This is a genomic window from Pseudoalteromonas sp. Ps84H-4 (assembly GCF_024124645.1).
GTDB lineage: Bacteria > Pseudomonadota > Gammaproteobacteria > Enterobacterales > Alteromonadaceae > Pseudoalteromonas > Pseudoalteromonas lipolytica_C.
The window spans coordinates 57,672-115,342 of the sequence record NZ_JAMXSK010000009.1; the positions used below are offsets into that span (position 1 = coordinate 57,672).

Annotated in this window: 52 protein-coding genes (2 of these 52 cut by a window edge); 30 read left to right on the forward strand and 22 right to left on the reverse strand. The window is 38.9% G+C overall.

Features of this window, described 5'->3' with window-relative positions; translation table 11 throughout:
- Positions 1 to 478, forward strand: partial view of a class II 3-deoxy-7-phosphoheptulonate synthase gene (locus tag NH454_RS09935; protein ID WP_135926629.1) — the end only. It extends 872 nt beyond the left edge of the window; the window shows 478 of its 1,350 coding nt (coding positions 873–1,350); the start codon falls outside the window, past its left edge; it ends in the stop codon at positions 476 to 478.
- Positions 479 to 542: 64 nt separating this feature from the next.
- Here the strand turns inward: NH454_RS09935 and NH454_RS09940 are convergent, their stop codons facing one another.
- Complete coding sequence (locus NH454_RS09940) at positions 543 to 1,352, reverse strand: pyruvate, water dikinase regulatory protein (RefSeq protein ID WP_135926628.1); 810 nt, start codon at positions 1,350 to 1,352, stop codon at positions 543 to 545.
- Positions 1,353 to 1,504: 152 nt separating this feature from the next.
- Here NH454_RS09940 and ppsA point away from each other — a divergent pair, with 152 nt between their 5' ends.
- Entirely contained in the window at positions 1,505 to 3,880 is a 2,376-nt protein-coding gene (gene ppsA / locus NH454_RS09945; RefSeq protein WP_253038928.1) for a phosphoenolpyruvate synthase, read from the forward strand.
- A 94-nt stretch (positions 3,881 to 3,974) separates the two neighbouring features.
- On the opposite strand, the gene NH454_RS09950 is transcribed toward ppsA, so the two are convergent.
- Entirely contained in the window at positions 3,975 to 4,184 is a 210-nt protein-coding gene (locus NH454_RS09950; RefSeq protein WP_135926626.1) for a PGPGW domain-containing protein, read from the reverse strand.
- A gap of 146 nt (positions 4,185 to 4,330) precedes the next feature.
- Here NH454_RS09950 and NH454_RS09955 point away from each other — a divergent pair, with 146 nt between their 5' ends.
- Positions 4,331 to 7,375, forward strand: coding sequence for an FAD-binding and (Fe-S)-binding domain-containing protein (locus NH454_RS09955; protein ID WP_253038930.1), 3,045 nt, complete (start codon positions 4,331 to 4,333; stop codon positions 7,373 to 7,375).
- A 52-nt stretch (positions 7,376 to 7,427) separates the two neighbouring features.
- On the opposite strand, the gene NH454_RS09960 is transcribed toward NH454_RS09955, so the two are convergent.
- Positions 7,428 to 8,615 carry a cation:proton antiporter gene (locus NH454_RS09960; RefSeq protein ID WP_253038932.1) on the reverse strand — a complete coding sequence of 396 codons (1,188 nt, stop codon included), beginning with the start codon at positions 8,613 to 8,615 and terminating at the stop codon, positions 7,428 to 7,430.
- Positions 8,615 to 9,826: a tyrosine-type recombinase/integrase gene (locus NH454_RS09965; RefSeq protein WP_135926623.1), complete on the reverse strand. Its 1,212-nt coding sequence runs from the start codon at positions 9,824 to 9,826 to the stop codon at positions 8,615 to 8,617. Before NH454_RS09965 ends, NH454_RS09960 begins: the two co-directional genes overlap by 1 nt.
- A gap of 140 nt (positions 9,827 to 9,966) precedes the next feature.
- Here NH454_RS09965 and NH454_RS09970 point away from each other — a divergent pair, with 140 nt between their 5' ends.
- The gene (locus tag NH454_RS09970) at positions 9,967 to 10,530 is read left to right on the forward strand and encodes a YSC84-related protein (RefSeq protein ID WP_135926622.1); all 564 of its coding nucleotides are present in this window, start codon (positions 9,967 to 9,969) and stop codon (positions 10,528 to 10,530) included.
- Positions 10,531 to 10,622: 92 nt separating this feature from the next.
- On the opposite strand, the gene NH454_RS09975 is transcribed toward NH454_RS09970, so the two are convergent.
- Entirely contained in the window at positions 10,623 to 10,973 is a 351-nt protein-coding gene (locus NH454_RS09975) for a DUF3693 domain-containing protein (protein WP_135926621.1), read from the reverse strand.
- A gap of 133 nt (positions 10,974 to 11,106) precedes the next feature.
- Here NH454_RS09975 and NH454_RS09980 point away from each other — a divergent pair, with 133 nt between their 5' ends.
- From NH454_RS09980 to NH454_RS10030, 11 genes are all read left to right on the forward strand, one after another.
- Positions 11,107 to 11,295: a hypothetical protein gene (locus tag NH454_RS09980; protein WP_135926620.1), complete on the forward strand. Its 189-nt coding sequence runs from the start codon at positions 11,107 to 11,109 to the stop codon at positions 11,293 to 11,295.
- A 206-nt stretch (positions 11,296 to 11,501) separates the two neighbouring features.
- The gene (locus tag NH454_RS09985) at positions 11,502 to 13,493 is read left to right on the forward strand and encodes a replication endonuclease (RefSeq protein ID WP_253038933.1); all 1,992 of its coding nucleotides are present in this window, start codon (positions 11,502 to 11,504) and stop codon (positions 13,491 to 13,493) included.
- 43 nt (positions 13,494 to 13,536) lie between these two features.
- Positions 13,537 to 13,854 (forward strand): hypothetical protein, encoded by a 318-nt coding sequence (locus tag NH454_RS09990; RefSeq protein WP_240704561.1) that lies wholly within the window; start codon positions 13,537 to 13,539, stop codon positions 13,852 to 13,854.
- Between the two features lie 268 nt (positions 13,855 to 14,122).
- Positions 14,123 to 14,359 carry a hypothetical protein gene (locus tag NH454_RS09995; RefSeq protein ID WP_253038934.1) on the forward strand — a complete coding sequence of 79 codons (237 nt, stop codon included), beginning with the start codon at positions 14,123 to 14,125 and terminating at the stop codon, positions 14,357 to 14,359.
- Positions 14,360 to 14,414: 55 nt separating this feature from the next.
- Positions 14,415 to 15,842: a hypothetical protein gene (locus tag NH454_RS10000; protein WP_253038935.1), complete on the forward strand. Its 1,428-nt coding sequence runs from the start codon at positions 14,415 to 14,417 to the stop codon at positions 15,840 to 15,842.
- 11 nt (positions 15,843 to 15,853) lie between these two features.
- Positions 15,854 to 16,195: a DUF5455 family protein gene (locus NH454_RS10005; RefSeq protein ID WP_135926615.1), complete on the forward strand. Its 342-nt coding sequence runs from the start codon at positions 15,854 to 15,856 to the stop codon at positions 16,193 to 16,195.
- 2 nt (positions 16,196 to 16,197) lie between these two features.
- Entirely contained in the window at positions 16,198 to 17,409 is a 1,212-nt protein-coding gene (locus tag NH454_RS10010) for a zonular occludens toxin domain-containing protein (RefSeq protein ID WP_235381964.1), read from the forward strand.
- A 343-nt stretch (positions 17,410 to 17,752) separates the two neighbouring features.
- The gene (locus tag NH454_RS10015) at positions 17,753 to 18,169 is read left to right on the forward strand and encodes a hypothetical protein (RefSeq protein WP_253038936.1); all 417 of its coding nucleotides are present in this window, start codon (positions 17,753 to 17,755) and stop codon (positions 18,167 to 18,169) included.
- Positions 18,170 to 18,182: 13 nt separating this feature from the next.
- Positions 18,183 to 19,193 carry a hypothetical protein gene (locus NH454_RS10020; protein ID WP_253038937.1) on the forward strand — a complete coding sequence of 337 codons (1,011 nt, stop codon included), beginning with the start codon at positions 18,183 to 18,185 and terminating at the stop codon, positions 19,191 to 19,193.
- Positions 19,194 to 20,020: 827 nt separating this feature from the next.
- Positions 20,021 to 20,335, forward strand: coding sequence for an excalibur calcium-binding domain-containing protein (locus tag NH454_RS10025; protein WP_235403975.1), 315 nt, complete (start codon positions 20,021 to 20,023; stop codon positions 20,333 to 20,335).
- 398 nt (positions 20,336 to 20,733) lie between these two features.
- Positions 20,734 to 22,293, forward strand: a complete 1,560-nt coding sequence (locus NH454_RS10030; RefSeq protein WP_253038938.1) for a PAS domain-containing methyl-accepting chemotaxis protein — start codon at positions 20,734 to 20,736, stop codon at positions 22,291 to 22,293.
- On the opposite strand, the gene NH454_RS10035 is transcribed toward NH454_RS10030, so the two are convergent.
- The 5 genes from NH454_RS10035 to NH454_RS10055 form a co-directional block, all read right to left on the reverse strand.
- Positions 22,286 to 23,335, reverse strand: a complete 1,050-nt coding sequence (locus NH454_RS10035; protein ID WP_253038940.1) for a patatin-like phospholipase family protein — start codon at positions 23,333 to 23,335, stop codon at positions 22,286 to 22,288. The genes NH454_RS10030 and NH454_RS10035 overlap by 8 nt on opposite strands.
- Before the next feature lie 30 nt (positions 23,336 to 23,365).
- On the reverse strand, positions 23,366 to 24,775 hold the full coding sequence (locus tag NH454_RS10040; RefSeq protein WP_138556539.1) for an alanine/glycine:cation symporter family protein: 1,410 nt from the start codon (positions 24,773 to 24,775) through the stop codon (positions 23,366 to 23,368).
- Positions 24,776 to 24,895: 120 nt separating this feature from the next.
- The gene (locus tag NH454_RS10045; RefSeq protein WP_135926606.1) at positions 24,896 to 25,852 is read right to left on the reverse strand and encodes a patatin family protein; all 957 of its coding nucleotides are present in this window, start codon (positions 25,850 to 25,852) and stop codon (positions 24,896 to 24,898) included.
- 173 nt (positions 25,853 to 26,025) lie between these two features.
- The gene (locus NH454_RS10050) at positions 26,026 to 27,021 is read right to left on the reverse strand and encodes an LLM class flavin-dependent oxidoreductase (RefSeq protein WP_253038942.1); all 996 of its coding nucleotides are present in this window, start codon (positions 27,019 to 27,021) and stop codon (positions 26,026 to 26,028) included.
- A 67-nt stretch (positions 27,022 to 27,088) separates the two neighbouring features.
- On the reverse strand, positions 27,089 to 27,862 hold the full coding sequence (locus tag NH454_RS10055) for a siderophore-interacting protein (RefSeq protein ID WP_253038944.1): 774 nt from the start codon (positions 27,860 to 27,862) through the stop codon (positions 27,089 to 27,091).
- A gap of 112 nt (positions 27,863 to 27,974) precedes the next feature.
- Here NH454_RS10055 and NH454_RS10060 point away from each other — a divergent pair, with 112 nt between their 5' ends.
- The 3 genes from NH454_RS10060 to NH454_RS10070 all read left to right on the forward strand — a co-directional run bounded on the left by NH454_RS10060 (position 27,975) and on the right by NH454_RS10070 (position 30,130).
- Entirely contained in the window at positions 27,975 to 28,409 is a 435-nt protein-coding gene (locus tag NH454_RS10060; protein WP_253038946.1) for a MarR family transcriptional regulator, read from the forward strand.
- A 63-nt stretch (positions 28,410 to 28,472) separates the two neighbouring features.
- Positions 28,473 to 28,886: a translesion error-prone DNA polymerase V autoproteolytic subunit gene (gene umuD / locus NH454_RS10065; RefSeq protein ID WP_054552219.1), complete on the forward strand. Its 414-nt coding sequence runs from the start codon at positions 28,473 to 28,475 to the stop codon at positions 28,884 to 28,886.
- A complete protein-coding gene (locus NH454_RS10070) occupies positions 28,874 to 30,130 on the forward strand; it encodes a Y-family DNA polymerase (protein WP_253038948.1) in 1,257 nt (418 codons plus the stop codon). Before umuD ends, NH454_RS10070 begins: the two co-directional genes overlap by 13 nt.
- Here NH454_RS10070 and NH454_RS10075 read toward each other — a convergent pair.
- From NH454_RS10075 to ybaK, 3 genes are all read right to left on the reverse strand, one after another.
- Positions 30,127 to 31,968 carry a DUF4105 domain-containing protein gene (locus NH454_RS10075; RefSeq protein WP_253038950.1) on the reverse strand — a complete coding sequence of 614 codons (1,842 nt, stop codon included), beginning with the start codon at positions 31,966 to 31,968 and terminating at the stop codon, positions 30,127 to 30,129. The two genes, NH454_RS10070 and NH454_RS10075, sit on opposite strands and share 4 nt — an antisense overlap.
- Positions 31,969 to 32,001: 33 nt before the next feature.
- Positions 32,002 to 32,484 (reverse strand): DUF3015 domain-containing protein, encoded by a 483-nt coding sequence (locus tag NH454_RS10080; RefSeq protein ID WP_135926601.1) that lies wholly within the window; start codon positions 32,482 to 32,484, stop codon positions 32,002 to 32,004.
- A gap of 119 nt (positions 32,485 to 32,603) precedes the next feature.
- Entirely contained in the window at positions 32,604 to 33,065 is a 462-nt protein-coding gene (gene ybaK / locus NH454_RS10085) for a Cys-tRNA(Pro) deacylase (protein ID WP_253038952.1), read from the reverse strand.
- Between the two features lie 467 nt (positions 33,066 to 33,532).
- Here ybaK and NH454_RS10090 point away from each other — a divergent pair, with 467 nt between their 5' ends.
- On the forward strand, positions 33,533 to 33,877 hold the full coding sequence (locus tag NH454_RS10090; RefSeq protein WP_135926599.1) for a DUF3302 domain-containing protein: 345 nt from the start codon (positions 33,533 to 33,535) through the stop codon (positions 33,875 to 33,877).
- Positions 33,878 to 33,880: 3 nt separating this feature from the next.
- Positions 33,881 to 35,011 carry an HlyD family secretion protein gene (locus NH454_RS10095; RefSeq protein WP_138556544.1) on the forward strand — a complete coding sequence of 377 codons (1,131 nt, stop codon included), beginning with the start codon at positions 33,881 to 33,883 and terminating at the stop codon, positions 35,009 to 35,011.
- Between the two features lie 75 nt (positions 35,012 to 35,086).
- On the opposite strand, the gene dnaJ is transcribed toward NH454_RS10095, so the two are convergent.
- Together dnaJ and dnaK are read right to left on the reverse strand one after the other, a co-directional pair.
- Complete coding sequence (dnaJ, locus tag NH454_RS10100; protein ID WP_135926597.1) at positions 35,087 to 36,223, reverse strand: molecular chaperone DnaJ; 1,137 nt, start codon at positions 36,221 to 36,223, stop codon at positions 35,087 to 35,089.
- Between the two features lie 183 nt (positions 36,224 to 36,406).
- Entirely contained in the window at positions 36,407 to 38,326 is a 1,920-nt protein-coding gene (gene dnaK / locus NH454_RS10105; protein WP_253038954.1) for a molecular chaperone DnaK, read from the reverse strand.
- A 239-nt stretch (positions 38,327 to 38,565) separates the two neighbouring features.
- Between dnaK and NH454_RS10110 the strand changes: the two genes are divergently transcribed.
- On the forward strand, positions 38,566 to 39,366 hold the full coding sequence (locus tag NH454_RS10110; protein ID WP_135926595.1) for a thioesterase family protein: 801 nt from the start codon (positions 38,566 to 38,568) through the stop codon (positions 39,364 to 39,366).
- Here NH454_RS10110 and NH454_RS10115 read toward each other — a convergent pair.
- A complete protein-coding gene (locus tag NH454_RS10115; RefSeq protein ID WP_253038956.1) occupies positions 39,355 to 40,128 on the reverse strand; it encodes a transporter substrate-binding domain-containing protein in 774 nt (257 codons plus the stop codon). The two genes, NH454_RS10110 and NH454_RS10115, sit on opposite strands and share 12 nt — an antisense overlap.
- 139 nt (positions 40,129 to 40,267) lie before the next feature.
- Between NH454_RS10115 and NH454_RS10120 the strand changes: the two genes are divergently transcribed.
- The 3 genes from NH454_RS10120 to NH454_RS10130 are packed head-to-tail and all read left to right on the forward strand — an operon-like array spanning position 40,268 to position 43,769.
- Entirely contained in the window at positions 40,268 to 41,506 is a 1,239-nt protein-coding gene (locus NH454_RS10120) for a paraquat-inducible protein A (protein ID WP_253038957.1), read from the forward strand.
- The gene (gene pqiB / locus NH454_RS10125) at positions 41,503 to 43,158 is read left to right on the forward strand and encodes an intermembrane transport protein PqiB (RefSeq protein ID WP_135926593.1); all 1,656 of its coding nucleotides are present in this window, start codon (positions 41,503 to 41,505) and stop codon (positions 43,156 to 43,158) included. The genes NH454_RS10120 and pqiB overlap by 4 nt, the downstream gene beginning before the upstream one ends.
- Positions 43,158 to 43,769 (forward strand): PqiC family protein, encoded by a 612-nt coding sequence (locus NH454_RS10130; protein ID WP_138556547.1) that lies wholly within the window; start codon positions 43,158 to 43,160, stop codon positions 43,767 to 43,769. Before pqiB ends, NH454_RS10130 begins: the two co-directional genes overlap by 1 nt.
- Here NH454_RS10130 and NH454_RS10135 read toward each other — a convergent pair.
- Both NH454_RS10135 and NH454_RS10140 read right to left on the reverse strand, forming a co-directional pair.
- Positions 43,752 to 44,243, reverse strand: a complete 492-nt coding sequence (locus NH454_RS10135; RefSeq protein ID WP_253038958.1) for a GNAT family N-acetyltransferase — start codon at positions 44,241 to 44,243, stop codon at positions 43,752 to 43,754. The two genes, NH454_RS10130 and NH454_RS10135, sit on opposite strands and share 18 nt — an antisense overlap.
- 3 nt (positions 44,244 to 44,246) lie before the next feature.
- Positions 44,247 to 44,651 (reverse strand): NUDIX domain-containing protein, encoded by a 405-nt coding sequence (locus NH454_RS10140; protein ID WP_235381940.1) that lies wholly within the window; start codon positions 44,649 to 44,651, stop codon positions 44,247 to 44,249.
- A 287-nt stretch (positions 44,652 to 44,938) separates the two neighbouring features.
- Here NH454_RS10140 and NH454_RS10145 point away from each other — a divergent pair, with 287 nt between their 5' ends.
- Positions 44,939 to 46,321, forward strand: a complete 1,383-nt coding sequence (locus tag NH454_RS10145; protein ID WP_253038959.1) for a Na+/H+ antiporter NhaC family protein — start codon at positions 44,939 to 44,941, stop codon at positions 46,319 to 46,321.
- Between the two features lie 49 nt (positions 46,322 to 46,370).
- Here NH454_RS10145 and NH454_RS10150 read toward each other — a convergent pair whose 3' ends face one another.
- On the reverse strand, positions 46,371 to 49,256 hold the full coding sequence (locus NH454_RS10150) for an insulinase family protein (RefSeq protein WP_253038960.1): 2,886 nt from the start codon (positions 49,254 to 49,256) through the stop codon (positions 46,371 to 46,373).
- 166 nt (positions 49,257 to 49,422) lie between these two features.
- Between NH454_RS10150 and NH454_RS10155 the strand changes: the two genes are divergently transcribed.
- Entirely contained in the window at positions 49,423 to 49,836 is a 414-nt protein-coding gene (locus NH454_RS10155; protein WP_138556552.1) for an MAPEG family protein, read from the forward strand.
- A 50-nt stretch (positions 49,837 to 49,886) separates the two neighbouring features.
- Here NH454_RS10155 and NH454_RS10160 read toward each other — a convergent pair whose 3' ends face one another.
- Positions 49,887 to 50,624: a peptidylprolyl isomerase gene (locus tag NH454_RS10160; protein ID WP_135926586.1), complete on the reverse strand. Its 738-nt coding sequence runs from the start codon at positions 50,622 to 50,624 to the stop codon at positions 49,887 to 49,889.
- A 246-nt stretch (positions 50,625 to 50,870) separates the two neighbouring features.
- Here NH454_RS10160 and NH454_RS10165 point away from each other — a divergent pair, with 246 nt between their 5' ends.
- Positions 50,871 to 51,068, forward strand: a complete 198-nt coding sequence (locus NH454_RS10165) for a hypothetical protein (RefSeq protein ID WP_135926585.1) — start codon at positions 50,871 to 50,873, stop codon at positions 51,066 to 51,068.
- Between the two features lie 74 nt (positions 51,069 to 51,142).
- Positions 51,143 to 52,747 carry a bifunctional UDP-sugar hydrolase/5'-nucleotidase UshA gene (gene ushA, locus NH454_RS10170; protein ID WP_253038961.1) on the forward strand — a complete coding sequence of 535 codons (1,605 nt, stop codon included), beginning with the start codon at positions 51,143 to 51,145 and terminating at the stop codon, positions 52,745 to 52,747.
- 47 nt (positions 52,748 to 52,794) lie between these two features.
- Here ushA and NH454_RS10175 read toward each other — a convergent pair whose 3' ends face one another.
- Complete coding sequence (locus NH454_RS10175) at positions 52,795 to 53,622, reverse strand: hypothetical protein (RefSeq protein ID WP_253038962.1); 828 nt, start codon at positions 53,620 to 53,622, stop codon at positions 52,795 to 52,797.
- Between the two features lie 106 nt (positions 53,623 to 53,728).
- On the reverse strand, positions 53,729 to 54,634 hold the full coding sequence (locus tag NH454_RS10180; protein ID WP_138556555.1) for a hypothetical protein: 906 nt from the start codon (positions 54,632 to 54,634) through the stop codon (positions 53,729 to 53,731).
- Between the two features lie 219 nt (positions 54,635 to 54,853).
- On the opposite strand from NH454_RS10180, the gene NH454_RS10185 reads away from it, so the two are divergent.
- Together NH454_RS10185 and NH454_RS10190 are read left to right on the forward strand one after the other, a co-directional pair.
- Positions 54,854 to 55,717: a S1/P1 nuclease gene (locus tag NH454_RS10185; protein ID WP_199526884.1), complete on the forward strand. Its 864-nt coding sequence runs from the start codon at positions 54,854 to 54,856 to the stop codon at positions 55,715 to 55,717.
- A gap of 34 nt (positions 55,718 to 55,751) precedes the next feature.
- Positions 55,752 to 57,671: the 5' portion of a TonB-dependent receptor gene (locus NH454_RS10190; RefSeq protein ID WP_253038963.1), read on the forward strand. The gene runs 1,203 nt beyond the window's last position; only the first 1,920 of its 3,123 coding nucleotides appear in the window; it begins with the start codon at positions 55,752 to 55,754; its stop codon lies beyond the right edge, outside the window.

Below are 57,671 nucleotides of genomic sequence, written 5' to 3' on the forward strand. Positions count from 1 at the left end.
TGGCCCTGGTATGGACCCAGACGAGCTAATTAAACTTATAGATGCCGTTAACCCAGATAACATTCCTGGGCGCTTAACATTAATTACCAGAATGGGTGCTGATGTACTTCCTGAGAAACTGCCGGCACTGGTACGCAAAGTACAACAAGAAGGCCGTAAAGTAATTTGGAGCTCTGATCCAATGCACGGTAATACAGAAAAAGCGAGCTCAGGCTATAAAACACGAAGCTTTAATAACATTCTTCGTGAAATTAGCCAGTTCTTCGCAGTTCATAAAGCTGAGGGTTCATACCCAGGCGGTGTTCACCTTGAAATGACTGGTCAACACGTAACTGAATGTACCGGTGGTGCGTATGGTTTATCTGATGAAGACTTAGCACAACGTTATCGCACACAGTGCGACCCGCGTTTAAATGCTGACCAAGTATTAGAACTTGGTTTCTTAGTCGCAGATTTATTAAAAGACGCACGTAAGTAACTTATAAGTTATACAAAAAAGGCTGCTATTTGCAGCTTTTATTAATGTCCGATACTAAAGAAAGTTAGTACTTACGTCTTTCAAGACCTGTATCAGATATAATCTTTGCAGATATTTCTTCAACAGAATGATGTGTTGAATTTAAATATTGAATCTTTTGTTTTTTATAAAGCATTTCTACTTCACGAACTTCAATACGACACTGTTTTAAAGACGCATATTTAGAGTTCGCCATACGACGTTGGCGAATATCAGCAAGGCGAACAGGATCAATTGTTAAACCAAATAGCTTATGTTTGTAGGCCTTTAAACATTCAGGAAGGGTGCCACGCTCTAAATCATCTTCTGTAAGTGGATAGTTGGCTGCTTTTATGCCGTACTGCAATGCTAGATATAAACTAGTAGGTGTTTTACCACTTCGGCTAACGCCGACAAGAATAATGTCAGCCTCAGAATAATTTTTTATATTAGCGCCATCATCATTGGTCAACGCATAGTTCACCGCATCAATTCTAAAGTCATAGCTTTTCTCATGCATTGAATGTGTTCTATGTACTTTTGGTACAGGGGCAACATTGAGCTCTTGAGCGATTTTATCACTGTATTGCGATAAAAAGTCATAACATACCGCACATGACGATTTTATAATTTCACTTAATTCATGGTTCACAAAAGTGAAAAATACCAAAGGTTGCTCACCATCTCGTTGAGCTGTTGAGTTAATTAAGTTCCTAACTTCGTTTGCTTTTTTTTCTGTTTCAACAAAGGGAATTGTTTTGTGATTAAACTCCACAGGAAACATAGATAAGGTCGCATGACCAAAGACTTCGGAGGTGATAGCTGTTCCATCAGAGATATAAAATGCAGTTCTCATATTTAACCTTTTTATTACCTTTATCTGCAAAATAGGGGCTTCACGGTTTACGTGAGGTCTGTTGCCAGTGTAGAATGACTACGACCTTTTTAGAAGGTTTTCTTTCTTAACTCTCACAGTTAGTACTACAATTTGTTTATGGAGAAAGATCCGTGCAAGAATACGTTCTCTGGTATCAAGAGCTTGGTATGCAAGATGTTCCACGTGTTGGCGGTAAAAACGCTTCACTGGGTGAAATGATCTCAAACCTAGCTAACGCTGGTGTTCAAGTGCCAGGTGGTTTCGCTACAACCGCTGATGCATTCAATGAGTTTCTAGAGCAATCTGGTTTAAACTCAAAAATCCACGATATTTTAGACACATTGGATGTGGATGATGTAAATACACTCGCTAAAGTCGGTGCCGAAATCCGCCAATGGATTATCGACACACCATTCCAACCTAACCTAGACCAAGCCATTCGCGACGCATACAGCCAATTACATGGGGACGCATCTCAAGATGTATCATTTGCTGTTCGCTCATCTGCAACAGCAGAAGACATGCCAGACGCTTCATTCGCAGGACAACAAGAAACGTTTTTAAACGTACGTGGTATTGATGCAGTAATGACTGCCATTAAACACGTGTTTGCCTCACTATTTAATGACCGCGCTATTTCTTACCGTGTTCACCAAGGTTATGATCACCGTGGTGTTGCATTATCAGCTGGTATCCAACGCATGGTTCGTTCAGATAAAGCAGCTTCAGGTGTTATGTTCAGTATTGATACTGAATCTGGCTTTGAAGATGTAGTATTTGTAACGTCAAGCTATGGTCTTGGGGAAATGGTTGTACAGGGTGCTGTAAACCCAGATGAATTCTATGTTCACAAACCAACACTTGCTAACGGTAAACCAGCTGTAGTTCGCCGTAACATTGGTTCTAAAGCAATCCAAATGATTTACTCTGCAGATGAATCACACGGCAAGCAAGTTGAAATTGTTGATGTAGATTCTGCACTATCAAACAAATTCTCAATCACAGATGCTGAAGTTCAAGAACTTGCAAAGCAAGCTGTGATCATTGAAAAACACTACGGTCGTCCAATGGACATCGAGTGGGCAAAAGATGGTAACGACGGCAAGCTTTATATTGTTCAAGCACGTCCAGAAACTGTTCGTTCAAATGAAGACGCAAACGTAATGGAACGTTTCCAACTAAACGGCACAAGTGCTGTTGTAGTTGAAGGCCGTGCTATTGGTCACAAAATTGGTTCAGGTACTGTTCGTGTACTTAATTCAATTGACGAAATGGACAAAGTACAACAAGGCGACATCCTAGTTACTGACATGACTGACCCAGATTGGGAGCCGATCATGAAACGTGCCGCTGCGATTGTAACAAACCGTGGTGGCCGTACTTGTCACGCTGCAATCATTGCTCGTGAACTTGGTATTCCTGCAGTAGTTGGTTGTGGTAATGCAACTGATTTAATTAAAGCAGGTCAGGATGTAACAGTATCGTGTGCCGAAGGTGACACAGGTTATATATACGAAGGTATTTTAGATTACGAAGTACTTACTTCACGTGTTGATGAAATGCCAGAATTACCAATGAAAATTATGATGAACGTGGGTAACCCAGATCGTGCATTCGACTTCGCGCGTTTACCACATGCTGGTGTTGGTCTTGCTCGTGTAGAATTCGTAATCAACCGTATGATCGGTGTTCATCCTAAAGCACTTCTTAACTTTGATGCGCAATCTGATGAGCTTAAAGCTGAAATTTCAGAAATGATGGCAGGTTATGAATCGCCAGTTGAATTCTATATTTCTAAGCTTGTTGAAGGTATTGCAACACTAGGTTGTGCATTTGCACCTGAGCGTGTAATCGTTCGTATGTCTGACTTTAAGTCTAACGAATATGCAAACCTTGTTGGCGGCCAGCAATATGAGCCGGAAGAAGAAAACCCAATGATTGGTTTCCGTGGTGCAGCGCGTTATATCTCTGAAGATTTCCGTGACTGTTTCGCGTTAGAGTGTGAAGCAATTAAACGTGTTCGCAACGAAATGGGTATGACTAACATCGAAATCATGATCCCATTTGTACGTACACTTGAAGAAGGTAAACGCGTTATTGAATTACTTGAAGAGCACGGCCTTAAACGTGGCGAAAATGGTCTTAAAGTAATCATGATGTGTGAATTACCATCAAACGCTTTACTAGCAGATGAGTTCTTAGAGTATTTCGATGGTTTCTCTATCGGTTCAAACGACTTAACTCAGTTAACATTAGGTCTTGACCGTGATTCAGGTTTAATTGCACATCTATTTGATGAGCGTAACCCTGCAATCAAGAAACTATTATCAATGGCTATTCAAACAGCTAAAGCAAAAGGCAAATACGTAGGTATTTGTGGCCAGGGTCCTTCAGATCATGAAGACTTTGCAGCTTGGTTAGTTGAGCAGGGCATTGATTCTGTTTCTCTAAACCCAGATACAGTATTAGAAACTTGGTTATATCTTGCTAAAAAATTAGCCGACTAAGTACTTTATTTAGCTAAAATAAAGAACCTAATATAAAAAATGCCAGCAATTAGCTGGCATTTTTGTTACTTCGAAGGACAACACGCCCTTTAAATCAGCGAGCAAGTTTTTTATCAATATAAGCACATGACCTAGTGAGTGCCTTTTGACACAAGGTTAAATAATCACGCGCTTTAGGGTAATAAAATGATAAACAAAAAAGCCCTGCAATAAAAAAAATAAGCGAAGGTCCAGGTACAACAATAAAAACTAAGCCCAGTAGTAAACTTAGTAAACCCAAACTGATTAATGCAATTTTCTTCATATCCATATCTCTTTGATGCTTTTATAAACAGTATAAAAGTAATGCTTTCAAAATCGATAAAAAGAGTGTTACAAACTGTAAAATCTTCAATTTAACTTAGCTACTAGCATGATATAATTTGCAAAATGTCTTAATTTGTCACCGTCATGATAGCAACAATAAGTCAACAACAAGTCGCATCTGAATTAGTCGCTAATTATTTAGAAACGATTAAAAAGCAAGGTTTTAACGGCGATACTGATGCAAGTTTCTCAACGCGTTTGAGCTTATCGACCGATAACAGCGTGTATCAACAAGTACCGCAGGGTGTTATCTTTCCAAAGTCAGCGAAAGATATACAACTGGCTATGCAAATTGCCTCTCGTGATCCTTTTTTATCACTGACTTTTGGCCCGCGTGGCGGTGGTACAGGTACCAATGGTCAATCACTAACTCCTGGCATTGTTGTTGATTTATCACGATACATGCGTGAAATATTAGAAATCAATGTCGAAGAAAACTGGGTTAGAGTACAAACAGGTGTAATAAAAGATCAACTAAACGACTTTTTACGACCTTATGGTTTTTTCTTTGCGCCCGATTTATCTACTAGTAACCGCGCAACAATCGGCGGAATGATAAATACAGATGCATCAGGTCAGGGCTCTTTGGTTTATGGCAAGACCAGTGATCATGTTTTAGGTCTTACAACTTATCTTGTTGATGGCACTGAAATGTCAACAACCCCCATGCCTATAGAAAAAGCTAAAGTAATTGCAGAACAAAACACCACGGTAGGTAAATTATATAAAACAGTTATCGATATTGGCCTTGATAATCGAGACGCAATTTTAGAAAAATTTCCGCGCTTAAATCGCTTTTTAACCGGTTATGATTTAGAACATATTTTTTCTGATGATTTACAGACCTTTGATATGAGCCGATTAATTACTGGTTCTGAAGGTTCGTTAGGTATAGTTACCGAAGCAAAATTAAACATTACGCCAATTGCTGAATTTAAGACATTAATCAACATTAAATACGATAGCTTTGATTCTGCTCTTCGTCATTCGCCATTCTTAGTCGCAGCAAATGCGACTTCTGTAGAAACAGTCGATAGCAAAGTACTTAATCTTGCTCGAGAAGATATTATTTGGCATTCAGTATCGGACTTAATAACCGATGTTGAAAACAAAGATATGCAAGGCCTCAACATGGTTGAGTTCAATGCGGTTTCACCAGAAGATATTAAAGATAAAGTTGAGTCCCTATGTAAGTTACTTGATAAATGTGTCGAAGAGCAAACTAATGGGGTGATCGGTTATCAGTTAACCAATGATAAATCTGATATTTTAAAAATTTATGCAATGCGTAAGAAATCAGTGGGACTTTTAGGCAATGTAAAAGGCAGTCAAAAACCGTTAGCTTTTGCCGAAGATACCGCTGTACCACCTGAAAACTTAGCCGATTTTATTGTAGAGTTTCGCGAACTGCTTGATAGCCATAATTTGCAATATGGTATGTTTGGTCATGTTGATGCTGGCGTACTACACGTACGACCAGCACTTGATATGTGTGATCCTGAGCAAGAAAAATTGCTTCGCCATATTTCAGATGAAGTCGTTAAACTGACTGCCAAATATGGCGGCTTAATGTGGGGCGAGCACGGTAAAGGATATCGTAGTGAGTATGGCCCTGAATTTTTCGGCGAGCATTTATTTACACAACTAAGAAAAATCAAAGCGGCATTTGATCCAAATAACAGAGTAAACCCAGGAAAAATATGTACGCCAATTGAAAGTAAAGACTCACTAGTTTCTGTTGACGATCAAAAGCGTGCCTGGTTCGACAAAGAAATTTCTATCGATGTTAAAACAGAATTTAATAACGCTATGACCTGTAACGGTAATGGCCTGTGTTTTAATTACGATGAAAAATCACCAATGTGTCCATCTTATAAAGTAACAGGTGACCGCCGTTATTCGCCAAAAGGTCGCGCAAGTTTAATGCGCGAATGGTTACGACTGCAAGAGTCTGAAAATATTGATTTACTCAATGTTGAAAATGATTTGATGAATGGTGAAGTAATTACTTGGTGGGAGCGCTATCAACATAGTCGCGATAAGAAAAAAGGCGTTTATGATTTCTCTCACGAAGTGAAAGAATCAATGGACGAATGCTTAGCTTGTAAAGCATGTACTACTGCATGTCCTATCAAAGTTGATGTTCCAACATTCCGTTCACGCTTTTTAAATTTCTACCATAGTTATTATGCACGTCCTGCAAAAGATTACCTTGTTGCGGGTATCGAACAAACAGCACCGGTTATGGCAAAGTTTGCAAAAGTTATTAATCCGATAGTAAATAGCAAGCTTGTATCTGGACTAATTAAAAATACCATCGGTTATGTCGATACGCCAAGTTTAAGCGTACCGCAACTTTCAAAACGTATTTCAAAAGATCAGCAATTCAATTTTGAATTACTAAATTCACTTTCCAAAGAACAACAAGCTGAATATGTATTGATAGTTCAAGATCCATTTACGAGTTTTTACGAAGCCGAATTAGTCGAAAGCTTTATTAAAGTCATTAAAGCGTTAGGCAAAAAACCGATGCTATTACCCTTTAAGCCAAATGGTAAAGCACAGCATGTAAAAGGATTTTTAAATGAATTTAAAACAACAGCAAAAAATGCAGCTGAGTTTTTAAATTCACTCAGTGAAATCAATGCACCTTTAGTTGGGCTCGATGCATCTTTGGTTATGTGTTACCGAGATGAATATGTGTCAATTTTAAAAGAGAACCGTGGAGATTTTAAAGTTGAACTTGCGCATGAATGGCTTCAAACGCAAGACTTCAAACAGGTTACTCTTGCCACTAAATCTGATTCACCATTTAAATTGTTAAGTCATTGTACTGAAACAACAGCTATGCCAAATGCATCTAAAGTTTGGCAAACCATTTTTGCTGATTTAAATTTACAACTAGATACGACTAGTACAGGTTGTTGTGGTATGGCAGGAACCTATGGCCATGAAAAACAAAACCAAGAAAATTCACGCGCACTTTATGAAATGAGTTGGCAGCCAATTATTTCTAATAATGAGCCTGAAACTATTTTAGCAACTGGGTTTTCTTGTCGTAGCCAAGTGAAACGCTATGAAAAATTTAAGCCAAAGCATCCACTGCAATTAATTGCAGAGCTACTTTAAAAAAAGATTTTAATTTAAAGTAAAAAAATTAAAGGCGCTTAATGCGCCTTTATTATTGGTAACTTTTTGCGATGGGTTTGGTGCTCATACCATGAATGAACACGCTAAATAAAATTGTTGTTAAAGTTACTGTAGCAATTTGCTCTTTGTTTGTAATTGCTGTATCCATCACCATTAAAGTAAAAACAATAGATGCCAAACCTCGTGGACCAAACCAAGCAAATGTAAATTTGTCTTTGAAATTTAGATTAGTAAACATGAGTGAAAGTAGTACCGGCACAATTCTAAAAATCGTCACACTTAATAGCGCATAAAAAACAATTGGCCAGGTAATATCATTCACAATTAAATGACCACATACAAAACCGAATAAACACCAAATTAGTAGCGCAACGAATTCTGCGATATGTTCAGAATCTTTAACTAATGTAGATCGAATTTTTTTAGGTGCTAAGTAATCGAATAAAAGTCCCGCTACAAAAACAGCAATAAAACCACTGCCATGAAAATTTTGTGTTAAAGAGAAAATGGCCATGACTAAACCAATCAATAAAAATGGACTGCTATTATTTGCAAAGTAATGACGTGCTAATGCAATTTTTAAAAGTGGAATAAAGACGGCCATCGACACGCCGGCAATAACAAGCGCCACGCCTAACTCTCGTGTAAAAACAAATAGAGTATCAAGCGTTGTTACAGCACTTTCTGGATTTTGAGCTAACAAAAGAAGAACTAAAAATATTGGAACACAAAGCCCGTCGTTTAAACCGCTTTCTGTATTTATTCCTTCTCGAACTTTTTCAGGTACAGAAGTACATTCTAAAATGCCTTTACTAAGCGCCGCATCAGTGGGCGTTAAAATAATAGCGATCAAGGCAGATTGAAAAAGTGACAACTCAGAAAAGAAAAATAATCCGCCAGCAACACCCAATATTAGTGTCATTGGTAAAGCAACAAACAGTAATAGGCTAGGGTATTGAAAGCTATGTTTCAATACAGGCAATTTTGATTTCGCAGCATCGGTAAATAAAAAAATACTTAGGGTTAATTCAACCAAAGGCAAGATGTCACTGAGTCCTGCTTCTCCTAACTTAAATTCGCTCGGCAAAAAATAAGTCATTGCGATACCAACAAAAACAAAAAACATTGGACCAGTAATTTCAGTTCGCTCTAGCTGACGAATTGTCAGAGAATAAAATAACAGGGCTAAACCAACAATCGCTAGTATTGTATATTCCATTAAACTTTCCTTTTTATTCCAGACTTTGCGCGTTCTTTTATATTTGTTTGAATATAAATTTGGTCTGTTGTGGCAATTTTGGCATGGCCTAAATCTTCAGATAAATGTTTAAGCGGCCTTGTTTGTGCATCGTGTGTTGCACCGGTATGTCGTAACCAATGTGCCGTCGCCGCTTCAAGTTGCTCAGCATCATCTTTAAAGCCATCGTCTAATAAAGATTGTTTTGCTAAATCAAAACTTTGTTGAACTAAACGTCGAATTTGCCTAACAGTCATACCACCTTTACCACGAATTTTATGAACTAATGGCTCCGATTCATCAACTCGGGGCAGGGCAGGTAAACCACGGTAAAGCCTATAACGTTTTAAATAAGTGATAAAATCTTCACTTAAAGTTACATCACGTAATTTATTACCTTTACCCATAATTCTTAAAAACCAAAAGCCATCATTGTCTTGCCAAAAATGCGACATAACCGGCGACCACTGTGGTCTTTCTGATAACTCAGAAATTCGTAAATACAATCCTTTTAAGCAAGCGAGTGTGAATAAATTTCTTTCTAAATCAGGTTGTTGTTCACATAAATCCCGGGTAACACCAAATACATACTCCCATTGAATATCACTGAGCGTATCTGGAATTTTAATCTGTGATTGCACAACTAGGTAAGGGCTGTTCTTTTTTACTACCGGTACAAAATTAGCAAAGGTTTTTTCTTCTAAAATCGCAAACTTATAAAATACATTAAGTGCAGTAAACATTGCAGCAAGTGTTTGTTGGCTTGCAATATTTTCTTTATTTATAAAAGGGCGCCAATTTGAATTTAATCGCCTGATACCTTGCTCATCTTTATAACGCCATTGCACCGAATCTGATAACCAAGCAGAGTCGGGATCAACCATGAAATCTACATAAGCTTCGATATCATCTCGTTTCAGATCAAATACTGATTTTTCAGCAACTAACCATGACCATAAACAAAAACGTTCAAGCTCATTTCGAAAGCGATTAAACGTCGCTTCAGATTTCCTGCCATAAACGTATAAGAATTGATAAACGAAACTTAAGTCATTTTTTGATTCAGCAACAGTCAATCCAACCTGATGTATAAACGTATCAAGTTCAGGATATTCTGTTGCGAGAGTATCATCTTCAAGATGGGCAATTTGGTAGCGAAGTTGTTTGAGTGTATCAACGAGAGCAACGAGCATAATATATAAATATCTTGTAAAATAACTAGTTATAAGATTACCATAAAGTCCGATACTGTCTAGTATTGGACTTAACATATCTGAAAATTAGTCTATTATATAGGTATCATTTTGCCATACGAGTATTCAAGGAATTAAGTATGAAAAAGTTATTAATCATTACCTCTGTTATTTTAACAACGCTTTTAACGGGTTGTGCCACAACAGGTAGTGCATCACCACAAGAAAAACGTGCATTAGTTCAAAGCATGAGAACTAATACACTTAACAAATTATATGCAGAAAAACCTGATGTTAAACAACAAATTGCAAATTCTGCAGGTTATGCTGTTTTTGATAACGCAAATGTAAATGTTGTTTTAGCAAGTTTCGGTGGCGGCTATGGTGTTGTAAAAAATAACCTAACAGGCCAATCAACTTACATGAATATGGGCGAAGCTGGTTTAGGGCTTGGTTTAGGAGTAAAAGACTTTAATGTAGTAATGGTCTTTCATAACCAGTCTGCATTAAATCGCTTCATTGAACATGGCTGGACCTTTGGTGGTAACGCTGATGCAGCCGCAAAATATGAAGATAAAGGTGGAGCATTAGTTGCGGAAGCTATTGCTGATCAAGTTACTGTCTATTCATTAACCGAAAATGGCCTTGCTTTGCAAGCTGTACTAAAAGGCACAAAATTTTGGGTAGATTCTGAACTGAATTAACTAAGTAAAGACCCTTCTAATAGTGGGCTAGTTAGTAACCTAACGTCCACTTTTTATTATTTTAGTCAATTTAACATAACATAATTTATGAGCTATCTACGATACCGCAAAGGCGGGGTCGCTACTTGACCAGTAAGACTCGCAGCTGCAAGGATTCCCGCAATACACGCAGCGCTAATCTTTTTTACAATATCAGACCAGATCTTACCTTCTTCCTTCGATTTTGATTTTTCGATAGCAAGTTTTAGTAAAGCTTCTTTTTGATCCATACCAACAATATTAGCAAGATTAATACATTGGTTAGCTGTTAAATGACGTTTGCCCTGTTTAATCTGAGTCAGGTTTCCAGAGTTAAATTCAGCAAAGTCTGAAACAACTTGTTTGTCCTGAGTATAACCTTTAAAAATTTTATATTTTTCAATTAGTTCGTAACTAAAGTTCATAGCGTTCTCCTCACTTTTTTAATTATAACTTTAAATGTTGATAAATAAAAAGTTGACAATTGTCAAAGATGACAATTACACTTCGACAAATTGTCAATTTTGACAAACGATAATTTTAACAAGGAATACGGATATGAGTTTCACTAAATTACATGAGCTAAACCAAACTTTATCTCAATATTTACTCGATACATTCTCAATCGATATTCCTGACCCAGTTACTCTAACTATTTTTTTCGGCCTGTATTTGTTTGTAATCATTGCTGCGCTTTTGGCTATTAACGAAACACTTAAAGATTCATATATGGATAGTAAGGATTAGACCATGTTTTTTTATAGACTAGTCCCATTCCTTGGAATGTTTTCAATATATTTAGTCACTTCAAAGATTGATACTCTTGAATCTGCATCCCTTAATTTGTTTACTGGTATTGCAATAATTATCTGTCTTTTGTTAGAACTTGCTTTTCAGTCACTACGATTATATGTGAAATACACTTCTACCTCTGAAAATCGAGGTGAAAAATAATGGCTGCGCTATCATCTACCCAATACGCTCAAGTATTCCCGTTAAATGCTGCAATGAATTTAACGGCAAATTTGCACCCTGCAAACACGGCAAAAGACGTTTTCGAGAACTTATCGAAACCAATGAAAGAACGTTTTTTCGACTATCAAACTTGGCGAAATCGTATCTTTGAACGTCATTCTAACCTTGCTCACATGCTTAGTACGGGCTATTTTTTAGCTGAAAAATTCGGCAATTTAGCCGATGCAAACGCCCGTTTAAAGCGTGCTGATGAAGCGTTAAAACTTGGAAATGTGAAGTTTGGACACATTAATTTATCCGTTTCTGATGATGAACTTTGCGATATTGCAGAGCAAAAAGCTCGCTATTGCGAGCTTAAAATCGCTAAAAATGGTCATAACTTGCATGTATTTGTACAATTAAAAGAATTGGCAAATTCATTTAATATCGATGCACCGGTTCTCGTTTCACCTTACTGTTCAACCTTATCAGCAACATCATTAGTTGGCGCACTTAACCGTTTTGCAGACCCTATTTGGTGGCGTAGAAAATTACGAAAAATCCAAGCTGTAACCATCGAACAATTAGCGCGTGATTTAAGACTCGTTCACAAAAAAGCGAGTGCGTATGTCTCACAACCAACCATTCAAAACCGTCGTGATAGAAAACGAAAATCAGAACAAATCATGTCTGATTTATTTGTTGTTCCGAATGAATCAAATCCATTTGAAGAATTTGAAACACTCCAATCTATCATTGAACGTTCGCATACATCGGGCAAACAACAAGCAGCCGAACTCATGGTTCGTATTCGTGGTTTTGAAGAACTGGCCGACATGCATGGCCATCGTGGTGAGTTTTATACTTTATCAGCGCCGAGTCGTTTTCATTCAGTACACCATACAGGTATACCGAACAAAAAATATAACGGCTCTACACCCCAAGAAGCACAAGAATATTTTAACGATATTTGGAAACGTGCCCGCGCCATATTCGCTAAGCAAGATTTAAGACCATACGGTTTTAGAGTTGTAGAGCCACATCATGACGGTTGCCCACACTGGCACATGCTTTTATTCATGGAAAAAGGTGATGCAACTCAAGTACGTAACATACTTAGAAAGCTTTGCACCCAAGATACACCGGACGAATTCAAATCAAAAACAACCCGCTTTAAAGCAATAGCCATAAACAAAAATAAAGGCTCTGCTGCTGGTTACATTGCTAAATACATTACCAAAGCTGTTACTGGTGATTGCATTGATAAAGTCACTTGCTCTCAAGCTGGTGAAATGAACGTACTCCCCGCTGATGCCGCCGAACGTGCATCAACATGGGCAAGCACTTTTAACATTAGACGCTTTCAACAAATCGGTGGTCCATCTGTCAGTTTATGGCGTGAACTTAGACGACTAGGCCAAGGCGAACAAGGCAAATGCGAGGTTGCTAACGCAATGAAAACCACACTAGATACAGTTTCAAAATATGCCTTAGAAAAGGTTCGTCAAGCTGCTGACTCCTCTGACTGGAAAGCATTTTGTTTAGCAATGGGCGGCGTACAAGTTAAACGTAAAGACCAAACGTTAAGACTCCATTACCAGATACCTGACATTGTTGACCAAATCACAGGTGAGATTAGCCGAAGCGAAACCCAATCGCCCTACTTTGCCACCAAATACGGCGACCAACCAGCCAACCGTATTTTAGGCGTGGCATGGGATGCCGTTGTTGTTATCACTCGTCGCGGTACGTCACAGATTTTGACTGAAACAGACATCAAAGCTCAGCGCAAAATCATGATAGGCGTATCAGAGCAGATTCAAGGCTGGCATGACGATGGTCGTTTATTCGAGCCAACCAAAGAAGAAATGCAATTCCTAGAAGCATGTGTTTTAGAAGACTATCAAAACATGTGTTTGTTCATGGATTACGAAGCACTGGCAGGCAACATTATGAGCGATGAAATCGCGAACTTGGACTTGTGTCATTAACTGTAACTTTTAATTTTAAGACCACTCATTAAGGAAATTTATTATGAATATTGAAGGCGCAATTACGGATTTAGCACCAGTAAACCGCACTGACGATAAAGGTGCCCCACTCCCAACTACCGCAGAGTTTAAACTTCACACGAAGAACCCTGCACAAATTCTGTCTGTAAAAGTCTCAGCTGACCAATACACAGACGGCACTTACAAGTTGTTAGAGCAAATGCAATCAGACCCGAACGGCTGGGGCTTAAAACCTGTTTTACTCAATATCGAGTATTACGAAGGTGCAAACGTTGCTCGCCAGATGGATTGGAAAGGTTTCCGCTTACACAGTCTACCAACTGAAAGTAAGCCTAAGTAATTTTCGGTATGCCGCAGATTTACCCATTAATAAAGGATCTCATTATGGATTATCAGACACTCATTGTTACAGCCATTATGCTTGGTTCATTTTATGCGGGGTTCATCAGTGGAAACCGTTAATAGTATTGACCCATTACTCGCCAAGATAATTGGGTCAGCAATTCTTTGTTGGTTAACAGGTTACTGTACTGGCAAAGTTTTTCATTTCGTGGCGGAAATATTTAAAAAGGCGTCACGTTCACATTAAATATAAAAGGAATACTCCTATGAAAAAACTACAAGCTGCTGTGATAGCAACTTTCGTAACTGCTGGAGCTACTTTAAGCTCTAGCGCTCATGCTGCATTAGATGAAGCAACCGTAACAGCAATTCAAACTGAGGTACTTGGTGATGTGAGTACTGCAGTTCAGGCTGGTTTTGCAGTGCTTGCTGTTGTTCTTGCATCATCTATCGGTTTCTCTCTGCTTGGTCGCTTTATCTCTAAAGGCGCTAACGGGGGCTAACCTCTCCTAAATTGGTGGGGCTTGTCTCCACCTTTCCCAATTTATAGGCGCGACTATGCGAATACTAATATTTATATTGGCGCTTACAAGCGCTTTTTTTGTCTATTCAGAGCAGCCAGATTTAACAGATTTAAAAAACCCTAAATTAGAGGCTATTTATAAATTTAGATGTGGAATAACTTCTGATGCCCCTGTTGTTTCTTCAGAATCTGATGATATTGCTGCATGCCAATCAATTTGGACACCAAAAATTCAATCAACAATTGATACTCACTTATCATCAGGTTTTTATGCTAATGCGGGCGCTATTATTTGGACGTCCTCCAACTATTATGAGTATTCATACACACTTTGTCGTTATGGTGACTGTGGCACATTCGGAAAAGGTGAGACTAAAAAGGCTTCTGGCTCTTTTGTTGGTTCAAAAATTAGTGAAGAGTTGTTTTATAGCTGTCCACCTGACAATGCACCCTTATATAGAATTGCCGTACCTAAAAATCCCACACCAGAAGAAGACCCAACTTTTATGTGCGCCAAACCTTTGGATGATGAAGAGCCCGAGCCCGAACCAGAGCCAGACCCTGATTGCCCTGCACCAACCGAAAATGACCCGTTTGTATTTGGTACAGGCCAACAACGAACAGTCTGTTTTAATAATCCGGATGGTTCACAATGTTCTATCGAGTCCGATTCAAACGGCGGCTATCGTATGCCTGCATCTTATGGTTCCCAAGAACCTGTTGCTTGTACTCAAGTAGACCCGACTGACCCAACAGACCCTGATGATCCAACAGACCCTGACGACCCAACAGACCCTGATGACCCAACAGACCCTGATGACCCAACAGATCCTGATGACCCAACAGACCCTGATGACCCAGACCCGACAGACAATACAGACCAAACAGAAATTATTGATGCGTTAAATCAATCTAACGATAACTTAGATGCAATTAACAATAATTTGGTTGATGGCCTAGACGAATCTAACGGCTTGCTATCGGATTTACTATCCGCAGTTGAAGAGCTTATATCCGGTCAAGGTGATAGTAATAATCACCTACAAGATATATCAGATAATACTTCAGAAATTTTAGATGTTCTTCAAGATGACGGTGGCGAACAACCTGACTGTATTGGTGATTTGTGTGAACAAGATATCGAATCTGAACTATCCGATTTAGACCAAGAATTTCAAGATTGGATGGAAGAAGATGTAAAAATAGCCCCAGAAGTAACCACCTTAACGGGCAAATTTAAATCATTTGTGAGCCAAAATTTTGCTGGATTTACGGGGAGCTGCCAACCTTTCACACTTGATGTTTCGGTAGCTGGAAAGCCTAAAACTATTACAGTCTCTCAACATTGTGAGCCATACGAAACTTATTTTAAACCACTTGTTGAGTGGCTTATTTGGACGTTCACAGCCATCGCGCTATTGAACATTTCGTCTCAATCTTTCCGTGCATTTTCTAGCATTTAAATAGGTGATTTATGCCCGCAATTTTAGCAGCAATTCCCGCCATACTCGCAGGCTTAGCCGCGGGTATTTCTTCAATTATAACCACACTCTTAGCCAAATATGGCCGCAAAGTCGTTATCGGTACAATTTTTATAACTGTCTATACCGCTGCCCTTGTTGCATTTGTATCGACATTAAACAATGAGTTTTCGGGTTTACTTCGCTCCTTACCTAATAACTCATTTTCATTAGCAGGTTTATCCCTTGTTCCTAACAATGCCATTACCTGCGCAACTGTTGTTGTATCAGCTAAAGCTGCACAAATGGTGTTTTATTTTACGATTGGTGTTTTACGTTCTCGACTTAAGGCTTAATTATGGCATCTGGTAAATTTATAGAGGGCGTAAAACGCTCAGGTAAAACTAAATACGCTGTCGACTTAATTAACGATTACCTTAAACGTGGTCGAAAAGTCGCAACAAATCTTGATTTATTTCTCGATAAAATGCCCGTTCAAAACCCCCATGTAATCAGATTACCCGACCACCCACGCAGTGAAGATTTGCATGCACTGGGTGTTGGTTACGAAGAACTTGAGCAAAGCGATTCAAACTATGATGAATCGAAAAATGGTTTAGTTGTTATCGATGAATTATTAACACACTTGAACTCACGTTCTTTCAAAGATAAAGACCGTTTAGCTATCGTATCTTGGTTTGTTCAAATGGGTAAATACGGTTGGGATTTAGTGCTCATAGGTCAAGACTTTGAAGGTGTTGATAAACAACTACGAGATACGACGATTGACCAACTAGTGTCTGTTAAATCTGGTGTTAACTACTTTGGTTTTGGCTTTATCAATGCGGTTGTTCAACGTGTATTTTCAGCGCTCCATATACCTAAATTTTCTGTTGCCCGTTTCTATGATGGTAAATCAAAAACACGTAAAGCTCACGGTTATCAATTCTATATTAAAGATTGGACACATGCCTGGTATAACACCGCACAGAAATTTTTACCTGATGTAATGACAGCTAAAGACGGTCGTTTAGTTGATATGCGCGCCATGTATTCAATGGTGCCAACTGAACAACTTAAGAAATGGTATTTAGTCAAAGACCGCGTAAACGAAGTTATTGAACAGAAGAAAGCCGCAAAAGACAAAGACCCCATACTAAAAACATGGCATAAACTCGCCCTTTTTGCCCTTGTTGGTTATCTCACTTATTTATTTTATCCCTCTGGTGCAAATTCAACTGAATCAACATCAACAGCAAAGGCCAGTAGCGATACACCAAAGCAGCAAGCAAATTCACCTCAACAATTACCCGATATTCTTGATGGTGTGTATATCACCTGCTCAGTCATATCAACAAAGCAAAACTCAACATATTGCTTTGAAAAAAATGGCACACCATTTTACCCAAGCTCAATAGATGCGGTGGTAAATGTTGTATCAGCCTGTACTGCAAAAGTTAAGTATATGGACTCTGAATATACTCTTCATTGTTTGCCTTATCGGGTCGAGTCCTATTCAGCGGCTAAGCAAGAAAATTCACAAAACCAAGACTTACTAGCCGCCAATTAGCCCAAAGTCACGCCAGCGCTTGCCGCGGCTGACTTTGGGCTTGGCGGCATGGCGTAGCCATGTCAAACATTCCAGAAAATCAGCAGTTCATCGAGAATCTGTTTCCAATTTATAGACGGTTTATTATGGTCGGATATCAATTCAATAGTGATGCTAAACGCACTGTAAGTATCAGTTTGTATTCAAAAAAAGTTGATTGCCTTCTGATAAACCAAGCTGAGTTAACGACACTACAGCAGCCAAGGCAAACACCCTCCCCTCAAAAACTAATAGGGGGGGAGCGAAACAACTTACACCGATACCAAGTGTGCATTGTGATTTTTAACAAAAGGAGTAAATCATAATGAGCAACTTTAAATTGCAGTTCGTTACGCTATTCGGATATGACTACGCTAAAGGCGCTAAAGAACTCGGAGTAAGTGAACGACAAGTAAGGAGATATGTAAAAGCTAACAAAGCGAGCAAACCAGTCGAAAAGTTACTTTGGATAATGTATCGCGGCTACTTACCTGATACTGGGCCATGGGCAGAATGTAGTATTTCATATCATAACAATGTGATGACTACACCTTGGGGTAAAGTAAAACCATCAGACGTACAATTTGTTCATCGTTACAAATGGTCAGCTAAAGAACATGAAAGTATGTACAAAAAACTTAAATCTGAAACAAAAGTTCAAGATAAATATTTATTTGACCTACAAGAGCAATTACTGGATATTGTAGGTTACATCTCATCAAAAACAGTTAATAAACAATAAAAAAGGAGTTAATATGAATGAGCAATTACCAAATGATGCACAGGATTCTGGGGATATAGTTCTTGGTGACGAATCTACAAGTAAAGCAATATCATTTCAATTAGCACAAGCTTTTTATAACGAATTGACAGGTAAGTCAGAACGTCTTACTGAAGATTATGACCATCCCTTCATTCTAACAATTAATGATATTGAACAGTTAAATAATTTAATAACACAATCTACAGCCCAGTTTACAGTAGTTTCAAGTAATTCAAATTTTGCCATTAAATACTTGAATAATTCTTCAGAACGATTTAGTTCTATAGAAAGATTAAAACTACACGCAGGCACTAAAAGTCACCCCGTAGAAGAGGTTTTTTTGAATTACTCTTTTTTGTTTGTTTTACCACAAGTAAGAAAACCTCAAGAGTATAAGGTTAGCATTCGGTTGGTTTCTAAAACAGCAAAAGTAGAGAGCATGAAAAAGCATGTTCAACACCTTCCTGTTTCAATACCTTTGTCACAGTTTGAAAAGAAATTTACCTGCAAAGTTATTGTTGATTTTGTGGATGTAACAGTTGCAACTAATTTTATGTCAATTGTTAATTCTTGGGTTAACAACTTACATCCCACACAATCTAGCCTTTTCCTTAAGTCTCTCACTAAGATATCTCACATCTTCCCATATGTTTGTAAGTATGGATTATTATTCGCAGGTTCATTTTATGTGTATTCTGAAGTTCCAACATATTTTACCTCGCCTGAACCAGCATCGACGTCGAAATTCATTCTTCTATCGTTACTTTTTGTTTACATGCTACTTAAGTTTGGTCAAAAATTAGGTAGAAAAGCTGAGAGAAGTATTGATAATATTTACCAACAATCTTATATCAATTTTTCCAAATGTGATCAGCTTCTTTATGAAAATTCAGCATCGAGTATAAGACTGAGTGTTCTTAAGTCTTTTTTATATATTACTACCACAATATTTCTTGGTGTGACCTCTTCAGTGATTGCCACTTTCGTTTTAAACTCAGTCTAAAAGTCAACAACTTGTGCTGAGATTAATTTTAGCGATAAAATTTTATACTGTTAACTTAGCCTGTGATAATTACATCAAAATTACGAGACTAGGGACGTCAGATTGTCAATCGTGACAGCAGCACTAATTATCTAATAAAAAAGGGCTTTTTGCCCTTTTTTAAATTTTTACGTACCGTAATTTATGGGCTGTTATTGATATTTTAATTTTTACGTATAATTATTCTATCAACCAAGCAATCAACATCATCTACATTTTTAATGTGTTAATCATTTCATCTGTGTTCATAGATGAAATAGCTATGTTTTTATCAACCCTTTAAAAACTAAATTTTAAGCAATCTATTATCTCGCATAAGTTCAGATAAGAATGCCTTTGCTGTGCCATCAAGTTTCTTTGCTGTTTATTACACTGTATTGAGTTTTTTAAAGCAATACAGCTTTAAAAATGCTACAAAAATAGCGCTTAATGTCAGCGACGCTTTCAAAGTTTTCACCAATCCTTTTAAAGGATTGGTTATAAAAATCATGATAGCAATGTATAAACAAACGTAAAACCCAAAATAAATACTATAAGAAATTTCATATTTTTAAATTTCCAACCTTTTACCTTTCTGATTTATCACCCTATTTTTAAAGTTTTATTGATTTTAATACTTGCTATAAATAAAAGTATATATATCCGAATTCTAAGATATTTCAGATTTTCTAATTTTCAGCGAATACCCATTAAAAAATCAGTCGTTTGATTTTAATATGTATTACAACCTTAATCTCGATTTTATAAATATTACTATCCATTTTTTAGTATCTTCAACAGGAGCTCATATGAGAAAAATTTTCTTACTAATTGTAATTGCTTTTGGAGCTTGGGCATTCTATGCAAATAATTACGGGGAAACTTCTGCTGTCGACACAATACAGCAGCAAATCATTGAGCCAATTCAAAATAAATATACGCATAAAAGACAAACTGATATTTCACAAGAACCTATCTATACATGTGATGGTAGGAAATACTGCAGTCAAATGAACTCTCTAGAAGAAGCTGTTTTTTTTATGCGTAACTGCCCTGATACAAATTTAGATAAAAATTTTGATGGCATTCCATGTCAGGATGAACCAAGGTTACATAACCGCTAGTATTTAAATATAATTAATCTTGCTACACCAACGACTCTTGTTGGTGTAGTTAAATAACCATCTCTGAGCATTTAAATTCTAGTCATTTAATCTACCAAAGATTCCAGAATCCAACGTTAAACAAAGCCAAAATTCACTTAAACACGCTTGACACCTTTGATTTAAGTAAATCACTTTTCAATTTGTAATTTTTTTAATGTTGCGTGATTTATATTAATCTAAATAATTCAACAAATGAGAAATTTCCTACTTCTTTCTAATCAATTTACCGCTACATTATGTAATTAAATTCAACAACTTGCTTTAAATTGATTTTTTAGTAATTAATTAAAATCTCAAATCTTAGTTTAGTTTCTTGTACAAATACCTCCTCTATTTCTGATTTGGATAATTTAAACGTGAAAATTGATAAAACAAACAATAAAGAAGTTAAATTTTCAGATTCTGACATTTTGCTTTCAACTACCGATTTAGATAGTTACATAACATATGCAAACCAAGAGTTTTGTAATATTTCTGGTTTTACATTAGCTGAAATGGTTAATCAGCCTCATAACCTAGTACGCCACTGTGACATGCCTAAACTTGCATTTGCTGATTTATGGCAACACCTACATAACGGTAGATCTTGGATGGGCCCTGTTAAGAATCGTTGTAAAGATGGTAATTACTATTGGGTTAATGCATTTGTTACCCCCATCAAAGACGCGAGCGGCCAAACTGTAGAATACCAATCTGTACGTACAAAACTTAATGATGATGTTTTAGCTAGAGCAACTGAAGAATACGAAAAGATTAATAAGGTTTCTAACTCAAAAGCACTGAAACAGCCTTTTGATTCAACTTTATATTTATCATGGTCTTTATTTTTAACTTTAATTCTTTCTTTTGTGCTTTTATTTACAAGTGGATTTTCTGCAGTATCTTTATTATTACTTTGCAGTTTAGTTTCAATAAATCTAGGTTTGTTTTTTTGGCGAATGAAATATAAAGCGCTCATACAAAAAGCAAAATGTATTTACGATAACCCTCTCATGGCTTATTTATATTCTGGTAGTAATGATGAAATTGGTTTTTTACATTTAGCTCTTGAAATGCAACAAGCAAAGTTAAAAGCTGTTGTTGGTCGAGTTAACGATGTGACCATGGGTGTAAATAACAATGCCCAGCAATGCGCTGATTCTGGGTTAGCTGTAACAGAACTTTTGACCAAACAAACTGATGAAGTTGCGCAAATTGTTGTTGCTACAGAGCAAATGACTGCTTCAATCAATGAACTTTCATCGAGTACTACAGCGTCTACTCAAGCTGCTGAAGCATCTAAAAAATCAACAGAACAAGGAGTAACTTCTGTTCACCAAACTATTGATTCAATTAGTGAATTAGACAAAAAATTACACATTGCTAGTGAACAAGTGGTCGACCTTATTGAGGGAAATAAACATATTGTTGCAATTTTGAATGAGATTAATGCAATTGCTGATCAAACAAATTTATTAGCGCTTAATGCTGCAATTGAAGCAGCAAGAGCAGGTGAACATGGACGCGGATTTGCTGTTGTCGCAGGTGAAGTACGTGCCCTTGCCTATCGGACTCAACAATCAACAGAAGAAATTAAAACTGTCCTCAATCATTTAACTGAGGCTTCGCAACAAGCACAGCATGCGATGTCTGATGGCCTTGCTTTGTCAGCTAAAAGTGTTGAACTTGCTCATCAAAGTGGTGATAGCTTAGAGCATATCAAAGCACAATCAGTGAAACTGAGTGAACTTAACAGCATTATTGCACACGCAATGACTGAGCAACTAACAGCAAGTCAACTGATTGCAACAAACATAACCTCAGCACAAGAATTTACTCTTGAATGCACTGAGCTTGGCCATACTTCGCAACAACTCTGTGCAGCATTATTGAACAAGGTTAATGAACAAACAGCGCTAGTTAATCAGTTTAAGTAATAATTTGAATTTTTGGCTCTATAGGGTGCTCACAAAGCTTATCGAAGGCTTCGCCAAGGCGCTCTGTTTCGCTGAGCACTTGTCGCCAGTATTTAATACGTGTGTCAGCATCGAGTTCGGTGAAGTCAGTTCTATCGGGGATCTTGCCATAAGGTAATGACGCAACAAACTCAGCAGATGGGGTGATCATAACCACTTTGTCATAGTTTTTTGGTGTAATTCCGCGCTTTAAACTTTTATCAAACCACCCTGCTTTTGGTTTGTTATTAAAGTGCGGATACAAGATAAGCCCATCATTATGAATATTTAAATCAAAGTGATAATCGATGATACCACCATCACGATACATCCCTGGTGGTGTTCCTGTTATATTTTTAATACCTTGCATCACTAACGGAATAGAGCCTGAAGCAAGTAAAGCATCTGCTAAATTATCTTCGCTTAGCTCAATAGTATGGGTATTGAAGGTATTGTTATCTGAAAATGATAACTGGCTATCTGAAGGTTGAAACACATAACGCTCATACTGTTTGTTTAAAAAGCGTCTGTTTAATCTATTCGCTAAGTAACTTTTAGATAAACCCATTAACTGCATCAGTTTGTTTTCTGAGGCTACAAACCCATTCGATTTTGCAACAATAAAGTGGGCTTTAAAAACGGGGTTATCTATGATTTCTTGAATGCCGTTTTCAGCAAAAACAGTGCTTAATAACTCTCGTGCTTTTGTCGTTATTTCTTCAGGCTTTGCTTTATTTGATGAATAACGTGTTTCAGAGTATGACTTTGCTAATCGCGATATTGCTGCAACGGGGTCATTTTGAGCAAAACATGCAGCTCTAAATGCGCCAGCGCTTGACCCTAATAAGTTTAATGTTGTGTTTCGTTCTTTAAAAAACTCACCAAACAAATATTTATCAAGACCAAATAATGTAAACCATTTTGGACCACCACTCGCCCCTAAAAATGTGCTAAATAGGTCTGGTGTCATTCCTTGTTCTTTAATCGCTTTTGCTGCGCTTGGGCCTGCGTAAATATCTATCATGTGCAACTGCTTTTTGGTTATTGTTATCGGTTATTTTCGCCAAATGCCCAGTTCCGTTTGTCCTTGTACTTTTACTTTATCAGAATCAAAACTAGGCTCTTGTCCTGCTTCTCGTTGACTATGGTAGTCTTTAGTAACAGATAAGATAGTTGGCGTTAAGCGTATGATAGCGATAACATTCACCACTGTCATTAGGCCAAGTGCTATATCAGCGAGATCCCATACTTGTTTAATGGTCGCCGAGGCGCCCCAAATCATCATTGATAAATATAAACTGGTATAAATACCTCGACCAAGTTTATTATCTAGCTTAAATAAGTGCAGGTTACTCTCTGCATAGGCATAGTTTGCAACCACTGAAGTAAACGCAAATAAACAAATCGCAGCCGCTACAAAGTAAATGCCACCAGCGGCCATGTGTGCTGTCATCGCAGATTGAGTTAAACGTATTCCTTCCATTTCGCCGCTTATATCAATATCAGCTAATAGAATAATGACGGCTGTACAACTACACAGCACAATAGTGTCGAAAAACACCCCTAGCATTTGAATGTAGCCTTGAGTGACCGGGTGATTGGGTACTGGCGATGCACAGCCTGATGCGTGTGGCACACTACCGGCACCCGCTTCATTCGAATAAAGCCCGCGCTGAATACCGTTTTTAATTGCTGCGCCCATAGCTCCTGCGCCCGCTTCTTGTAAGCCAAAAGCCGACAGTAAAATATCTTCAATCATGGCTGGGACTTTGCCGATATTAAGTAAAGTAATTATGATGGCGGCTAGAACAAATAAAATCCCCATCACTGGCACGATACGTTCAGCAAAACGGGCTATAGCTTTAAAGCCACCTAAAATAATTGAGCCTGCCAGTATTGTGATTACAATACCTGAATACAATGTTGGAATTTCGAATGCGTAATTGAGGGCATCAGTTATGGTATTTGTTTGCATGGCACTGAAGGTAAAGCCATAACCAAGAAACAAACAAAAAGCAAAACACACTGCCAGTGCTCTGCTGCCTAGCCCTTGCTGGATATAATAAGCAGGCCCGCCCCTAAACTCACCGTTGGCATCCCTGACTTTATACACTTGCCCGAGTACGCTTTCTGCAAAGCCAGTAGCCATGCCCAAAATGGCAATGACCCACATCCAAAATATTGCGCCACTGCCACCTAACGAAATTGCTACGGCAACGCCTGCAAGGTTTCCTGTGCCTACTCGTGCAGAAAGGCCAGTACATAAAGCTTGAAATGAACTGATTGAGTTTTTATCGGTGCTGCTACTTGACTTTAACAAGCTAAACATATGGCGAAACTTAACCAATTGAATTGCTTTTAAGCGTACCGAAAACCAAATTCCAGCAAACAGTAGAATATAAATAAGAATTTGGCCTTCTCCCCAGAGAAGACCATTTATTGTCGATACCGCAGTGTTAAACATGGCAAGCCTTTATTGTTCTTTTAGATAAAAAATCACAAAAAGTGAATAGCTAACCACTTTAACTTTATTTACGAATATCTCAAGTAGGCAATGGGATTAATTAACTGTGCATGCTACCGACTAATTTAGCAGTTGCTGCTGTAAAAAGGCACGACCTGCCGCTAAGCCTAATTTGTGATCAAAGCGCAGATCTGAATCTGTACTACCCAGCAACTTACTGCGTAGTTTATCACCTGCAAAAATTTGCGTGATCCGCGCATCACTTGGTGGGTTAGCGATAAAGTCGAGTTCGTCTTGATAAGCTTGTTCATGCTGAACTAAGTAATCGATTGTTTTAGGGCAATAGCCAGAAACGCGAACAAATGATTTAAATTTATTCACCCACTCCGACTGAATTTGAAAATCTTGGTCAACGGTACGAATTACTACAATGTCCCGTGCACCACGATTATAAGCTTCTTTAACTGGCAAAGGTGCTGCTAAGCCGCCATCTAAATACATATCATGAACTAAATCAGTATTCGAACTTTGAATAATAGCATCATTAGCCGCTTTGGTTGTCATCCAAGGCGTTAAGTTCACACCATCTTTATACAAAAACGGTAAAGCGCTTGATGCCTTTAACAGAGCTAACCATTGCGTATCTTCTCCATTTGGGCTCAAGTAATACGGTTTACGATCTGCTGCATTTGTGGTTGTGATCAACAGTTCGCGATTACCTAAACTTTGAGTCGCGGTTTTAAAATCAAGGGCACGGTTTACTTCTTTGGTTTTTTCAAAATACCAATCAAGATCAACGATGCTTTTTCCGATAAGACCTCGGCCAAGTTGAAAGAAACGCTTATGGCGCGAAAGACCTCTAATTAAACGCTTTGCGTAGCCTTTTTGACGCGCTAAATAACTCGTTAAATTTTGTGAACCAGCTGATGTACCAATGAATAAATCGAATGGATCGTAATTATTTTCTAACCATGCATCGAGTACACCTGCGGTAAAAATCCCACGTTGCCCACCACCCTCAGCGATTAATGCTGTTTTTGTTTGTGGCTCTACTGCGGCAATTGTTTGAGATTTCACGGTGCACCTTCCTAGGGTTATGATTAATAAATGTATTGTATTAAGTTAAATCCAATCCTTAAAACGGAATAATTAAATCAATTCAATCTAAAAAACCGTTTATTAAATAAGTAACAAGTTTTTATAAAGGCGCGTAATCGACTAATCACGCGCTCAAGTAGTGCAATGGCTGTTTATTTCATAATACTTGCTAGTATTTCCAGCGCATGCTGCCTGTCACTCAATTCATACAGGTCATTAGTAAAAATAAACTCATCAACCTGTAGCGTTTGTTTAATCATACTCAACTTATGCTTAACGCTCGCTTGACCGCCAACAACTGAAAGCCCTAAAAAGCTCTCTACTTGCATTTTTTCTTGTGCTGTCCATAACCCTTCCATAGTTTGAACTGGCTCTTTTAGCCAAAGTGGCTTGCCACGCATAAGTGCCAAAATACGTTGTTTTGCTGTGGTTGCTAAAAGCTGTGCTTGTTCGTCTGTGTCTGCTGCAACAACAGGTAAGCCAAGCATCACATATGGCTTATCTAACACGTCAGATGGTTGAAATTCTCTGCGATATAATGCAATGGCCTCTTCAACAAAGCGCGGTGCAAAATGCCCTGCAAATGCATATGGCAAGCCTTTTTTAGCTGCAAGCTGTGCACTATAAAGGCTTGAGCCTAGTAACCAGATAGGTATATTAGTGTCTTCACCTGGGATTGCGCGTACTGGAGAGTCACCTTTATATGGGCCAAGTAAACCTTGCAGCTCTGTCACTTCATTTGCAAAGTGTTCTGCCCTTTGCTCGTCTCTGCGCAGTGCGCGGCTGGTAATTGGATCACTACCAGGAGCACGGCCTAGACCTAAATCAATCCTTCCTGGATATAAGCTTTCAAGGGTGCCAAATTGCTCAGCGACCACCAGCGGTGGATGGTTAGGTAGCATCACCCCACCCGCACCTACGCGGATATTCTGAGTTTTACCTGCTATATGACCGATCAGTACTGAGGTGGCTGCACACACAATACCACGCATATTATGGTGCTCTGCCATCCAAAACCGATTAAAACCAAGCTTATCGGCTGTTTGCGCATAGGTAACACTGTTAGCGAGTGTTTGCGAAACTGTTTCGTGCTCTTTCATTGGGCTTAATTCAAGCAATGAAAAAGGTGTATTTGTAAGGTCTGACATCCGCTCTCCAAAATTTAACTCTTTATAGTTAGTTAATGAGAGCGAATAGCTATTTTTCAAATGCTAATTAGGCACGGCTTTGTTGCTGTTTTTCCACCTTTAGGCCATCGGCATCAATACCACGCTTCCAATAGGCAGATGCAACAATGTGCTCACGGTTAATTTCAAAACTGCTTGTTACTAAACGGCGAATTACTTTTACCAAGCTTGCTTCTAGTGCCATAAACACCATTGGTTGCGTGTTATAACCTGCACATAAGCGTGTTACTTGGTCGAGTAAATCTGTTTCTGGTTCATCTGTAACTAGCCATTCAACACTATGTTGAGTGTGTGCTTTAATTTGTTCAAGCTCAATAATGTCAGCTTTATCAGCAACATGAATAATGACATCGACAGTGGCATCTTGCGGCAGTGCTTGTAAATAGCCATTGATTGCATTTACTGAGGTTAAATCTGCCAGCATTAAATAATGTGTTTGCGTGAAGTCTGTGAGTTTTTTAGGGCCCGGGCCTGCAATACCCACCTCGTCGCCAACTCTCGCATTTTGTGCCCAGTTAGTTGCCACACCTTGATGTTGGTTAACCACAAAGTCGAGAGTAATTGCACCGTTAGCAGGGTTAATTTCGCGAATCGTGTAAGAGCGCATTAATGCTGGGTGTTCAGCGTGTAAATCAAGTTCAACCTTAGATTCACCGGCATGAGGAAGTAGTACCTTTACGTACGCACCTTTTGCGTCTTGTGGAAAATTGGCAAACTCGTCTGAGCCAACGACAATCCTTTGTAGATGTGGGGAAATACGTGTAGTACTTATTACGTTTGCACGACGAACTTTTCTAGCCATGTTGGTCTCCTAGCTGGTTAAATTGCACAACGCCCCAATAGTTGATATAGTCAACTATACGCTTTTGATTGACTTTGTCAACTAATGCTAACTAGCTTAATTTAGGTGAACCATGCCACAAACCTCTCTTTCTTCTGCTTTATTTACACTGGCACAAAGTTATCGCGTCACTGTACGCAAAGCCATTAACGCCAACGAGCTGGGTCTTAATGCACTACATGTCCGCTGCTTACATATCATTGCCGAAACACAGCACTGTACCGCGAATGATATTGTTGCCAAAACGGGTCGTGATAAAGCACAAATAGCACGCTTAGTAAAAGAGCTTATAAAACTTGAACTGGTTTCTAAATGTGCTGACGAAAATGATAAGCGCTGTTTAATTTTATCGTTTACTGAACAAGGTAACGCTCTGTTCTCGCGCTTAGAAGTCGCTGAGCAAGAGGTTGATGCCAAACTTTGCCAAGGCTTAACTGATCAGCAAGTACGTGATTTTATCGATATAGCCACAACCATGATCAAAAATATCAATCACAACACCCCGTGATCTTATTGGCAAGATAACCACAAACCACTATACTGTACAAACATACAGTATAGTGGTTTTGTTATGCGCGTTATTCCTATTTATATCGAAGCTGGCGTGTGTGGTTTTGAATCACCAGCAGCACAATACAAAGAGCTTGGCCTATCATTAGATCAGCTGTTGATTAAACACCCTGATGCAACCTTTATTGGTATTGCCTCTGGCGAATCAATGCAAGGTGTGGGGATTTTTGATGGCGACTTATTACTGGTTGATCGCGCCGAAGACGTTAAAAATGGCGATGTCATCGTGGCGAATCTAAATGGTTTATTTGTTTGTAAACTACTAGATAAACACAATGCACAGTTATTATCAGCCTCGCCTAAATACCCTGCAGTGCAACTACGCCAATCTGATGAATTTCAATTAGAAGGCGTGGTCACCCGCTCAATTCGCTTACATCGCAGTAGTAAAGAGCTATTAGCATGTACGCCTTAGTCGATGCGGTGGCCTTTTATGCCAGTGCCGAAAAAGTATTTGATCCAGCTATTCGCAGTAAACCTGTAGTGGTACTCACCAACAATGATGGCTGTATTTGTGCTGTGTGTCCTATTGCACGAAAGCTAGCTATTCCAAAGTTTCAGCCCTATTTTCAGGTAAAACAGTTACTCGAAGATAACCAAGTGGTGATCCGCTCATCTAACTATGAGCTGTATGCAGATTTAAGCGAACGGATGATGAACGTGATTGGCCGTTTTTGCGATAATCAGCACATATACTCTATTGATGAGTCGTTTTTAAACTTTACAGGTTTCAACAAGCTTGTTAATGATTGGCATAGTTATGGTCATCATATTCGCCGTACCGTATGGCGCGAAACAAAACTGCCTGTTGGAGTAGGTTTTGGCCCAACGGCAACCCTTGCCAAAGCCGCCAATCATGCAGCAAAAAAATTATCGGGCTTTGATGGCGTAGCAGTGATTGATTCAGAAGCGTCACGAATAGCCATTTTAAAAGCCATGGATGTACAAGATGTTTGGGGGGTTGGTCGACGCTTAGCTAAAAAGCTCAAAGCGATGAATATCAATACTGCTTTTGATTTAGCCGAACAAGAGCATCGAAAAATGAAACGCCTGTTCAGTATTGTACTCGAGCGTACAGTAAACGAGTTACGTGGTAAAAGCTGTTTAGCATGGGATGACGTGCGCCAAGATAAAAAAGAGATATTTTCGACCCGTAGTTTTGGGGAACGTATCACCGATGCCACAGCGCTAAAAACCGCACTTATTAATCACGCCGTTATTGTTGCCCGTAAGTTACGCACACAAGGGTCACTCACACAACGTTTATTAATGTTTGTCGCCAGCTCACCTCATCAAGATGGCTATTATAAAAAGTCCTATATTTATGAGTTTAGTGTTGCCACAGCCGACAGCCGTGTATTTGCTAACGCTATCAGCGAAGTCTTTAAACACTTATATAAACCCGGCGTACCCTTTTACAAATGTGGTATCGGTGCGCTAGAGTTATCGAGCCAAATGTTTCAGCAACCGGATTTATTTCAAGCACCTATCGATAACCCAAGCCTAATGAAATGTTTAGACAAAATAAATGCTCGTTACGGTGTTGGTACGCTTGCCCTTGCAAGCGAAACCACAACCACTCGTTGGCATATGAAGCGAGAGTATTTATCACCGCACTACACTACTCGCTGGCATAACCTACCAAAAATACACTGCTAAAAGTAATGGAAAAGCTGCAATTTAAATTGCTGTTCAGAACGTTGCCAATCTTGATAAATAGCTGAGCTTCTAAGCCCCCAATTCTGAGCCAAGGCTATTTGCCAATGAGCAGAAAACGTCAGCTGATAATCAACACTTGGTTCATTCATCAGCCAAAAAGCCTGACCACTCAAAGCAAGCTTTTGTGAATCGGTAACTTGCCAAATAACACCTGCTTCGCTTCCTAGCCCAAACGACACAGAATCTATCAAATCACCTGATTGAACAACTGATGAGCCAAGCAAATAGCTTTGCAAATGTGATGCATCACCAAAAGACTTGCCATAGCCGCCTTGTAAAAATAGACGACCTTCTCGCTTCGTCTGTGTCGGTTGACGGTCAAACCCAGCACGAACATTCCATGACCAAGAATTAAATAAGCCATTGTCAGGTGCTAATGACATTGCATCAATTAAAAGCAAACGCTCGAGATGAAGATTCTCGTTACTACCTTGGTTTACCTCTAAGTCAAAAAAACTAATTTGCGCACCAGGAATAAAACCACCGGGATTATCAAGTAAATCATGATAAGCAACACGATATGTTAAACCAAACCGACTAGCGGTATGCTCATAATCATTAAATATTACACCAACACGACTAGAGCCATGACCATTATCAGGACTCACTCGAGGCTTTGGCGCAGGCTTGAAAGGCGAAACTACATGGAATTGACTGCGTTGATGTAACAGCTTTGTTAATCGAGGAGCAATTGCATCACGTGCTAATCCTTGATCATAGTATTGGTAATTTAACCACTCATACGCCATCTCAAGGACAGGCACAGCCTGCTCAGGTGCGAGCGATAATTCATCTAGCGCTACTCCATCACGCAGTAAACGAGCAAGGTAAACCTGCTGCTCTGTGAGTTGGCTTTCATAATTGATCAATTTCGTGCCCGATGCAGCACGGTAACGAGGCGGCTGTAATAATCCATGTTGCTTAAGAGCTGCAACCGTATCTGATGGGATCGCATGCGAAGAAAATGGAGCAGTTAAAGATAAATCATCTCGTGCAAGTTGCAGTAATGCTAACAGCTGATACGAGCAGTTTTCATCAACAAAAAAATAATCAAACGTGGCCCACTGCATTTCCCATAAATGTAATAACACACGCTGAATTTCTTGTTCAGATAATGAGAGTTTATATTCCCATATATCACGAGATTCTAAGTCATTATATTCACGGACTTTGCGATAATACGGCATTAAAGTGAACTTACCTGGATATTGACCAATAATACCTTTTAAAGCATATAAAGCGGCATTATCAGTAACATCAGGCTCTGCAGCAAAGTTAACAGCAAAAGCGATGAGCTCTCTACTGCGGGTTTGGTCCTTCGCATCAATACGTAATAGAGTATGACCAAACATCGAGGACGGATCATTCATAAACGCGGTCGGGAAGACTAGAGTCATACCTTTTGGGTTGATAAGCTGTTGCCATGTTTCAATTTCAGGGCAAGAAAGTGCAGGCCAATTTGTAAAGAAATGTTCTTTTAGCCAGTTATAGCGAGCAGGAAAACGGCACTTTGCTTGGTTATCATCATCGCTTTTAAACGCCGCTATAGTCGCTAAAAGCTCTGCATGAGGGTCTGTTTTTCCCACCTCAGAAAAGAAAAATTCTGAGCTATCCACTTCACTTTCATACATAGAAAGAAAAGGCTGATTATAATGACCGAGCTTAAGCCAATAAGGATGATGAGCTATTTCGAGTGTCGGTGTTGTTGAATATGCTAAACAGCTGAATAACAAACAAGAAGAAAATAAAATACCACGCATAATAGAATAAAAGCCCATTAAGGGCTTTATATTTAAAAAGTACACGCTAGATTAAGATAGTGTGTAAGTAGCAAGTTGCGCATCGCTAGCAACAAGCGTATTAAGGTTCTCTAAAACTAATTGAGATGTCACATTTTCTGATGTGAATACGTTAGTAAACTGTGTTTGTACTAACTTATTGAATGCTGCTTTATCTTGCGCTTGAACGCCCCATACTTCAGCCAGCGTATCAAGAGTTTCACCTTCGCCACGTGACATATCACGTGCAAGTTGTTCCATATTGCCATCAATGAATGTCGCAACTTTAGTTGAAGCTGTCACTGTACCATTACCGTTACAGCCTAAAGTACCAAACGTAATACCAAATGTTTGGTTACCTGAAATACCATTTGTCGTTGCACCAAGAACTTTAACAACTTTACCTTGTTGACCAGCAAATAACATTGAACCTAAGCCACAACCGATGTCTTGATCAGCCATTGCATTTGAAAGTGGAAGTAGAGAAAGTGCAGAAATAGCAATAATTTTTTTCATATCCTGAATCCTTTAAGATAAATCGTTATTCGAATTAATAACGCATTATTAGCTTAGCTAGATTCAGATTAAGGACAAACTCTTTTTTAAAAAAAAGTAAAATTAGTTACATTAAATGTTCAAAAATCAACCAATCTAGCATTTAATAGACTACACAAGTCATGGGGCTTAAGCGCAATTTCAAGGCCTCGCTTACCGGCTGAGACATAGATAGTATCGAAATTTATTGCAGATTGATGAATAAAAGTAGGTAAACGCTTCTTTTGGCCAAGCGGACTGACTCCCCCCAAAATATAACCAGTTGTGTTTTCTACTTTCTGCTGAGGGGCCATAGTTACTTTCTTTACTTTTGCTGCCTTAGCAAGCATCTTCATATTTACCTGTTGACTCACAGGGACTACTGCAACCAAAAGCTGTTGTTCGGCATCTTCAAGGACTAAAGTTTTAAACACTTGCTCAGCGGGCAAGTTAAGCTTTTCAACCGCTTCAAGGCCAAATTGGGTATGTGCAGGATCGTGATGATAACTCAGCACATCATAAAAAATACCTTTGTGTTTTAATAAATTGATTGCAGGTGTCATTAAAAGTTCCTTTAACAAAAAAGCGCCTGAACTTTATCAAAGCTTTGGGCACTTGGCATAGTAAGAAAATACAGGCTTTGCATAGTAAATATCCCGAAAAACCACACTGATAAGCTACACTAAAAGTATGAGCAATAGATAAAGCGTGGCAACTATGTCAAAACACATTAGTCTCTATTTGGCGAAACAATGTTTTATCATCATCACACTCTTGTATTCAATTAATTTTGTTTGCAATGAATACATAGCATGGACCGCGTTTATAGATTGCCAAAGTAAATGCAAAACACTAGGAATAGAAAAAGGTCAGATCCAAGAAACAACCTTTAAGGACGATGTCATATTATGCCGATGCCTAGCTGAAAATGATTACTACGTAGTACTAAACTGAATCTGAAAATACCCACTAGGAATTAAAAAAATATAACGTATTATGAATTCAGTATTAGTTAAGGAAAGGAAACTACATGTTTTTAGACTACTTTGCACTAGCCATGCTAGTGTTTGTGACCGTCGTAATATTTTATGGTGTGATAGCCATTCACGATATTCCCTACGAAATTGCCAAAAAACGTAATCACCCCCACCAAGATGCCATCCATTATGCAGGCTGGGTTAGCCTATTTACCCTACACGTACTATGGCCATTTTTATGGGTTTGGGCCACCTTGTGGCGTGATGACCGCGGCTGGGGTTTTAACCAAATTCAAAAGGAACAAGAAGACTTAGCTGAGAAAGTGGCTAGCCTGACAGCCACAGTGGCAGCACTACAAGCACAAATTAATGCTCAATCGAATAATAAAGAGAAATAGAATATGGATTTGTTATTAATACTTACATATACCGCATTGTGCATTGGCATCTTCAAACTCTTTAAAATCCCCCTTAACAAATGGACAGTACCAACCGCTGTTCTTGGTGGTGTAGTACTGATCGGCGCATTAATTCTATTAATGAACTATAACCACCCACATTCAAATATGGCGAGTAGTGCGTATGTTACAACGCCGATTGTGCCAAATGTGCGTGGTACAGTAGAAGAAGTTGCGGTAAAGCCGAATCAACCAGTTAAAAAGGGCGACTTATTGTTTCGCCTAGACGACACCTTATATCGAGCAAAACTAAATCAAGCTATTGCAGCTTTACAAGATGCAAAACAATCGGTACTTGGTTTAGAAGCTGCCTATAAATCAGCACAAGCCAGTGCGCTGATGGCTAAAGCTGAATATGACCGTAGTAAGAAAGAATACGAACGCTATGAAAAAGGCGCAAAAAGCGGCGCCTATTCAAAAGGTCAAGTTGATAATAAATTAGGGGTGTATTTAGCGGCAAAAGCAAGTTACGAAGCAGCACAAGCCGAAGAGTTACGTCAGAAACTAGCATTTGAGTCAGAAATTAACGGCGAACAAACAAAAATAGCCGCTGCTCGCGCTAATTTAGAGCAAGCCCAATTTAACTTAGACAGCACTAGCGTGCATGCACCCACCGACGGCTATGTCACACAACTGACATTACGTCCGGGGATGATTGCCGTGCCTATGCCACTGCGACCAGTGATGACCTTTGTGCATAAAGAAGACACTGTTTATGTTGCGGCATTTCGACAAAATTCATTATTAAGACTCGAACCTGGTTATAAAGCTGACTTTATCTTTAAAGCAATTCCAGGCAAAACCTTCGCTGGCGAAGTAATCGATGTGTTACCCGCAATTGGTGAGGGACAAGTACAAGCACAAGGAACACTGATGGGCACTGAATTTTTTGCCCGTCAAGGCCGCGCAATTGTTACTTTAAAAATCACTGACGACATGAGTGAATATCATCTGCCACAAGGAACAAGCACTGAAGTAGCTGTTTATTCAGAACATTTTGAACATGTTTCTGTGATGCGTAAGGTATTGATCAGAATGAAAAGCTGGCAAAACTACTTATTCTTAGATCACTAAACTCAAAATCGAAGCGTAAAAAAAGGCGCTGATTAGCGCCTTTTTACTATCTAACTCAAGTTACTTAACTAGGAGTTACTTAGTTAGATCATCGAAGAATTTCTTCACACCGTCAAAGAAACCTTTTTCTTTTGGACGGTTTTTAGAGCCATCTTTACCCATGCTTTGCTCAAGCTCTTCAAGCAATTCACGTTGACGGTCATTTAAGTTCACCGGTGTTTCAATAACCACTTTACAGATTAAGTCGCCTTGTGCGCCGCTACGAACAGACTTAACGCCTTTACCACGCATACGGAACATTTTTCCTGTTTGGCTTTCTGAAGGGATCTTCAGTTTTGCGCGACCATCCAAAGTTGGTACTTCAATTTCGCCACCCAGTGCAGCTGTTGTAAAGCCAATAGGTACTTCACAGTACAGATTGTTACCATCACGTTGGAAGATTGGGTGCTCACGTACTGACACTTGTACATATAAGTCACCTGCCGGTGCGCCATGCATCCCAGCTTCACCTTCACCTGATAAGCGAATACGGTCACCTGTATCAACGCCTGCTGGGATCTTAACTGATAAGGTCTTCGTTTTTTCTACGCGACCTTGGCCATGACAGCTGTCACATGGGTCAGAAATAATTTGACCGGTGCCCTGACACGTAGGACATGTTTGCTGAACCGCGAAGAAACCTTGGCGCATTTGTACTTGGCCAGCACCGTGACACGTAGTACAGGTTTTTGGCTTAGAGCCCGCTTTTGCACCGCTACCGTCACATGGTTTACAGCTAACCCAGGTTGGCACTTTAATTTCAACATCTTTACCACGAACCGCCTCTTCCAGGCTTAAGTCCATGTTGTAACGTAAGTCAGACCCACGTTGTTGGCGCGATTGTCGACGACCACCGCCACCAAAGATATCTCCAAACACATCACCAAAAATATCGCCAAAATCACCATGACCGCCGCCGAAGCCACCGCCATGACCACCACCACCTTGTTCAAAGGCTGCATGGCCGTATTGATCATACATCTGACGTTTTTGTGGATCAGTTAGTACTTCATAGGCATCTTTTACTTCCTTGAATTTAGTTTCAAGGTCTTTATCACCTGCGGTACGGTCTGGATGATATTTCATCGCTAAGCGCTTATACGCTTTTTTTATGTCTCGTTCGCTGGCATCTTTGCTCACGCCGAGAACTTCATAATAATCGCTTTTTGACATATCTATCACACTACTCTTTTTACTGCAGTTACACTGCGTAAGGTAAGTCGAACGACTTTACCGTTCATATACATGCAAAAGGCGCGTCAAGCGAAATCGCTGGCGCGCCTCAATCATTTCATCCTAACTTAATTGGCTAAACAAAGCAGCCATTATCGCGTTAGGCAGAAGCGAAACGAGCAATTACTTGTCGTCTTTCACTTCTTCGAACTCTGCATCAACAACATCGTCGTCTTGTTTTGCAGAAGATTGCTGTGCACCTGCATCAGCACTACCTTGCTGTTGTGCTTTCGCTTGCGCAATTTCCATTAGCTTTTGTGATTTTTCAGCAAGAGCTTGTGTTTTCGCTTCAATCTCTTCTTTGTTATCACTCTTAATCGCCGCTTCTAGCTCTGTAAGCGCAGCTTCGATTGCTTCTTTATCTTCTGCTGGTAATGCATCACCCGCTTCTTCGATTTGCTTACGTGTACCGTGAACCATTGCATCAGCTTGGTTACGAGTAGCTACTAGCTCTTCGAATTTTTTATCTTCTTCAGCGTGTGCTTCAGCATCACGAACCATTTTTTCTACTTCTTCATCACTTAGACCTGAAGAAGCTTGAATCGTGATCTTCTGCTCTTTACCTGTATCTTTATCTTTAGCAGATACGTGTAAGATACCGTCCGCGTCTACGTCGAATGTTACTTCGATTTGAGGTGTACCACGTTGCGCAGGGCGGATACCTTCTAGGTTAAATTGACCTAGAGATTTGTTATCGCTTGCACGCTTACGCTCACCTTGTAGTACGTGAATCGTTACCGCTGATTGGTTGTCTTCAGCTGTTGAGAATACTTGCGATTTCTTAGTAGGAATCGTCGTGTTTTTCTCAATTAGTGCTGTCATTACTTGACCCATAGTCTCGATACCTAGTGATAACGGAGATACGTCAAGTAGTAGTACGTCTTTAACGTCACCAGCTAGTACACCACCTTGAATCGCTGCACCTACGGCAACGGCTTCATCTGGGTTAACATCTTTACGTGGCTCTTTACCAAAGAACTCAGCAACTGTTTTTTGTACTAGAGGCATACGAGTTTGACCACCAACAAGGATGATGTCATTTACGTCGCTTACTGATAAATCAGCATCAGCTAGTGCACGCTTAAGTGGCTCGATTGACTTAGTTACTAAGTCTTCAACAAGAGACTCAAGTTTTGCACGAGTAACTTTAACGTTCATGTGCTTAGGACCAGTTGCGTCAGCAGTCACGTACGGTAAGTTAACTTCTGTTTGCTGTGCAGAAGACAGTTCAATCTTCGCTTTTTCAGCAGCTTCTTTAACACGTTGCATTGCAAGTGGGTCGTTCTTAAGGTCGATACCTTGATCTTTCTTGAACTCTTCAACTAAGTAGTTGATAACACGGTTATCGAAGTCTTCACCACCTAAGTGAGTGTCACCGTTAGTTGCAAGAACTTCAAACGTGTGCTCGCCTTCTACTTCGTCAATCTCGATGATAGAGATATCGAAAGTACCACCACCTAAGTCGTAAACAGCAACAACGTTTTCACCTTTGTTTTTGTCCATACCGTATGCAAGTGCAGCGGCTGTTGGCTCATTGATGATACGTTTAACTTCAAGACCAGCAATACGACCAGCATCTTTAGTAGCTTGACGTTGTGAGTCATTGAAATAAGCAGGTACTGTGATTACTGCTTCTGTTACTGGCTCACCTAAGAAGTCTTCTGCTGTTTTTTTCATTTTCTTCAGCACTTCTGCTGAAATTTGTGGTGCAGCACGTTTTTCGCCACGCGCTTCAACCCATGCATCACCGTTATCAGCTTTTACAATTTTAAAAGGCATGATACCGATATCGCGTTGTACTTCTTCGTCTTCAAAACGACGACCAATTAGACGCTTGATGGCAAATAATGTGTTAGTTGGGTTAGTTACTGCTTGGCGTTTTGCAGGTTGACCAACTAATGTTTCACCGTCTTGCGTGTATGCAATGATCGATGGTGTTGTGCGATCGCCTTCCGCGTTTTCGATAACGCGTGCTTTATCACCGTCTAGTACTGCTACACAAGAGTTAGTAGTACCTAAATCGATTCCAATAATTCTACCCATGAATCTTCTCCAACTTCAAAATTCGTTAAAACGTTCGATGACTAGTAAATAGGGGTGCAGGAAACTGAATTCAACTGTAAAAATGAAAAAAATTTACTTTTTTTTGAAATATTTTCCAAATGGGTATTTTTTCCTCAAAAAGAGGGGTTTTTTAACACTTATAGTAATACAAACAAACTGGTCTGATGACTTTAGCTGTGCTATAACCTTGTCCATAGCAATAAATGTTAAGGAAAATTATGCATTTTGATCAATTACTCGCCATGGCAACAGAACTTGGCAAAGACAAAACAAAAGTAATGCAGTTTCCAGAAAACTGGTGCCAAGGTCGCACTGCGTTTGGTGGTTTATCAGCAGCTTTATTATATCAAGCAATTCGTCAACATATCGACAATTCTCGTCGTTTACTATCTTTAAGCACTAACTTTGTTGGCCCGTTAATCGCTGACTGCGACTTTTCAATTGATGTTGAAGTTTTGCGCGAAGGTAAAAACAGTGCGCAAGTACTTGCTAAAGTAATTCAAAATGGCGATGTTTGTGTTATCACACAAGCCTGTTTTGGCGCTAATAGAGAATCAGCAGTACGCGTAGATGTGTCAAAAAGCATGCAGCTTAAACCAGTAGACGAACGTTTTACTCTGCCTTATAAAGAAGGTTTAATGCCGGCATTTTTCCAGCACGTCGCACTATGCTTACAAGACGGAAATATGCCATTTTCTGGCGCTGACACATCACATTTAGGCGGCTGGATGAAATTTAAACATAAACCAGAACACATGAGCGAAGCGCATATCATTGCCCTTACGGATGCATGGCCGCCTACCCTATTACAAATGTATAAACAGCCAGCCCCAGCCAGTAGCATGTCGTGGTATATCGAGTTTGTTGAAGAGCCAAACATCGCTGATGATGCTTGGATTGGCTATGAAGCTGTTACACATCATAGTAAAGATGGTTACGGTCTTGAAGATGGCTGTATTTGGAGTGATGATGGCAAGCTCATCGCACTAAGCCGCCAAACTGTTGCTTTATTTGCGTAATTCATGGCTGCTTATTTGCGCATATTCAGTGCCATCAAGGCGAATTATCGCTTGATATTCGCCAGATTCTACAATTTGGCCTAGACCTGTGTTAAAGGTATCCTTTAAAACTTCACTATTGAAAAATGCAGGTCGAGGTGCTTCATTAAATATTGGATGCACAACGAAAGGTTTTATTTCGGCTGTCTGCTTATATTGTTCAAGATAATATAAAAAAACACGTCTTTCGAGAATGATAACGTCAACCCATCCCTTCATTAAATGGTCAACTTGTGCCTCTTGGTTTACTACCTCATCATAAGAACGAAGTATACGTGTCACTGATTTGAAAGGTGCTTCAATAAAATTGGTCGCATTTTGAAAACCCAGCACACTTTTACCAGCTAAATCATAAATACTGTCTATTTTTAAATTTTGTTCAGCCAAACTTATCGCTACATTTTGATAGCGTAATAGAGGTTCACTTTGGTAAATATTAGTACTCGCTCCAGAAGCGAAATTTAAAGCTATATCAACTTTTCCTTGCAGCAACTGCTGCTCTACACGCTTGTTTGGCATGTATTGCACAACAATGTTACTGATCCCTTGAGATTTAAACGCTGCTTTTAATATTTCTAATTGAATACCACTGTCGTTATCTTTAATAACATAAGGAGGGAGATAAGAACTGGCTGCAACAACAATAGGGTCTTCTCCAGCTTGATCTGATAAACATAGCCCCTTACAACTTACAAACAACAAAAGGATAAAAAAATGTTTCACTACACACCTTAATAGACAGTTGCATAGCTAATCTATGCGCCTTTGCGTAAATTCTAGCCTATTTTAGGAAAGGGTGCATTTGAATTTATCGAGTTATTGATGCAAACTAAACTAAGTTCTTGTTTATGAGACCCTAAGTTTGCAAACAGCCTGTCCTAGCTGCGACCTTGTCGTTGAGATCCCATATTTAAGTGCGAAACAAGTAGCGGTTTGTCCTCATTGCAAAACCAAACTGTCTTCTTCGCAAGCAAATCAAGATAGTGCTGTCGTAGCGCTGAGCTTAAGTGCGATCTTAATGCTGTTAAGTAGCATGTTTTACCCGTTTTTATCTTTTTCAAGCAGTGGCATCACCCAAACTATAACCTTACCTGATGCGGCACGTATTCTGTTTAACTACGACAATGACTTTTTAGGATTATTCATAGATATCAGCATCATAGGTTTACCTATGTTACTGCTTGTGCTGATAATCCCATTACATTTAGGGTTACTTAAGATACTCCCTTATCAATGGGGGAAAAGGCTCTTAAAAACAACATTTGCACTGCAGCCTTGGATTATGTCAGAAATATTTTTAATTGGTGTCATGGTCAGTATGGTAAAAATAATGTCGATGGCTGACATTGAATTTGGTGTGAGCTTTTGGGCTTATGGCGCATTTGTTATTAGTTATATTGCCACTACTGCTAAGCTCAATAAACAAAATCTATGGTATCAACTCAAAGAGCCTGTTTTTATAGAGCAAATCAAGCCGAATACTCGTGCAATCGACCAAGGCCTTAGGGCTTGTCATGTATGTGGTCAACTATGCGACAGTGAAATCTGTTCTCGGTGTGAATCAAAAACATACTCTCGTAACCCTTTTAGTGTACAAAAAGCGGCAGCATGGCTGATCACTTCCGTTGCCTGCTATATACCTGCAAATATTTACCCAATCATGTACACCACTAGCCTAGGTGATGAAACCCCCTCAACCATAATTGGTGGGGTGATGATCTTGTGGAATAGTGGTTCTTATCCTATCGCAATGATCATCTTTTTAGCGAGTGTTGTCGTACCACTTGCAAAAGCTCTCATTTTGAGTTTTTTATGCTTTATGGTGATGCAGCCCGCAAACAGACAAACCAAAAGCTACACACGAATTTATCAATTAACTGAATTTATTGGAAAATGGTCAATGATCGATGTATTTGTTGTGGCAATTTTAGTAGCCTTAGTACAGTTAGGAAATTTGATGTCAGTAACGCCTGGTATAGGTACTATATTCTTTACAACAATGGTGATTTGCCAGATGCTGGCAGCCCATGCATTTGATCCACGTTTATTGTGGGATTCCCCTAATAACTTAAATAAAGTAAAACAAGAGACCTTGGCATGAGCGAAAAAGCAAATATAAAAACAGCGCCAAACATATCGGCAATCTGGATTATTCCTGTAATCGCTTTATTCATCGGCGCATGGATGCTGTATCAATACCAAGCAAATAAAGGTACAACAATCTTTATCAAAATGCCCCATGCTGAAGGTATTATCGCAGGCAAAACAGAAATAAAGGTACGCAGTGTAAAAATCGGTCAAATTGACCATGTAAGACTCTCAGATGAACAAGATAGTGTAATTGCACGAGCACAAATAGATAAACACTATGAAGACCTTTTAACGGATGATGCGAAAATTTGGGTTGTTAAACCTCGCATTGATGATACCGGTATTAGTGGGATGAGTACCCTATTGTCGGGTGTTTATCTGGAGTTTGCTCCAGGCGAAAGTAAAGAAACATCCGAGCGATTTGAACTACAAGATGAACCTGCGCTAATTGCCAATGATGTAAAAGGAGGTCGCTTTATCCTCCATGGCTATAACGCTGAAGTGCTCGATGTGAGTACAGGTATCTATTTTAAGGATTACAAAATAGGGCAAATAGAAACGGCTACTTTTGATTGGAAAAATCAAGCCATGAAATATGGTATTTTCATTAATGAGCCTTATCAAAACCTGATCACGCTTAATTCTATCTTTTGGGTTAACTCAGGTATACAAATTGATTTGTCTGCCGATGGTATTAATGTCAATACGGGCTCTTTGAGTAAGTTACTTAAAGGAGGGATTTCTGTTGGTATTCCTGAGCAACAGAAACCAGGGGAAATTGCCACAAATGGCCATAGCTTCTCACTAAGTAATAGCTACAAAGCTGCTCTTGAAGAGCGATTTTATGACTTTGATTATTATCTAATTGACTTTGAACAATCAATTCGTGGATTACGTCCTGGTGCGCCAGTTGAATATCGAGGGATGCGCATCGGTACTGTTGTTGAAGCACCTGCAAATGTCATTATAAATGGCAAACCAGCCCACTTTAGAGTCGATAACACTGCAGTGCCAGCGCTGATTAAAATTGAGTATGGAAGACTCTACCATGATAATGTTGCAGCCAGAGAGTTCTGGCAGTCAAGTTTAGATGGCTGGATTAAAAGTGGTTTAAGAGCCTCATTAAAGCCAGGAAACTTATTAACAGGTGCAGTGTATGTGGACTTGGACATTTATGATAATGCTGAACCTGCAGAATTAACAACTATTGCTGACTATACAGTATTCCCGAGTGTTTCAAGTGGAATTACCGTCATTGCTGATCAAGTCTCTGATGTATTAAATAAAGTCAATAATCTCAAAATCGAAGACAGTTTGGCACAAATGCAAACGACCTTTGCAGAATACCAAGCACTTGCACATGACATGCGTGAATTGCTTAATAAACAAGATACTCAAGACTTACCGGGTGATATTAATCGCAACTTTGCTGAGATGACCAAAAGCATGCAACAGTTCGATAAGACAATGAAGCAATTTGAAAAAACTATGGCAAGTTACGAACAAGGATCAACATTCCATGAGCAATTACAAACAACCTTGTCTGAATTTAAACGTTTAAGTGAAGAGCTACAGCCACTTACACGTGGTTTAAACCAGCAACCGAATATGTTGATCTTTGATAAAGAGCTACCTGCTGATCCAACGCCGAGGAAACAATAATGAACTTTAAACTCTGTGCTTCAATTGCATCAGTGCTGTTACTTTCGGCCTGTAGTCAAACTTCATTCTCAACCATTGAGTATTATCAATTTTCGCAGCCGATAGTGGCAATGCAACGCTTAGCGGAGAATACCCAAGCTCAGCTCAGAATTAACACAGTAAAGTTACGTGGTGCGCTAAATAATCGTGGTATCGCCATGGTGCTTGATAACAACAGAGTGAATGCTGCTAACTATCATTTATGGAGTGAATCTCCTGATTTGATGTTAACTGCCAGTGCTCATCAACAACTTTACACTGAGCTTGCTAATTGGATGGTAATAAAAGGCTTACCTGTAATAACCGATTTAGACCAGCAAAGCTTTTATGAATTAGAGTATGAGCTACATCACTTTAACGGTGATGAGCAAGGTAATGCCAACATTGCAGGGCTTTGGCGCTTGTACTATACAACTCCTGAATCTGGCAGAAAGTTGAAGGCGGTCAATTACTTCAATGAGCTTACACCTTTACAAGCAAGTGATTACGAGGGACTTGTAGCCACACTTGAGTCAACTTGGCTAAAGGTTAACAAACAAGTTGCAAACGAAGTGTCAAAGCTTGCTATTTAATAAGAGTTTAAGTGGCTGATTGTCATCGTTAATGATGACATCGCCTATAAACTCAAAGCCTAGTTTTTGTAGTACCTTTTGCGAGCCAATATTTGTTTGCGAGGTTATTGCTGCAAGCACTCCAAGATCTAATACGTGTTTTTTGGCCATCAACAACCTAGCTGCCGATGTAATAATACCCTTGCCTTCATATTTGGCTAACAACGCGAACCCTAAATCAGGAATAGCTAATGCATCACGCTGAAACAGCCCCACCATACCAACCGGTGTACCTTCAGCTAAACAGACAATATAACTACCAAAGCCATATTGCTGGTGGCTATTTATAAAGGTTTGTTGAATATAATGCTCTGCTTGTGCTGGTGTATTTATATTTTTATTTCCGATATGCTCTAAAAATGTTGCTTGGTTTAAAAGCTCAACAATAAATGCCGCATCATCAGGCAGGCCAGCACGTAAATATATATCTGTCATATATTAAAATACCTTACTTACCACATCATTGGTAAAATTAAGACAATCTAAAACACGCTCTTTTTGCACTGCTGAGAGCTCGTCAATAGCGAAATAAGCATACTCAGTATGCTCATTACTCAACACTATCTGGGCATCATTAGGCAGATGTGCTCGAAAAATAAACGCATGAGAATTAAATGCAGTGTGATAATAAACACCACTTAAATAAGCGATATCTACCTCACAATTAAGCTCTTCTTGGCATTCGCGAAGTAACGCTTGGTGAATTGTTTCGCCTTTATCTAAAGCCCCGCCAGGTAACCCCCAACTTTTTTGACCATAATTAGCTTTAAGTAATAGCACTTGACCTTGGTTGTTAGTTATAACCGCGTGACTACTGAGTCTGTATGTATCTGAAAATGCCATAAACCCTTGCTTAATTGAATTAAAAAAGTAACACCGTTGAAGAGTGTAAAATAATTATCATCGCAATAAAAATTCTTATTGACTAAATTTATATTCAAGATTATTTTTCTTTCGATGTTTTGGGCAAAACAAAAGCAGTATACCCTCTATACTGTCTGGCGCCAGCCAACGCAGGCACTTTCCCTACTGGGTCCATAAAAGTGTGTTCGCGTAAAGCAGTTACTTGAGTCGATAGACTTCGGATTTCTGTAAGCAATCTCGCATTGCTTAACTGTGTGAAAAATATAATGCAAGAACCTTCTGCGTTAAGTTTACTGCCGCCAGTATTGGTGGTTGTTTTGGCCGTGTTTTTACGCCGCCCTATTTTATCTTTACTTGTTGGAGCTTTGTTTGGTTTAGCCATGCTTGGGCCAACAGCTATACTGTCAAACTTTACTGATATATCGTTAAAAGTGATGCAGGATGAAACCATTGCCTGGCTAATTTTAGTCTGTGGCGGGTTTGGTGCCTTGATTGCCTTATTGGTAAGAACCGGTGGAGCAAGTGCATTTGCTGAATTAGCGTTGAAGTTTGCCAAAGGTCAACGTTCATCTTTGCTAATGACCTTTGTGTTAGGTGTGATTATTTTTATCGATGATTATCTCAATGCATTAACGGTTGGTGAAACCATGAAGCGTATCACCGATAAGTTTAAAATTAGCCGCGAAATGCTAGCTTATGTTGTTGACTCAACTGCCGCACCTATCTGTGTGCTTGTACCACTCTCTACATGGGCGGTATTTTTTGGTGGCCTATTAGTCGATAATAATGTTGCAGCAGAAGGCCAAGGTATTGCCGTATACATCGAAGCAATCCCTTATATGCTGTACGCATGGTTTGCCGTACTTGTTGTATTGCTTGTCAGCTTAAATGTGATCCCTGCTTTTGGGCCGATGAAAAAGGCACAACTACGTGCAATGAATAATCAAATCGAGATCTCAAATAGCCAATACACCGATGTACAAACAGCGGATGAATACGCTGTTAAAGCCGCAGAAGAGAACTTTGAAACAGCAGCATCCAATGGCAAACTCTATAACTTTTTAGTGCCGATTATTTTACTTGTTGCGTTTACTGTTTATTTCGACATTGACGTATATAAAGGATTGCTTGCAACCTTTGCTGTGGTGTTACCGTTTTATATGTTGCAAAAACTAATGACATTGTCAGAACTAGTGGAGCGTATGTTAGATGGTTTTAAAAGTATGATCCCAGCAATTGGAACTGTCGTTGCGGCCTTTATATTTAAAGATGTGTGTGACCAATTAATGCTTCCGCAATATGTCATTAATACTTTAAGCCCTTATATGACAGCACAGTACCTACCTGCCGTGGTGTTTTTAGCAATGGCAGTACTTGCTTTTGCAACGGGTTCTAGCTGGGGGATTTTCGCAGTAACTATTCCAATTGTGATGCCACTGGCTTATGCAATTGATGCCAACATTCCTCTTGTAATTGGTGCTTTGTTGTCGGCGTCATCGTTTGGTAGTCAAGCATGCTTTTATTCTGACTCCACAGTACTTGCTGCACAAGGCTCAGGGTGCGACTTAGTCAGCCATGCGGTTACTCAATTACCTTACACCTTACTGGCGGCAACCGCTGCATTTATAGGGTTTTTGCTCATCGCCTAAATTAAAAAGCCCAAGCAATTGCTTGGGCTTTTGTTTATCAACTAATAAGTTACTTTTGGAATTTAATTCCTTTGTAATAAGTTTCTAAGTTTTCAACTTTTGTTTGGTTTTTAAGGTCTGCAAATGGCTTATCAGCGAACTTGCTACCACGCATTTGAATGTTCAAGCGTGGTGCTTCACTGTTCAGCATGGTTTTCTTGTAATAATCTTTCAAATCAGCCAAGGTTACTTTTTCAACTTCAGCAATAAGCTTTTCTTTAGAGTCAAAGTTAAAGTTTTCACGATACCAATCTGTGATAAGTGGTGACATTTCATCACTTAGATTCTTAGGTTGCTCTTTTAAAGATACCAGCGTTGCATTTTTAAGTTGTGAAAATGTTTCTTCTGTCATGTTATCAAGCTCTACTGCGTATTGCTTTTTAAACTCATCAAAGCGTTCTTGCATTTCTTTAGGGCCTTTAACTGGTGTTTGGATATAAAGACCTAGTGCAGAGTAATCTTCAATCGGACGGGCTAACGCACCAACAGCATAAGCAAGCTGCTCTTCGGTACGAAGCTTATCAAAAGCAATCGTTCTGAAGTGGCTTTGTAACACTTGCGCTTGAGCCTTTTGCTTATAACCCGGTGTTGGATGAACAACCATATCGATAATCGCTACATCAGCTACATCAATATCCTTTTGCAATACAATACGTTCACCTATTTGTGGCAACCAGGCTTTGCTGCGAGCAAACTCAGTAGATTTATGAGCCTTAGGTAATATAGCTGTTAGCTTATTAGCAATAGATTCAACATCATTTTGGTTGTAGTTACCAAACGTGAATACACGTAAATCATTTGCAGCAAGAGTTGATTGCTTAATAGCAGTAAAATCAGCAAGGGTTAGCGTATCTGCCGCCGCAATTAAGGTTTCGGTATCAAATTTACCACTTCGTGTTAGCTTAGAATATTCACCAAATGCTTGATAGAAAGGAAATTGCTTTTGTTGATTTAGTAAATCACGCTTATAACGGTCAATCGCTTGTGCAAAACCATCTTCTGATACATTTAAAGTCAGATTTTCAAGCGCCTGAGCCAATAATACGTCCTGCTTATCAGTAAAACCACTCAGTGATAATATAAGACCATTGCTTGGCTGTAACCCCAAACTCATACCTGCTACAGCCGCTTCAGTGCTTAATTTACTTTGCTCTAAGTTATACAGATCAGCCCAAATTGAGTAAAGCACCTGTGCTTTTACATCAACTAATGCATCAGGTGTGTTAATGTAAACTTCAACAAGCCCTTTAGGTTGCTCAGCAAATTCCTGACTTGCTTGGCGCCAAACTTTGACACCTTGCTTATCAAAGACCAGTTTAGGATGTGCTTGCTGTTTAAATTCAGCGGTCTTAATAGCAAAACTTTTTGGCAGTAAGCAGTTTACAGTAGGTAAAGCTAAAGCATATTCGCTTGGTTTATTCCAGCTTGCAACTTCTTCGTCGCTGATATCTTCAATACGGTATTCACCATCGTAAAAATGTAGCTGCGAGTCTGTCTCTTCTTGCTTTGAAATATACCAAATACGTAGCGTCTCTTCGTTTAACTGTGAAAGCACGTTTTGGACAGCGTCAGCATCAAACTTTGCATAATAATATGGTGCATTAATTGCGTTGTTCACTGGGAACTTTTGCATACTATCAGTAAGGTTACTTACGTAGCCAAACTCATCACCTTTTTCAAGAAATTGAAACTCATTGTTTAACGAAGTACGAATTTCATTAAAATACTTGCTATCAACACCCTGCTCTTTAATTAACGCAATATACTGCATTACCATAGCAACAATTTCTTCACGGTTTTGCATGCCTGCGTCAGTTAGTTCAATACTTACTGTTAAGCTGCCGTAGTTACCATATTGTGTAGGTGCATCAGAAGCAGATAAACGTGATACCCAGCCTTTATCGCGTAATATTTGTGCCGGGCTGCCTTGCATTTCATTACTTAACAAGTAAGACACAAAGCGATTAGGTTTAACTGCAAACTGTGAACTGTTATCGGTGATTGTAAATTCAAGTTGTAATTGTTTTACGTCTTCATTTGGTGAATAGTAAACACGTTTGCCACCGGCTTTATCAAAATCAAGTTTATCTGTTACTGTTGGTTTTTCGATATGTTTATTTTCGATATCTGCAAAATACTGTTTAGCTTTTGCTTCCATTTCAGCTAGCGGACGGTTAGAAATCATCGCCACTTTCATGATATTAGATGAATAGTATTTATTATAAAAAGCAACCGTTTCTTTATGTAAATCACTGCCTTCTTTATCACCTAGCGTTTCTAGGTTACCAATTAAGAAACGGTTTGCAGGATGGTCTCCCATCATCTTGCGTGCTAATTTAAATTGTCCAAAAAAGTCCATTTCACGGCGCATTGACCATTCAGCATTAACCGCATTTTTTTCTTTATCAGTGTATTCAGGGTAAAGCTTAGGTGCTTTAAAAAAGTCAGAAAAACGGTCTAATGCTTCATCATAGGCATCGTTATTTACTTTAAACATATAATTAGTGATATCTAACCAAGTGTAAGCGTTGTGCGCACCACCGTTTTTGGTCATAAAATCACTATAACCTTTGGTATCAGGATAGCGGTCTGTACCTAGGAAAAGCATATGTTCTAGATAATGTGCCATACCTTGTTGCGACATAGGGTCGTGTAGTAAACCGACACCAACACTAAGTGCAGCTGCTGACTTTTCTACACTCGGATCTGAGATTAAAATAACATCAATCTCATTATCTAGTTTTAGTGTTTTATATTCTCGGGCATCATTTGGACTGACAACCAAAGAATCAGGTATAAGGCTGCTATTAGCTGTAGATGAAGTCATAGTAGATGTTGAAGAACACCCAGCTAATACAGCAAATGCGATTGCACTAAGGCCCATTATTTTTTTCATTATTATGTATCCATTAGATATTGAATCAATTTTTATTTATGATGAGTTTTCATCAGCCGCAATTCAATGCTTTTTAACAGACTAACACTAAAAGTTTGTAACACATTGTGAAAAAGCAATGCAAAAGGCTAATAATCATAATAATTACAATATAAAAGGATGAGTTATGGAAAAGTGGCTAATCGTAGCGATGTTTACTCAGGTATTACTTACATTCATAGTAATGTACATTATGGGCAAGCGCCGCTTTAGCGCGGCTAAGAAAAAAACCATAGAAATGAAAGACTTTCTTACAATGGATTTAGAAAAGGCAGGTTCGCACGTGCGTCTTGCAGATCGTAACTTTATAAATCAGTTCGAAATGCCTGTACTGTTTTTTATTGCGTGTTTAACAGCACTACAACTAAATGCTGTAGGTACTGTTTTTGTTGGCTTTGCTTGGGCTTATGTCGTTTTGCGTATAATCCATAGCTTTATACATTTAACCTCTAATACGTTAAAGGCTAGATATTATAGCTTTGTTATCAGTAGCTTTATTATGCTGATTATGTGGGTACTGATATTAATAACAATCTTTTAATACTCAGTAATACTAAGAAATAAGGCGCTTTTAAGCGCCTTATCAAAGAATTATTTACGACGACAAAAGCCAAACAAAGCTAGTAAAGACAGCATCCACGCCATACTACCACCTGAGCCACTGTCTAAATCACCTGAAGGCTTATCTTGTTTGATCAGCGTGTTTTCTTTTGGTTTTAATAATTGAGAAGAGTTCGGATCATCGTCAAGAATTACCACACTATTAATAGTTACCAAATTCTCACCATTAAAGCCTGAGGTATCTGTTGGACATTGATCGTTATTTAAACCAACAACAGGAATATCACCACAGTGTGTGAGTTCAGTGATTTTATCTAACACCATTTGGCTTTCAGCTGTAATTTGGCCGAACACAGTAAAACCACCATTTTGAAGATCTAAATTAGCACTATTGTCTTTTAAATTGAAAAACCATTGGCTAGTTGCACTATTTGCATTACCACCTTGCTTAGCCATCGCAATGGTGCCTTTCACATTAGATAGTTTAGGCTCATTTTTTATCGCATCATTTGTTTCAATAGCTTTAAAATCAGAATCAAATTTAAATCCTCCGCCTTGTAAAACAAAATTCTCTACAGAGCGATGAATGACACTACTATTATAAGTACCCTCTTCTACATAATTTAAAAAGTTTTCTACTGTTATTGGGGTGTGTTGATCAAATAGATTAACTGTAATCGTGCCTTGGTTAGTTTGCATTTCAATGATAGTTGAGTTGGCGCTGTAGCTTGCTGCACAAAGCACAGAGGCAATTAAATATTTTTTCATTTTTTATCTTTCCTGATATTTTTATTCTAAAACTGCAGCAAGACTAAACAAAAACGCTAGGCGCTTAAATAGCAAACAAAATAGTTACACAAAACGCGCCATATCAATTACAAGTTAGTTACATTTATTTACACCGCGTATTCATTATGGTTATAAAAAATATAAATCTTAAATCAAAATCGTCTTATCAAATAGACTGAGTTTGTTAGTATTTGCATGACAACAAAGAACACACAGGAATAAACCATGGCGAATGAAGAAAACGCAATATGCGATTTTGGCTTACACCAAGGTGAGCCGTATAGTAAATTACCAGCGAGCTTCTTAAATTGGATGGTTGGTAATAACCATCAAAAATCACATTATGCAGAACAAGAGTTAATTCGTAGGCAACTCGCTGCAACTGGACAATTGAATACCGAAAATAGCAATAAAAATCTATAAAAGACATTTAATTTAAATATAAGTCGTTTAAACTAAGCGCTTAATTAACTACTGCTTTTAACAGGCAAACAATTATGCGCTTTTTTTTATCTTCTTTTTTACTGCTTACCTTAGCGGCTTGCAGCTCTTCTACTCACACTGATTCAGTACAATACCTCACATTACTCCATACAAACGACAACCATGGTCGCTTTTGGCACAATGAGCAAGGTGAGTATGGTATGGCAGCTCGTAAGACCTTAATTGATCAATTAAGAGCTGATGCTAAAGCAAAAGGTCATGCAGTATTATTACTCTCAGGTGGCGACATCAATACAGGTATTCCTGAGTCTGACTTACAACATGCAGAGCCTGATTTTAAAGGTATGTCTATCATTGGTTATGATGCCATGGCTATAGGTAATCATGAATTTGATAACCCACTGGCAGTACTTGATCAACAACAAAAATGGTCTAACTTCCCATTTTTATCTGCCAATATTATAGATAAGGCAACTGGCAAGACACGTTATCAAGGATATAAGATCTTTGAGAAGAATGGCCTAAAAATAGCTGTAATCGGTTTAACAACCACAGATACAGCTAAAATAGGTAACCCTCAATATATTGGCAACCTTGAGTTTAAAGACCCAACAGCAGTTACAGCAAAGCTAGCTCCTGAAATCGATAAACAATACAACCCTGATATCACTATTGCAGTTACACACATGGGCCATTATGTTGATGCAAACTTTGGTATTAATGCACCGGGTGATGTAACAATGGCTCGTAACCTACCAAAGGGTACACTTGACATAATTGTTGGTGGGCATTCACAAGAACCGGTCTGTATGAAAGAGGCCAACGTCGCAGATGAGAGTTTTATACCAGGCAAAGAGTGTAAGCCAGACCAACAAAATGGTACTTGGATCATGCAAGCACACGAGTGGGGTAAATATGTTGGTAAAGCTGAATTCAAATTAGAAAATGGTCAACTAACACTACTTAATTACGCGCTTATTCCGGTAAATCTTTATATCAATGATGAAAACGGCAATAAAAAGTTGGCAGCTGATTACATCGAACCAAACAAAAACTTACAAGATGTACTTGCTGTGTATCAAGCAAAAGGTGCAGCGCAAATTGCTGGAAAGATTGGTGCAGTTGATGAAAAGCTAGAGGGTGACCGTAACAAAGTTCGTTACGAGCAAGTAAACCTAGCACGGGTAATAATTGCTGCACAAATGCAATCTGTTGGTGCTGATTTTGGTATAATAAGTGGCGGTGGTATTCGTGATAGCATTCAAGCTGGCGATGTGAGCTATAAAGACATTTTAAAAGTTCACCCTTTTAAAAACCGTATCACCTATATTGATATGACCGGGAAGGCATTATTTGATTACCTATCTGTTGTGACTTCTTTCCCACCTGATTCAGGTGCTTACTTGCAATATTATAAATTAAGCTTTAAGCGTGAAAACGACACATTATCTGATGTTAAAATTGCTGGTAAACCACTTGATATGACGAAAACATATCGTATGAGTATTAACAGCTACAACGCCTCAGGTGGTGATGGCTACCCTACTCTTACAAACAAAGAAGGCTTTGTCAGTACAGATGATACTGACGCACAGGCATTAAAACGTTTCTTTGAGCAAAATAGTCCTGTTAAAGCGGCCGATTTCGCGCCTAAATAAACAAATTAAAAGTAAAAAGGGAAGTCAATGACTTCCCTTTTTTAGTTTTACTTACCTATCACTTCAATATCTTCTAACGTTATGTTCTTTAATCCATAATGATGTAAACGTGAACGTGAACCTTCACCATGCGCTTTCGGTGGGTAATAAACATCTTTAACTTCTGGTTGATCTTGCCAAACGTCATCAAGCGCAGCGCGGATTTCACTCAAGGTTTTTTCTAAACTATTGGTAAAATTTGGTCTTTTCCGAACTGTATGACCTAATTCAACTAACCGGTAAAAATACTTATTAGCGAGTGTAAGTAACTCTTCAGGAACATCCTTATTCTGATTGAGCACTACATCAGGATTTTCAGTACAAAACTCAACCAAAGCCAAATAAAAACATAACGGCTTATTGGCTAATGCAACAGGTTTATCAGGGCTACAATTCCCTGCCAATGTTTTATTTTGAAGATCGACAATCAAAATAGGTTTTGTTTTACTATTCGGTTCAGGTTCGGGAAGTTGTTTTGCAACTTGTAATTTTGTGCGTTCGCTTAAGAAGAGTAAATAACTAATCGCAAGTGAAAACAAACATACCAAAATAAATACTGCAATATCATTTTTATTTAAAATATTGTTATTAATAACAAAACTAATAGTAAAAACTTTTTGTGGTGTTTGAAGTTGCTTTTCAATCAGATCTGCTCTTGCTGGAAACTCTGTAATTCCTTCGATGGAATAAACAAAAATCGGGGTTTCTTTGAGCTGCGAATTAAGCTTAGCAAGGTAGTCAATAACAGCCTCTTTACTACCAGAATGCTTTAAAAAGTCATCAGGGAGGTTTAAATGGGTTAAATCTAAGGCGATTCGCTTCTCTATATTTGCCAAGCTTAATTGATTATTCTCTGTTGACTTAACCGCTTTTGCAAGAATATAGCTACCAAATAAGACCAGACAAATAACGAAGAATAAACAACCATAAATTAGCTTTACTCTAATTGGTAGCATTGTTTACCTCAGCATTAATTCGCATCGAGTGTTGCGTTTTACAGTTAAAGAATGATTGAACGTGATTGAAATAATGAGAATTTTGGTCATGCGCTAAATCAATTAAACGTTTTTGAACAGCACAGAGAAGATCTGTGTTTTCATCTTGCATTTTAAGGTACCAACGGCTGCCACTAATGTTGTCACTGATGGGAGTAATATAATTGATTGAAAAACGTTGCTGGTCTATGTCTTGCCAATAAGAAGAAATTAGATCAACTTTACCGCTTGCTAGTAATTCTCTCAGCTCTGAATGAGAGCCAGCATAGGTAATGTCTAAGTTCTCTAAATTTATATCTAACTTTTTGAACAACTGTTTTGGCAAAATATGACCAGAACGGCTTGTAGGGTAATCTAAAAGGCCAATTCGTTTGTCAAGAAAATAACTTTTATCTAGCCGCGGCTTTTCTTTGCTTGAAATAAAGTAGGCGGTGTAATCAGGAAAACCAACAACGGCTTTATAGTTGTAAGTTGATTCTGCCATAAAAGCGTTAATTAAGTTTTCTTTTGCGAGGATCAAATCGGCTAATCCTTTACCCAAAAACTCAACTGTATCAGATGTCTTGTAACCCCAATAAGAGGTAACCTTGCCATATTGCTTACTGATAGTGTCGTCTTGACATAATGAAAACGCGACATCTTCAGCTAGCCGTTTACCAGATGAATATACGACAAGTTCATTAAGATTAACCTCTGATTTAGTATCACATTGAAAAGAAGTTTCAATAAACGTATCGATATCAGATATAGGCTTATTTGCTTGTAAAATTCCCACAAAACAAAACAAGCCAAACGACAGAAACAAAAATGTAACAATCAAAGATTTTTTTATTAGTATTGTTCTTAAATTCAATTTTTATAGCCAACAACGCACCCTTGCCTCTATTTGAACAATTATTCTTACTTATTACAACAGGTAATTTTACCTGAAATAAATAACTCATTGTTTTTAAACATATATGAACAAGAAATTATGAATCTTATTGAGTCCTTTCTATTTGTTTTAAAATTCAGGAGAATTAGCACCAAGTAATCGTGCTTCAGGGCACATTCATTTTTGGACACTGAGTCAATGTTACAAAAAACAATAAAGATGTTGCTGTTATCGACACCTGTTATTTCAGCGGTGTTAAGTACTCCGGCTAATGCATGGGGACAAAATGGTCATCGTATTGTTGGTGAAATTGCATCTAAGCATATTACTGACACCACGAGGCAAGCATTAATTCCTTTACTTGATGGCGAGTCACTCCCTCAAATTGCCACTTGGGCCGATGAAATGCGCTCTGCCCCTGAGCAATTTTGGCAAAAAAAGTCATCTCGCTGGCATTACATCAATTTCAAAGAGGGTGATGCTGATCCCCATTTCGACTCTCATGCCCACCACAATAAAGACACAGTGTCTGACATCCTTGAAGGGATGGAATATTCAATTTCAGTTTTACAAAACCAAAAAGCATCACTTGCAGAAAAACAGTTTGCTTTACGCTTTTTAGTTCATCTTGTTGGTGATAGTCACCAACCATTCCATGCAGGTCGCAGTGAAGATCGTGGCGGCAACAATATTTCTGTCACATTCTTCGGGCAAGATACCAATTTACATAGCCTGTGGGACTCAAAACTCATTGAAAATGAAAATTTGTCCTATACTGAATTTGCGCAATTTATAAATACAACAAATCAAGCGTTGATAATGGACTACCTTACCAGTTCACCAAGCGATTGGTTAATCGAATCACATAATATTGCAAATTCAATCTATAAAGAAAATGAAACAAACGTAAGTTATAGTTATATCTATAAAAACTTACCAATTGTTAAAACTCGCCTACAGCAAGGCGGGATAAGATTGGCCGGTTTATTAAATAGTTTATTTGATAAATCAGCAAAACCGTTAGTAAAGGCACTTAAGATGCCAACTGACAGCAAACTATAAATGAAACATAACCTCTAACACGGGAAATAACATAATGAAAATCCAACTCCGCAAAACAGCTCTATCACTTGCTATTGCAGCATGTGTTGGTGTGAGTGGTGCAGCGTTAGCAAATGAAACAACATCTGCTATCAAGGGTCAAATCAAAGGTCCTAGCGGCAACCCTGCTGCTGGCACTAAGATTACTATCGTTCACTTACCTTCAGGTTCAACTAAAGAAACTGAAACGAACGATGCGGGTTACTTCACAGCTAAAGGCCTACGCGTAGGTGGTCCTTACCGCGTTGTTGTAGATTCTGACGTATTTGCAGATCAAACTTTCAACAACATTAACCTACAAGTTGGTGCTGACTACCCTGTTAATGTTACGTTAGAGCCGCAATCAGACATCGAACAAATCGTTGTTACAGGTCGTCCTATCAGCCGTATGTCTGGTGGCACAGGTCCTGCTGCGACTTTCACACTTGAAGATTTAGAAAACCAACCAGCCATCAACCGTGACTTACGTGACATCGTTCGTATTGACCCACGTGTAACAATCGATGATAGCCGCGGTTCAATCAACTGTGGTGGTGGTAACCCACGTTTCAACAGCTTAACGCTAGACGGCGTTCGTATGAACGATAACTTCGGTCTAAGCTCAAACGGTTACCCGACAATTCGTGCTCCTTTCTCTTTCGATTCAATCGAGCAGGTTGCCGTAGAACTAGCGCCTTTTGATGTTCAATACGGTGGTTTCACATCGTGTAACATTAACGCAGTTACTAAATCTGGTGGTAACGAAGTACACGGTGGTATGTTCTTCGATTACACAAATGATTCAATGAAAGGCGACAAAATCGAAGGTGAAGACTACGACAACGGTGATTACACTGAAAAACGTTATGGCTTCAACGTTGGCTTACCACTTATTAAAGATAGCCTTTTCTTATTCACATCTTACGAAAAACTTGAAGGTGTTAAACAGTACAACTACGGCGGTTTAGACACTGGTAGTGTTTCAGCGGCAGATGTTGCTCGTGTACAGCAAATTGCTCAAGACGTTTACGGTTATGACGCAGGTGGAATGCCATCAAGCGCACCAGTTGAAGATGAAAAAATCTTAGTTAAGTTAGACTGGAACATCAACGACGATCACCGTGCAAACTTAATCTATAACTACAATGATGGTTTTACACTGTCTCAATCGGATGCTTACAGCAACACTGTTACTTTAGATAATCACTTCTTCAAGCAAAGTGCTGAATTTACATCAATCATTGGTTCACTTTACTCAGATTGGTCTGATGAATTTTCAACTGAGGTTCGTCTAGGTAAATCTGAGCTTGACCAAACTGTACGTTCTTTAGATGCGGCAAGTAGCTTCGGTGAGATGCAAATTCGTACTGCTGATGGTGGTACAATCTATATTGGCCCAGATGACTCTCGTCAATCCAATGCTCTTAGCTACGAAACAGTAACAGCAAAAATTGCAGGTACTTATTACCTTGATCAACACACAATTACTGCTGGATATGAGTTTGAAGAATTAGACGTATTCAACCAATTCGTTCAGCATACGCAAGGTGAGTGGCGTTTTAAATCAGTTAATGATTTTGAAGCAGGTTTAGCAGACCGTATCTACTATAACAATGCAGCGGGTACAAACAACCCAACTGACGCAGCTGCTAACTTCTCATACGCACAACACACTTTCTATGTACAAGATGAGTACAGCTTCACAGATTTAGATGCAACATTAACATTTGGTCTTCGTTACGACAAATACACAAGTGACGACAAACCAAACTACAATGAAAACTTTACTAATCGCTACGGTTTCAGCAACCAAGCAACATTCGATGGTATCGATTTAATTCAACCACGTGTTGGTTTTGAATGGTACGCAACGGATGCATTAGAAGTACGCGCTGGTGTTGGCTTATTCTCTGGTGGTAACCCGAACGTATGGTTA

What these genes read in the sequence shown, in the direction of transcription:
- NH454_RS09985 (WP_253038933.1), top strand. Translation starts at nt 11,502, where the DNA reads ATGGCTGCGCTATCATCTACCCAATACGCTCAAGTATTCCCGTTAAAT.
- NH454_RS10015 (WP_253038936.1), top strand. Translation starts at nt 17,753, where the DNA reads ATGAGCAACTTTAAATTGCAGTTCGTTACGCTATTCGGATATGACTAC.
- NH454_RS09990 (WP_240704561.1), top strand. Translation starts at nt 13,537, where the DNA reads ATGAATATTGAAGGCGCAATTACGGATTTAGCACCAGTAAACCGCACT.
- NH454_RS09995 (WP_253038934.1), top strand. Translation starts at nt 14,123, where the DNA reads ATGAAAAAACTACAAGCTGCTGTGATAGCAACTTTCGTAACTGCTGGA.
- NH454_RS10140 (WP_235381940.1), bottom strand. Translation starts at nt 44,651, where the DNA reads ATGGCATTTTCAGATACATACAGACTCAGTAGTCACGCGGTTATAACT.
- NH454_RS10145 (WP_253038959.1), top strand. Translation starts at nt 44,939, where the DNA reads ATGCAAGAACCTTCTGCGTTAAGTTTACTGCCGCCAGTATTGGTGGTT.
- NH454_RS10155 (WP_138556552.1), top strand. Translation starts at nt 49,423, where the DNA reads ATGGAAAAGTGGCTAATCGTAGCGATGTTTACTCAGGTATTACTTACA.
- NH454_RS10110 (WP_135926595.1), top strand. Translation starts at nt 38,566, where the DNA reads ATGCATTTTGATCAATTACTCGCCATGGCAACAGAACTTGGCAAAGAC.
- NH454_RS10095 (WP_138556544.1), top strand. Translation starts at nt 33,881, where the DNA reads ATGGATTTGTTATTAATACTTACATATACCGCATTGTGCATTGGCATC.
- NH454_RS10070 (WP_253038948.1), top strand. Translation starts at nt 28,874, where the DNA reads ATGTACGCCTTAGTCGATGCGGTGGCCTTTTATGCCAGTGCCGAAAAA.
- NH454_RS10185 (WP_199526884.1), top strand. Translation starts at nt 54,854, where the DNA reads ATGTTACAAAAAACAATAAAGATGTTGCTGTTATCGACACCTGTTATT.
- dnaK (WP_253038954.1), bottom strand. Translation starts at nt 38,326, where the DNA reads ATGGGTAGAATTATTGGAATCGATTTAGGTACTACTAACTCTTGTGTA.
- NH454_RS10000 (WP_253038935.1), top strand. Translation starts at nt 14,415, where the DNA reads ATGCGAATACTAATATTTATATTGGCGCTTACAAGCGCTTTTTTTGTC.
- NH454_RS10025 (WP_235403975.1), top strand. Translation starts at nt 20,021, where the DNA reads ATGAGAAAAATTTTCTTACTAATTGTAATTGCTTTTGGAGCTTGGGCA.
- NH454_RS09940 (WP_135926628.1), bottom strand. Translation starts at nt 1,352, where the DNA reads ATGAGAACTGCATTTTATATCTCTGATGGAACAGCTATCACCTCCGAA.
- NH454_RS09950 (WP_135926626.1), bottom strand. Translation starts at nt 4,184, where the DNA reads ATGAAGAAAATTGCATTAATCAGTTTGGGTTTACTAAGTTTACTACTG.
- NH454_RS10165 (WP_135926585.1), top strand. Translation starts at nt 50,871, where the DNA reads ATGGCGAATGAAGAAAACGCAATATGCGATTTTGGCTTACACCAAGGT.
- NH454_RS10080 (WP_135926601.1), bottom strand. Translation starts at nt 32,484, where the DNA reads ATGAAAAAAATTATTGCTATTTCTGCACTTTCTCTACTTCCACTTTCA.
- NH454_RS10160 (WP_135926586.1), bottom strand. Translation starts at nt 50,624, where the DNA reads ATGAAAAAATATTTAATTGCCTCTGTGCTTTGTGCAGCAAGCTACAGC.
- NH454_RS10150 (WP_253038960.1), bottom strand. Translation starts at nt 49,256, where the DNA reads ATGAAAAAAATAATGGGCCTTAGTGCAATCGCATTTGCTGTATTAGCT.
- ybaK (WP_253038952.1), bottom strand. Translation starts at nt 33,065, where the DNA reads ATGACACCTGCAATCAATTTATTAAAACACAAAGGTATTTTTTATGAT.
- umuD (WP_054552219.1), top strand. Translation starts at nt 28,473, where the DNA reads ATGCGCGTTATTCCTATTTATATCGAAGCTGGCGTGTGTGGTTTTGAA.
- NH454_RS09970 (WP_135926622.1), top strand. Translation starts at nt 9,967, where the DNA reads ATGAAAAAGTTATTAATCATTACCTCTGTTATTTTAACAACGCTTTTA.
- pqiB (WP_135926593.1), top strand. Translation starts at nt 41,503, where the DNA reads ATGAGCGAAAAAGCAAATATAAAAACAGCGCCAAACATATCGGCAATC.
- NH454_RS10075 (WP_253038950.1), bottom strand. Translation starts at nt 31,968, where the DNA reads ATGGGCTTTTATTCTATTATGCGTGGTATTTTATTTTCTTCTTGTTTG.
- dnaJ (WP_135926597.1), bottom strand. Translation starts at nt 36,223, where the DNA reads ATGTCAAAAAGCGATTATTATGAAGTTCTCGGCGTGAGCAAAGATGCC.
- NH454_RS10130 (WP_138556547.1), top strand. Translation starts at nt 43,158, where the DNA reads ATGAACTTTAAACTCTGTGCTTCAATTGCATCAGTGCTGTTACTTTCG.
- NH454_RS10050 (WP_253038942.1), bottom strand. Translation starts at nt 27,021, where the DNA reads ATGTCAGACCTTACAAATACACCTTTTTCATTGCTTGAATTAAGCCCA.
- NH454_RS10020 (WP_253038937.1), top strand. Translation starts at nt 18,183, where the DNA reads ATGAATGAGCAATTACCAAATGATGCACAGGATTCTGGGGATATAGTT.
- NH454_RS10040 (WP_138556539.1), bottom strand. Translation starts at nt 24,775, where the DNA reads ATGTTTAACACTGCGGTATCGACAATAAATGGTCTTCTCTGGGGAGAA.
- ushA (WP_253038961.1), top strand. Translation starts at nt 51,143, where the DNA reads ATGCGCTTTTTTTTATCTTCTTTTTTACTGCTTACCTTAGCGGCTTGC.
- NH454_RS10055 (WP_253038944.1), bottom strand. Translation starts at nt 27,862, where the DNA reads ATGGCTAGAAAAGTTCGTCGTGCAAACGTAATAAGTACTACACGTATT.
- NH454_RS10090 (WP_135926599.1), top strand. Translation starts at nt 33,533, where the DNA reads ATGTTTTTAGACTACTTTGCACTAGCCATGCTAGTGTTTGTGACCGTC.
- NH454_RS10135 (WP_253038958.1), bottom strand. Translation starts at nt 44,243, where the DNA reads ATGACAGATATATATTTACGTGCTGGCCTGCCTGATGATGCGGCATTT.
- NH454_RS09980 (WP_135926620.1), top strand. Translation starts at nt 11,107, where the DNA reads ATGAGTTTCACTAAATTACATGAGCTAAACCAAACTTTATCTCAATAT.
- NH454_RS09975 (WP_135926621.1), bottom strand. Translation starts at nt 10,973, where the DNA reads ATGAACTTTAGTTACGAACTAATTGAAAAATATAAAATTTTTAAAGGT.
- NH454_RS09965 (WP_135926623.1), bottom strand. Translation starts at nt 9,826, where the DNA reads ATGCTCGTTGCTCTCGTTGATACACTCAAACAACTTCGCTACCAAATT.
- NH454_RS10010 (WP_235381964.1), top strand. Translation starts at nt 16,198, where the DNA reads ATGGCATCTGGTAAATTTATAGAGGGCGTAAAACGCTCAGGTAAAACT.
- NH454_RS10060 (WP_253038946.1), top strand. Translation starts at nt 27,975, where the DNA reads ATGCCACAAACCTCTCTTTCTTCTGCTTTATTTACACTGGCACAAAGT.
- NH454_RS09955 (WP_253038930.1), top strand. Translation starts at nt 4,331, where the DNA reads ATGATAGCAACAATAAGTCAACAACAAGTCGCATCTGAATTAGTCGCT.
- NH454_RS10035 (WP_253038940.1), bottom strand. Translation starts at nt 23,335, where the DNA reads ATGATAGATATTTACGCAGGCCCAAGCGCAGCAAAAGCGATTAAAGAA.
- NH454_RS09960 (WP_253038932.1), bottom strand. Translation starts at nt 8,615, where the DNA reads ATGGAATATACAATACTAGCGATTGTTGGTTTAGCCCTGTTATTTTAT.
- NH454_RS10005 (WP_135926615.1), top strand. Translation starts at nt 15,854, where the DNA reads ATGCCCGCAATTTTAGCAGCAATTCCCGCCATACTCGCAGGCTTAGCC.